The following is a 57671-nucleotide window of genomic DNA, read 5'->3' as shown; positions in this document are numbered from 1 at the left end:
ATGACGGTCACGTCAGGTCGGGCCATGATCGAATCCCAACGCGTAGCCGTGCCGGGCAACGACGGTGGCGAGCTCGACACCGCCCTCGCCTTCGTGTCCTTCGCCCGATCATGCGTGCTGAAGAAGGTCGCGGGCTTGAACGAGGAGCAGTTGCGGCGCCGCCTGGTCGTCTCCGACACCACACTGCTGGGCCTGGTCCAGCACTTGACCGACGCCGAACGGTACTGGTTCGGCTACACGTTCGCCGGCGACCCGCGCTACGCCGACGTGGACTTCGACATGGTGGTCGAGCCAGGCCGGTCCCCAGATCAGATCATTGCCCGCTATCGGGCTGCGATCTCCGAAGGCGACGCCCACCTCAGGCAGCCGCTGGCCCGGACGTCCTCACCGCACAGCCGGTCGGTGACGTGCCTCGTACGCTTCGCTGGGTGCTCGCTCACATGACGAGCGAGACCATCCGGCATGCCGGTCACGCCGACATCCTGCGGGAGCTTCTCGACAGTGCCACCGGCGGTAAGAGATCGCGGTTCGGGGCCGCACCCACGATCTCGGCCGATGGCGTCGTCGGCACGGGTATGTCGCCAGCCGGGCAGAGGCTCTATGCCTGTGGCGGACGATCATCGGGGGCTGCCAGATGAGGACACGTGGCGCTGTTGCAGACGCTCGGGTCGACGGCAGGAGCGGTGAAGCCGGGAAGTCTCAGCCGCCGAGCAGGTTGCGCTGCTGCGCCGCGTCGGTACGCCCGGGCTCCGCTCGCCGAACGGGTTGCTAGGCCGTCACGGTCGGTACTGTTGCTTAGACCCTTCTCCGACGGTGGCGTCCGGGCTGATGTTCAGGCCCGCGGCCATGTGAACCGGCAGCTGGTAGACACGTTCGATAGGCAGGTGGGCTGCTGCCGCCTGTACGTCCCCGCCGTGCAGAAGGTCCCTGACGCGGTGAACAGTGGGGGTGATGTCCGTGACCGCAACAGTCCAGTCATCGACGTACCGGTCGACAGCCTCGTCGGATATTCCAACCTGCAGGGACCGGTACGGTAGCGCCTTCAGGTGCAGTGACCGTTCCGGATCCCACTGCACACGTACGGGGCTGGTCTTCAGTTGCCGGGTCCAGGTGGCCTTGTCGTCGTGTAGGTCTCGGTCGTAGTGGCTCAGGCAGGCTCGTGCCAGCGCCCACTCAAATCCCTCCCGCGTGATGTCGATGGACAGCACGCGCTCTTGCCCTGGCTTGGTGGCCCAGCCGCAGCGGTACATCATCCACAGGAAGGACGGTTTGATCCACGTCATCCGATCCCGCTTGAAGGGGGCCACGAGACGGCCGGCTGCCACCGCTGGCAGCGCGATCTGCGGGGGATACGCCTGGTACACGGTGATGGTGTCGGCCGAGTAGCGTGCGCGGATCTGACGGGCGGGAACGGACACCGCCCGATCGTCGCCGATCGGGACTCGAATGCTCCACCGAGATACCGAGCCCAGGCCAGCGCCAGCCGAACGAGCCTGCGGCACGATCGCCAATCCACTCGTCGTCAACGGCATCCCACACGACCCACGTATCCGTCAGCTGGCGGCCGACGAGCCCATACAGCTGACGGCTGCCGGCCTGGCCAAGGGGGTTCACCCTCCCGATATGACGGACGCCGTGGCGCCGAGGGCGGGAATGGTGATCAGCATCCGGACACGACGCGACGTCGTCGTGGTGGACCCACACCGGTTCATGGCCGCAGCACGGCAGGCGCTGTGCGACCGCAACCCGGGTCTGACCGATGCGGAGGCGGCCGAGGCAGTCACTGACGTCAACGACGCCGTACACGCCCTGCTCGATCGGGACGGAACGCTCGCTGCCGACGCGTAGGAAGTCATGTGGGGGCCTCGGGGCTGAGCGGATGGTGTGGTTACCTCGCTCGTACTCGAGGCCCGTCCTTCTGTCAGCCCGCCACGTCGTCACGACATCGACCCCAACGACTTATTCAAGGGGCACTGGCGGAAATGCTCCGCAACCGGGGCACGGTCGAGAATGATCCGGTTCCACTACGGTGTCCCGCATGGATGCTCCAGAGCAGATTTCGGAGACGCCCGGCAGGTTCGAAAATCCCGCGGGCGGCGGAGGCGGGCACACCGACGCTGTTCGGGACGTCACCGCCGGGCGGTGGGAAGGCCGCACAGTGTTCGCCTCGGGCAGCGACGACCGAACCGTGCGGCTCTGGGAGGCGGCCACGGGACAGCCGCTCGGCCATGCGCTCACCGGACACGCGGGCAGGGTCAGATACGCGGCCTTCACCGGACCGCACCGCGATATTCTCGTCACGGTTGACGACAGCGGTGTGGTGTTGCGTTGGCGCTCCGACGCCGGTGCCCCGAGGAGCGAGCCCTTCGCGCGGCTGGAGAGCAGGATCGTCGGGCTCGGTGTGGCCAATGTGGACGGCCGAGCGCTGGTGAGTGTCGGGACCGAAGACGGGGCGGTGCGAATCTTCGACGCCGTCACGGGTGAGCACCACGCCGAGGTGCGTGTCGACGCGGGGTGGGAACTGAACCGCGCGGACATCGGCGTGCTGGACGGGCGCTTGGTGGCGCTGACCATCGCGCGCGACCCCGCCGTGTACCGGCCCAGTCTGGCGACGTTGACCATGTGGGACGTCGCCTCCGGTCGTCCGCTGTACGAGCCCAGCGGCGTGCCCGAGGAGACCGAAGGCCTCGGGACTTTCGCGACACTGGACGGGCAGCTCGTCGCCATTCGGGGGATCGACCCCTACCACGATTTCGGCGACGGAGTAGACGTCGATGATGAACAGAAGCTCGACCGCAGTGAGCACGAGTTCGCCGAAGAAGACGAAGACGACTACGACGAGGACGGGGACGACGGCAATCCTTACCAGTCTGAGTATTTCCTGGATGAGACGGACGACTTCTGGGTCATCGACGTCGCCACGCGCAAGGTGTTGAAGGAATACTCAAGCCCCCGGCCGGGGCGAGCGTGGCGACCGTTGCCCGTTCCGGGCGCAGATTCGTGGCGTTGGTGCCGTCACTCACGTTCGTCAACGTCATCGACGCTGGTGTCGGGGCCGAGTCTGAGGGCCTCGACGAGTTCCAGTATACCGGGCACAGTGAAAATGTCTGTTGCGTGGCGGCGGCCGAGGTGGACGGACGCACGATCGTGGCCTCCGGTGACAGTAAGGGCAATCTGCGTTTCTGGGGCCTGGACACCCCAGAACGGTCGCCACACCCGCGTAGGAGCCTGCCCTTCCAGAACTCCTGACTTTCCGGGTTGCGGAGCGCCCGCGGTCGGCGTCACCGCTTGCCGTGGACCGGCGGCACCGCATGCGGCAGCGGCAGTTCACAGAGCTAACCGCAATCGAGGGTGAACTGCGGCCAAGGCCGGACGGACGCGCTGGCGATGATGCCGACTTCAACTGGCGGCCCTACGGCTGCACCCCGACCAGTGGCTACGAGTACGGCGCTGTCTGGATTAAGCGGATCCAGGCCCGCTCGCCCGGGTCATCCGACGGGTCCGTCGGCGGGGCGCGCTCTCGCTGACGGACCTCGCCGGAAGACGGAGCCTACGGCTTGCGGGCGAGGAGCCCGACAAAGGTGTGATAGGTGTCGGTCTGCTTCGCAGCGGGCGTACCCGGCTCTGGACGCCACTCGGCCAGCGGCACCAGCCCCGGTTCCAGCAGCGTCAGCCCATCGGCGAACGAGAGGATCTCCTCGTCGGTACGCCAGCGGCCGGTGCCCAGCGACTCGTTGAAGACCCGCTCGACCTCGCGGGCCTTGCGGGAGCCCTCTGGGTCTCGCTCGGCCGGGTCGCGGAAGTGCGAGATCGCCACGTAGCTGCCGGAGGGCAGCGCGTCGATCAACGCCGCCGCCACCGCTCGCGGATCGTCGTCGTCACCAAGGTGATGCAGGATCGCGAAGAGCAACAACCCGATCGGCCGGCCGGAATCGAGGAAGCGACGTACCTCCGGATGGTTGAGGATCTCCTGCGGTGCCCGAACGTCCGCCTGGATCACCGTCGCGGTGCCCTCCGCGGCGAGCAGGGCCCGTCCGTGGGCCAGAACGATCGGATCATTGTCCACATACACCACCTGAGCCTTCGGGTTCTGCTCGGTGGCGACCTCGTGCACGTTGCCCTGGGTGGGCAGCCCCGATCCGATGTCGAGGAACTGGTCGATGCCCGCCTCGGTGACAAGGAAGCGAATCACTCGACGCAGAAAGGCCCGATTCGCCTGGCCGGCTTCCGGCCCGTCCGGTGTGATCCGCAGGGCCTGCTCGGCGACCTTTCGGTCGACCTCGAAGTTGTCCTTGCCCCCCAGGAAGAAGTCATAGACCCGTGCCACGCTGGGGATACGGGGGTCGATGCCGTGGGGTGCCGCCTTGTCGCGGGTCACAGGCGTCTCCATTCGATTGAGATGAGCGCAGGCTGAGGTCTGCGGGCGGTGCCGGCGTTGCGGGCGACTATAGCGATCGGGAGGGTTGAATTTGACCCCGACTGGTATCGCTCCCAGCGAATCGTCCCCTCACCAGCGCACCCATCGAGCACTTGACCACGAGTAGCCGGACCCCTCGAATCGAATGCGCTGTCAGACCGCTCGACCTTTGGCGAGTCGCTGACTGGGGTACTCGTCGTCCGAGCAGACGGCGGCTTCCCACGCGGTCGAGGCTTGCGCGGCGATATCGTGCGCGCCGCCGTCGAGACATGCGGCGTTGTCGGGCAGCACGAGGTCGGAAACGTCGACGTGCGAATCGTCCCAGTCGATCAGCGCGACCTGATTCGCGGCCAGGCGGACGTTGCCAGGGTTGGGGTCGCCGTGAACGACGCATGTCTGACGTCCGGTGAACCGCGCCCACGTTGCTCGGCATCGAGCAACGCCCCCTGGGGGCATCGCCCCGAGGTCGATCTTCGTTCCGGTCTCGGCGAACAGCAGGCCGTCCCTAGTGCATCGGCACCGGTACAGTCAGGCCTTCACGGTCGAGGTGTCAAGGAGTTCGGTCTCCCACGCCAGATCAGCGTCGCTCCGGGCACCGAGACGACCACCACGAGGTTCCCGTTGACGCGCACACTCCACACGTCGTCGGCGGCTTCGGCCCGCCGATGACCAGAACGGCCATGACACGTCTCCCTCCGAGCGAAGCGGAAGCGTGTTCCGCAAGCATCCGGGATGTGTAGGGAGCCGGCGTGTGCGGACAATGGGGGGATGAAACCAGAGGTACGCCAGATGCGGTTGACGGGGACGCGCGCCAACGGCGCGGTGGCGACGGGCGCGGCGGCTACCGGCGCGCGGGCTGCGGGGGCGGCGTCGCTCGGTGCCCTGGCCGTCGGGGCTTTGGCCGTTGGGGCCGTGGCCGTCGGGGTGCTGGTCATCGGGCGGCTGGCTATCCGTCGGGCGGTCGTGCGGGAGCTGCGTGTCGGCCGGTTGGAAATTGACGAGCTAGTGGTGCACAGCCGACCTACTGCCAAGGGATAGCCCGCTTCCGCAGCGAGCGAGACCGTCGTTGGCGCTGACGCACACGGCACCCAGAGGCTGGTCTTCGCCGCCGTGGAGACGAAGCCACGTCAGCGGACCCTCCTGGCTGTTTTCCGACCAGCCCGACGCCCGGCGCCTCAGTCCGCGCCCTCGGTCTCGGTCAACCGGTCGGCCGGCGCCTGCGCCACCGGGTGACCGGTGTCGTCGACCAGCCCTGGTGCCATGCTGCCGCCGTGGGCGTCCTGTACCGCCCGGGTGACACGGGCCGCCTCGTCCTGCGGCACCCCGGTCTGCTCCCCGTCACGCTGCTCTTCCCGCTCGGTCATGGGCGTCCCTTCCTCGGTCCTGACCAGCGGCGGTACCCGCACGAGCGGCCGGGAAACCGATCAACGACCGTCCTTCGTCCAGCTCGCCACCGACGGGCGAGTACGGAGATCCGTCGAATCAGCTTCGGTCGGTCGGTGGAGGCCACCGGCTCCTCCACCGTCCTGCCCGTTGCGGCTCACCCTGGTCCGTCCATCAGCAGCGACCACCTCAGGGCAGGAGAGACCGCCGCGCCGGGCCTGGTCCTGCGGCCCGATGAGCGGCAGACCCGAAGGCGACGGATACTCGCTTGATGACTGGACCGGATCTCGACCCCGAACAGTATCCGCCCATCGATCCGCGTGAACCGGTGCCCGACGACGCGGGCGTTCTTCTGCCCGACACACCGGACGAACTGCCACAAGCCCCGGCCGAACCGATGCCGGGCGACGGTGGCAACGCCGGCGGTGTGCGCGAGCCGGCGTAGACCCGCCCGCTGACGAGCGCGACACCAGCCCGACCACCGATGCCGGTGCCGGAGTCGCTCGGGCCGTCGGGGCCCCTCCGGTGCAGCGCTGAGGAGCCCCGTCGACCCGTGCCGACTCAGCTCGCCGTGCAGCTGACGGTGGGAGCGGTGGGGGTACCGGTGGCGCTGCCGAGGAAGCCGAAGGTGGCCTCCGCGCCCGGAGCGAGTGCCCCGTTCCAGGTCACGTTGCGCGCCGTTATCGCGTCGCCGGCCTGGGTCACCTCGGCGTTCCACGCCTGGCTGATCCGCTGGCCGCCGGCAAGGGTGTACCCGACCGTCCAGCCGGCGGTTCGGACATCGCCGGTGTTGCGGATGGTCACCTCGCCCTGGAACCCGCCCTGCCACTGCCCGACGATGCGGTAGTTGGCCGTGCAGCTCGCCCCGGGAGCCGGGGTCTGGGTGGGGGTGGCCGTCGGGGTGGGGCTCGCCGTCGGGGTCGCGGTGGGCGTCGGGGTCGGGGTGCCGCCGCCGTTGGCGAGGGCGGCGGCCAGCGCCGGGTACCAGCGGTCGGACATCTTCTGGTCGCCGGAGGCGTTGGGGTGCACCCCGTCGTATGTGTCACCGGCGGTGCTGAAGCCCGTCCACTGGTCGACGACCACGATCGGGGACTGCGCCGTGGTCTTCCCCGCCGCCCAGCCGCCGATCGCGGCGTTCAGGGCTACAACGCGTTGCCCGCATTCGGCGCAGGTGGGCGGTGCCATCGGGATGATTTTCGCAACGATCACCCGCATCGTCGGGTTGCTGGCCCGCATTTGGTCGACCAGCTTGGAGTACGCGGCGAGGATGGTCGCTGGCGCGATGTTGCTCCACACGTCGTTGGTGCCGAAATGCATGAGCACGATGTCGGGGCGGGTGGCGGAGAGCCAGCCGGGCAGCAGGTTCTGGTTGGCGACATTCGTCGCCAGGTAGCCACCGTGGCCCTCGTTGTCCCCGTCGTACGGCTGGCCGCAGCCCTGTGGACCGAGTGTGCCGACGAAGTCGACGTTGGGGTAGCCGGTGGTCTGGAGGCGGTTCCACAGGGTGGACCGCCAGCAGCCGGGCGAGCCGGTGATCGAGTCGCCCAACGGCATGACCCGTACCGGCGAGGCAGCCGCGGGTGGGGCGGCGACCGCGGATCCGGCGGGCGCCGTGGCGGCCAGACCGAGCAGCAGGGCGAGGGAGACGGCCGCAAGGGTGGCGAGCAGGGTGGGAACGGTTGACCTTCGAAGCATGATGACGGGGCTCCTGTCACGTGACGTCGTACGGTCGGTGACGGCCCGATTGCTCCCGGAGCCATTCGATCAGGTCCTCGGGTCAAGTTCAACGCCATCCCACACACTGCCGGCACTGATCGATCGGGTGACCTCCATGACCTTTGCTCGAGGAGCCCCGAACCTGTTGCGGGTGACCGACCCGACACCAACCCGCAGGCCGCCTCCGAGCTGCTCGACAAGGCCATTGGACTCGACCGCCATAACGAGGCCCTCTACGTCAAGGCGGTGCACGCCCGACACGTCCTCGGCGACGCCGACGGCATCCGCACCCTCCTGCGCGCCCTGAGCGGCTGGCGCAACCGCTTCTCGTGGTGATCTACAACGACGCGGCGTACGGCGCCGAGGTGCTTACGCGTTCCGGGGCCACTGCGCACCGCCGTCCGGACGGCAGGGCACCTCTTAGCCAATGATTGCGGTCGATCCCTTGACACTCCAGATGGGGTCGCTAACACTTGTCCGCAACACGAATGTAACGAGAAATCCGAGATCCCGAGCCGGGCGGGGGCGGAGTCCTGTTAGCGCTAACACCAGTGTTCGCCGTACCGCCTCGCCAGCTGATCCGTACCCCCTGCGCGAAGGAGAGACCTGTGTCGAGATCCCTCGCCCGGCTCTGCGCGGTGGCGGTCGCCGCGTGCCTGCTGTTCACCACCTGGTCGGCGGCGACGCCGAAGGAGGCGTCCGCACTCGACCCGACGGTCGGCTACCTGATGGCGCACTTCACCGGCGAGTCGTCCACCGACCAGCAGATCTACCTCGCGCACAGCGCCGACGGCCTGCGGTGGACGGACCTGAACAACGGCGGGCTCGTACTGCGGTCCACAGTCGGCACCCGTGGCGTCCGCGACCCCGCCCTGGTCCGCTCGCCCGGCGGCGACCGGTACTGGATCATCGCCACCGACCTGTGCATCGGCTGCGGCCAGGACTGGTCGGCCGCGATCAACAACGGCAGCCGCAACCTCGTCGTGTGGGAGTCCACCGACCTGGTCAACTGGTCGGCGCCGTGGCTGGTGAACGTCGCCGGCGCGATCCCGGACGGACGCAACGCCTGGGCCCCGGAGGCGATCTGGAACCCGGCCACCGGCGACTACGTCCTCTACTGGGCGACCAACGTCCCGCTCAACGGGGCGACCAAACACCGCATCTACTACGCGCGCACGGCGGATTTCCGCAGCACTACCACGCCGCAGGTCTACGTCAACCGGCCCGGCAGCCAGGAGATCATCGATACCCAGATCGTCGAGGTGCCGGCTGGCGTCGGCGCCTACCGCTACGTCCGGGCGTCCCGCGACGGTCAGATCACCCTCGAAGGCAGCAACTCCATCCTCGGCACCTGGACCCCCCTCGGAAACCTGTCGGGCATCGGGCTGACGGGTTCCCAGGTCGAAGGCCCGATGTGGATGCGGTTCAACGCCCGCAACGAGTGGGTCCTCTACCTCGACCAGTACTCCAGCGGGCGCGGCTACCTGCCCGTCCTGACGACCGACCCGTCGAGCCCGGGCAGCTTCCGGTTGCCGGCGTCCGGCTCGTACGCCATGGGTGGCACCAGGAAACGGCACGGTTCCATCCTCAACCTGACCGCCGTCGAGCAGAGCCGGGTGCTCGCCCGCTGGCCCGCCACCGCCGTGAACCGAATCCAGTCGTACAACTTCCAGGACCGGTACGTGCGCCACGCCGACCACGACGCCCGCATCGACGCGAACGTCAGCCCGGCCCAGGACGGCCAGTGGCGGTTGGTGCCCGGCCTGGCCGGCTCCGGCACGGTCTCCATCCAATCGGTCAACTTCCCGGGCTACTACCTGCGCCACTACGGGTTCGACTTCCGGCTGGAAGCCAACGACGGCACCGCCACCTTCGCCGCCGACGCCACCTTCCGGCAGGTCGGCGGCCTCGCCAACTCCTCGTGGACGTCGTTCCAGTCCTACAGCCACCCGGACCGCTACATCCGGCACTACAGCTATCTGCTCCGACTCGACCCGGTCACCGACGCGCAGAGCCGTGCCGACGCCACCTTCCGCATGACCAGCTGAAGCTGGTCCCTGTTCAAGGAGCTCCGACTGTGGCACTACATCGACGGGCGTTGTCCGCCCTGGTGGCCGTGCTGACCGTGCTGGTTGGCGTCGTCGTCACCGTGGCGTCGCCGGCCACTGCCGCGACCAGCGGGTTCCGGGGCATGAACTGGGCCGTGTTGGGCGACAACTTCAGCACCGGACCGCTCGTCGTGCAGGGCCTGAGCGCCTCCGACGGCAACGCGACAGCGCGGGCCAAGGCGAACGCCCTCTACGACGACATGGCCGCCACCATGGGGGTCAACACCGTCCGGCTGCCCATCAACACCCACACGGTGGGGACGGCCTGGTGGGACGCGTACCGAGGCGCCATCGACGCCGCCACCGCCCGCGGGTTCAAGGTCATCCTGGCGTACTGGGAGGACGGTGCCGCGTCCGGCGGCAGGATCACGAACCTCGCCGCGTGGAACACGATGTGGTCCACGGTGACCAACACGTACGGCTCGAACAGCAACGTCTACTTCGAGCCGATGAACGAGCCGCACGGCTACAGTTCGGCGGAGTGGCGCGACGTCGCGGCGAACTGGCTCAGCTACCACTTCTCGGCGGTGCCCGGCCGGGTGCTCATCGGCGGCACCGGCTTCAGCCAGGACCTGCGGGACGTCTGCAACGACACCCGCTTCGCCTCGACGCTGCTGTCCTTCCACCACTACGCCTTCTTCTACGGCGCGATGACCTACGACGCCTTCCGGAGCCACATCCAGACCCGCCTCGGCAACTGCGCGTCGCGGGCGGTCGCGACCGAGTTCGGCGCTCCCATGAACGACGGCCGCAACTACGCCGACGCGAGCAGCAGCGACAACTTCGTGCGCCACATCCGCGCCATGGCCCAGGTCATGCGCGACAACCAGATGGGCGGCACCTACTGGCCCGCCCTGGGCGGAAAGCCCGGCACCATCGGGTACGACTGGTACTCGATGTTCGCCCTCAGCGGTAGCGGCACCGACCTCAACCTGACCGTCCGCAACACCTCCGGCGCCGACCAGATCCGGTACGCGTGGGGCGACACCATCGGGGGTGGCCCCACGACGCCCCCGCCTTCGACGGGAACGTATTACCGGATCACCGTGCGGCACAGCGGCAAGGCAATGGACGTCCAGCAACCGAACACCGACAACGGCGCGCGCGTCGGCCAGTACACGTACGGCGGCAGCGCCTGGCAGCAGTGGCAGTTCCAGGACGCGGGCAGCGGCTACTGGCGCATCGTCAGCCGGCACAGCGGAAAGTGCCTCGACGTGGTGAGCGCCTCGACCGCCGACGGCGCCGAACTCATCCAGTACACCTGTGGCACCGGCAGCAATCAGCAGTTCCAGATGGTCGCCAACGGCAGCTACTTCCAGCTCCGGGCACGGCACAGCGGTAAATGCGTGGACGTGCCGGCCGCGTCGACCGCGGACGGCGTCGTCCTCAAGCAGTACACCTGCAACACCGGCGCGAACCAGCAGTGGTCGCGTACGGCGGTCTGACGGTCACCTGGCCGGTGCGCCTCAGAAGTCGGAGCGGTCGATCCGCACGGCGACGCCGTCGAGGATCAGGTCCAGCCCGAGTGTGAAAGTCCGCGTCGGCGATCGTCGCGTCCGGAGTCTCCGACGGCGGCGCCTCGAACAGCCCTGACGATGGTCGCCGCCATGTGTCCGGCGCTGCTCGAGCAACCCGGCATCGGTCCCGTCACGGCCGCCGTGGCTCTGATCTCCTGGTCGCACCACGGCCGCGTTCGCAGCGAAGCCGCCTTCGCCGCCCTCGCCGGGGTCAGCCCCGTTCACGGCAGCTCTGGCCGCACCGTCCGCCACTGCCTCAACCGCGGGGACGACGTCGTGGGCCTGGAGCGTCCGAACAATCGGCTGATGCGGCTATCGGGGAGTGAGTTGCAGTCGCGCGGACGATGATCATGGATTTGTAGTCGACCTCGCCCCACCGACACGAACCCGATGCCTGTTCTAAGTCATCAGCGCAGGATCGCCTCGACGAAGTCGGCGCCGAGGCGGGCGCAGACCGTCAGGTCGAGCTGGTGGTGAACGTATCGCCCGCGCCTGCTCACCGTGGTGAGCCCGGCCTGCTTGAGCGCGGTGAGGTGGCGGGAGACCTCGGGCGCGCTCAGCTGCCACGCCTCGGCGATCTCCCCGGTCGTGTGCGGGCCCCGGGCGAGCGTTCGGGCAATCCGCCGCCGCACCGGGTGGGCGAGCGTGTCGATCCGCCGTTGGATCAGGTCGAGCGGCACGGGGTGCGGCAGCCCGGCCTCGGCCGCCGGATACTGCACGACCGGCCGCCAGCCCGGCGCGTGCACGACGAGCAGGTGCGGTCGGCCGAACGCGGTCGGGGTGAAGGTGACCCCCTGCCCCTGCGCGGTAGTCGCGTTGTCCTGCAGCTTGTCGATGAGGACCCGCCGTCCGTCGGGGGAGCGGGTCGTCGCGGGGGAGACCGCTGCGAGCACCGGGTCGAGGCCGTGCCGGGCCAGCAGGTCCGCCTTGTGCCGGGAGTCTGCGGCGAGCTGATGCTGCACCCGGGCCCACGACTCGGCGAAGAAGGCCTGCTCACAGTCTTCTAGGAGGCGGCGCACCCAGGCGCGTACACGCGGAGGGTCGGCGAGGAGTTGGTCGGCGAAGTCGGCCTGGCGCGGCCCGCGCGCCAGCGCCAACTCCCGGGCCCGGTGCCGGGCGCCGGCGTCGACCAGCGGTGAGCGCAGGCGGCGCTGGGGCGTGGAGCCGCAGCTCGTGGTGATCAGAGCAGCCGCGACATAGGTCTCGTCGTCGAGCCGGTCCACGTCGTCGAGCTCGGCGGCGAGGGTGTCGCGAGGCTGACCCGGCACGAAGAAGTCGGCCCGAGCCGACCGCCACAGGAAATCGGCCTCCAACAGCCGGTCGCTCAGCTCCGGCTTGAGCGACGCGGCGGTCGTGGTGATCCAGCCGTGCAACGCCGGGTGGTGCGCGGGCTCCGCCAGCGCGTGCAGCATCGCGGCCAGCTCACCCAGGGGTGAGGGAGAAAAGATAAACCGCTCATCCGGTACGCCGGTAATGTCGATCGTCAGTCCCACGCCGCCCATCGTGACACCACCCGCCGGGGCGGGCCGCGACACTTGACGAGGATCGTCAACCGGCGTGGCCCGGGACCACCCGGCGGCGACCGTGGTCGGCGTGACGAAGCAGAAGGATGAACGGCTGGGCTGGGCGGCGCTGCTGCACGCCGGCGGCGGTCCGCGATACACGCTGGCTCTGATGATCGACTCGGTGGGCGGCGGCCTGCTCCGCCCGTTCCTGCTGCTCTACGGCATCGTCGTGCTTCACCTGAGTGCCCTTGCGGCAGGGCTCGCGCTCTCGGCCGGGCTGCTCGCGGGCCTGGTCGTACTGCCGCTCGCGGGACGGTGGATCGACCGGGGTGCGAGGTCGGCCGTCGTCGCGGCGACGCTGCTCGTCCGGGTGGCCGGGGTCGGCGTGCTGCTCGCCGGGAACGGCGAGGCGGGCTTTTTCGCCGCGTCGGTGCTGCTGGGGTTGGGCAGCCAGGCCTGGCCGGCGGCGCACGCGGCCCTTGTCGCCGCGCTCACCACCGGCCGCCGCCGGGATGCGGCGCTCGCCGCCGGGCGTTCGGTGCGCAACGCGGGCCTCGGCGCCGGAGCGCTGATCGCCACTGTCGCGGTGACGGGCGGGGACGGGGTCCTGCGGGCGCTCGCCGCCCTGACCGGGCTGGGGTTCCTCGTCTCCGGGCTGCTCGTCGCCTCGATGCGGCTGCGGGTGCCCGACCGCCCGGCGGTGGCGAGCGAGCGGGGCGGGGTGGGGCACCTAACCGGGCTGCTCTGGGCCAACCTGCCCTTCGCGCTCTGCTTCAGCGTGCTCGAGGTGGTGCTGCCCGCGGTGATGGTGACGCAGCTCGACGTGTCGCCGGTCTGGTCGGCGGGGATGTTCGTGGGCAACACCGTGCTCGTCATCGCGGTGCAGGTGCCGCTCGTCGTCTGGCTGGGCCGGTGGCACCGCAGATCGGTCCTAGCCGCCTCGGGGGTGGTGCTCGCGGGCTCCTATCTGGGGTTCTGGGCGGCGGCCGCGGTGGGTGGCGAGGCTGGTGCGGCGCTCGTCGCGGTGGTCTGCGTGCTCTATACCGCCGGGGAGATCCTCTACACGGGCAGCGGGACCGCGCTCGTCATCGCGAACACGCCGGAACGGCAAGTGGGGCGTGCGCTGGTGCGCTGGCAGCTCTCCACCGGGCTGGGAATGGCCGTCGCGCCCGCGATCCTGACGGGCCTGCTCGCGGTCGGCCCGTCGGCGCTGTGGCTGATGCTGGCACTCACCACACTGGCCGGTGCGGCCGTGGTGCTGCGCACGCCAACGGGAGAGGGGGAAGGTGGCGTGTCGTTCGGGCGGCTCGGCCGGGGCCAGTCGAGCGTCGCTCGGTGGCGTTGGTAGTGGCGGGCGGCTTTGGCGCGGCTGCCGCAGCCGTCCATGGAGCACCGGCGGCGAGTGCCGTTGCGGGAGGTGTCGAAGCTCCGCGTCCGCTTCGGGTTGTTCGAGGGCGCGGCGCGACAAACCACGTTCATGCGGGTAGATGAGCGTGGAACGGTCGACGCTCGCTGACTCGGGCGCAGCTGGCGGCGAGGCCGCCGTCAAGTGCAGCACTGTGGCTGCTCCTCGTCTTCGCCGGAATCAACCACGACTGGGGTCGACGTCGACGGCCGGTCGGTGGCGGCGGAAGTCTTCCCAGAGCGCCTCACGTGGGCGATGAAGGGGGATGAGGAATCGGTGCTGACCGCCTCGGCCGTCGCGTGCTGGTCCGCCACGGAGCAACAACCCTGATGCGCAGCCCCGGTCACGGGCCAACCGGCGACCCTTCAAGGTCGAGCCGGAGCATGCGGTGGTGCAGGCGCACCGCCTCTTCCTGGCCGGTGACCTGACGCAATGCGAGCCAGGCGGCCCCGACTGCCGGGTCCCTGGCGGTCGCAACCGGCCCGGCAAGCGCGGCCAGGACCACCGCCCACCTGTCCGGAGTCGGTTGCGGAGTGGCCGGCGAGGTGCCGATCATGCCGACGACCGGGGCGGTGAGCAGTGTCGACCCGGCGGTCTACCGATCGGCGTATGCGCACACCGACGAGCAGGCCACACCTGGCTACTACCGGGTCGGGCTGTCGAAGTACGGGGTGCGCGCCGAACTGACCGCCACGCCGCGTACCGGGTGGCAGCGGTACACGTTCCCGGCGACCACGGCCGCCAACGTGCTGTTCAACACCGGCAAGGCAAACCAGAGCGTCCTGGACTCGGAGATCCATGTGGTCGGCGACCGCATCGTGGAGGGTCGGGTGCCCGCCGGCAACTTCTGCGCCGGCCGGGACGACCACACCGTCTACTTCACGGCCAGCTTCGACCGGCCGTTCACCGGCTACGGCACCTGGCGCGGCACGACCCGGATCCCGGCCACCCGGGACGCCGCCGGCACCGGCGGCACCGGCGCGTGGGTCACCTTCGACACCATCGGTGCCCGGTGCGCCAGTTCCCTGTGCAGCTCGACATGGTCGTGAGCGGTCGGCGTCACCAGCAGTCCGTCGACACGCCGGCGCACCAGGTCGCGCAGGAGGTCGCGTTCCTGCTCGAAGCTCAGCCCGGTACTGCCGACGACCAGCATGTGCTGATGCCGCCGGGCGATTTCCTCCACTCCCCGCGTGATGTCTGACCAGAAGGGATTCGCGCGATCCTCGATTACCAGCGCGATGGTCCCGGTGGCCTGGTCGGGTCGCCTCGGCATCACGCCGCCTCCTCGGTGACTGGCACGACGTCTGATCCTCGGCCGCCTTGAGCTGTCCGACGCGAAGATCAGAACATCGACAAGGGATGATCGCAATGTTGACGGCGTCAACGTATCTGATCGTTCTTCCTGCTGCCCAACCAGCAGAAACGCGTCGACGCGCTGGGAGCGCGACCACTGGCTTCCGTTATCAGGGACGGACTTTTTCCGTCACCCCGAGACCGCACCGCGTCGCAGGCGGGCGCGGTCTGCTCGCCGGGATCCGATCCCCTCCAGGCCGGGTATCCGGCCGATGGAATCGCCGACAATGAATGGATTTTCGCATCTGGTCAGTTCGTCGTTCGCTGTGACGAGGTTGACCCCCTGAAAAACATCGACGGGGGTCATGAAGGCGACCCCGATGAGAAGTGTCAATGGGGCCAGGTTGGTGCCCCCTTGAAAACTTTCGATGGAAAATATCGAGTAATCTCCATGTTTAGCTACCCCGTGAACAATATCGGTGGTCGTGTCCGCCGCGCTCGTCGTCCTCCACTTCGAACACCACCACACCGCACCACCCGATCACGCAGCGCCACAAACCGTTACTCAGAAAGATTCATTGACAAGCTGGGAAAGGCCTGAAAGGGTCTCGCGTACAACGAATTCATCCCATGTTTTTTTGGATCTGACCATTAGGGAGTCTCGGTGATGCGGAAGAAACCCCTTGCGCTGACACTTGGCGTGTCATTGCTCCTATCCATGGGTGCAGCGGCTAACGCCTCCGCGACCAGCTCCGGCGAGGAGCGCTTCCAGCCGGGCGTCACCTACGACCTGTCGGTGACCGACGCCGAGCGCGACGCGATCCACGCGGAAGTCGAGGCGTTGGCTGGACGCGTCAACAGCGCGCGGGCGGGGGACGGCACCTACGACCCGCTCAGTCTGATCGGGGCGATGCTGGACGGGTCGAGCTACGACTCCATCTCGCGAGGCGGCACGGCCGCGACGGCGTACCCCTTCCCGGTCAGCAACACCGAAGCCAACCAGAACGAGTACGACCGCAAGGTCGCCAAGCTTGCCTGGGTGGTCAAGCTGGCCACCGACCTGGGCTTCCCGGTGGTCGTCCAACGCCAGCCCGACAAGTACGTCTACGCAGAGATCGGTGACCCGGACGCCCCGGAGATGGTCATGGCGTTGAGCCACCTCGACTCGCCGACGGCTTCCGTTTCGCCGGCCCAGCTGGCGCGCTGGCGGGACGCCGATGGCAACCTCGGCACTCCTGGTGCGTACCACTCGCCCTATGTCCAGGACGGCTGGGTCTACGGGGCGGGCCTGCAGGACGACAGCGGCCCGACGCTGGCGACGCTGCTCGCGGCCAAGGCGCTGCTTGAGGCGGGGTTGCCCCTCGATCGACGCATCCGCATCGTCATGGGAATCTACGAAGACGGCGGTCCCGGCACGCCCTCGACGACGAACACCGCCGCCTTCCAGTCCATTCCGTACAATTCGAACCCGAGCTTCTACGACAACTGGGCCTACAAGAACCTCAATCGGGAGGAGATCCCGATCGCGGGCTACACCTCCGACTCGCGGTTCCCGGTCATCGTCGGCAACTCCGGATCGGTGACCCCGTCGGTGTCGATGAGCTTGTCCGCAGACAGCACCAAGGCCTTCCGGCTGACGGATGCCACAGCCGGCGTCACCCGGCGCGAAGGCGACCCGACGCTCAAGGACATCGCCTACGGCAGCACCACGCAGATCGCCTCGAGGGCCATTTTCACCCTCGACCTGGCGGGGGCCGGCTCCGCCGAGCGCGACCGATTCGTGTCGACGATCACCGCTGCCGCGACCACGAAGGGTTGGCTCCCGGCTGCTCCCCGCACCACGCCCAAGGTGCAGACCACGATCACCGGCGACTCGCTAACGCTGGAGATCAACACCGATGTGGCGATGGAGATGCCGACCCCGCAGTACGGCAAGAATGCCGTCGTGTGGGGAATGTTCCTTCTCTCCAAGGGACTCGGCGCCTTGGGAATCACTGCCGCCGACATGCAATTGAAGAAAGCCGCCGACGGCATCGCCGACCTGTTCTTCCGCGATGGTGTCGAAGGCGAGGCCTATATCGGCAAGTACATGGGCATCCCGGCGAGCCTGTTGCGCAACCCGAGCAACGGCACGCCGAACCTGACCTTTGCCCTCATGGGGGGCATCAATTCAGAGACCCCGACGAGCTTCTACACGGACGCCTCCGGCAGCCTCAGCATGCCAACGTACGTGCGCAGCATGCACGTCACCGCGGCTGACTCCGGCCAGGCAACGGCGGCGGTCACGGCCGCCTTCCAGGCGAAGGGGTTCACCATCGGCAACCTCGGCTCGCCCGTCGGCGCCGGGTTGTATGTCACTCACGACAACCCGTTGACGGCTCTTCAGTTCGGGAGCTACCAAGCCTCGGTCAACCGCAACCCGGAGGAGTTTGCGGACCCATATTCCCTCAGGGACGTGGTCTATCCGCAGGGCACGACCGGTGGCACCCTGGCCAGCAGCTTCCGCAATAAGATGACCGCCTTCGGCGCCGTCATCCCGGGTAACGAGCGCTGGTGGCACACGGCCAACGAGCGGATGAAGGTCGACTCGGCAGTGCAGATGACCAAGATCATGGCCGATGGCATGCTGGAGATGGCTCGGTACTCCGGGCCCGCCGGCGCCAAGTTCATGGGGGCAAGCATCCCGGGGTTGAACGCCGACCGGGCGGACCTCGACCTGCTCGACGTCACGATCGGAACCTACAAGGACGCGTCGGCCGCTGTCGGCACGAGCCAGTTGGGCACCCAGGCCCTGCTCGGCGCCACCTCGTTCAACATCCCGATGTGGAACGGGCGCGGCAATTCGGCCCCGACGGCGTCGGCTCTCGCACTGGGGCACGCCCCGGGAGGGGTCTACTTGCCCCTGACCGACACCGAGTACCTGAACAGCACGTACGTGGCGCCGATGCGTCTGGAGTTCAAGGCGGAGCGCCCCGGCTACATGTCGGACGCGGCTTGGGCGAAGTTCATCGCCGGCGGCTACGGCGACTTCCAGTTCAACATTCTCGTCGGCGACGCGGTTGTGCCGCTGGCCGTTCCTGCGGGGCAGAGTGCGGACAAGTACTTCTCCTCGCGCATCTCGGCCAACAACCCCAACGCCATCTACCTGTCGGTCAACCTCGCGATCACCGATGCCCCGTACACCGGAGTGCAGACCATCCTCGCGGATTCCAAGACGGACCTGTACACGGTCAATCCGACGTACCTGGCCTCAAACCCCGATCCGTTCCCCGGGCGCGGGGCCATCGAACAACGGGGCTTCTTCGTGTTCGGTGATGGGCAGAAGAACGCGGAGTTCTCCTCACCCGACGCGGTCTACGTGACAGTCGCCAACGCGGCCATCGATGCGAAGCCGTCGGCGGTGGTGAAGAAGTTGAAGGGCAACAAGAACGAGTTGACCATCACGGTGAAGCAGACCCACATCGACGGCAGCGAGTCTCCGGTGACGGCCACGTTCACCATCGACAACAACGCTGCTGGCACTTACACCGTCGGCGATTACAAGGTGTACGTCGAAACCAAGGGCAACACCCAGGTCCGGTCGATCTCCATCGTGTGACGGCGGTGAACCGGAAGTTCAGCGCGCGCAGGAGAGGGCATGCGCGGTGCAGGGCCCCGGCAAAGTCGTGAGGGTGCTCGGCTTGATGTGGTTGGTGTAGACGCCCCCGTGCTGGTGGTAGCAGGGCGGGCATGACCGGTTCAGATGATCATCGATGTTCCTACGCCTTATTGATCGTCCGAAGTGAGTCATGCCCGCGCTGCCATCATCGCTGTCGCGGCGTGAGTATCAGCTGTCCGAGTTCCTGGGTGCATCGGGTGAGCGCGACATAGAGGCCGTTCCAACCGCGTGGCTCAGCGGCGATGCCTTGGGGGTCGATGAGTAGCGTCGCGTCCCATTCCAATCCCTTGGACTGGGACGCGGTGAGCACCGGCACATCGCTCAGTACGGCTAGGAGTTCGGTGATGCGCTCGGCGGGGGCGATGACGCCGACCGTGCCGCCATGCCACCGCTGCTGCAACTGCCGCACAGCTTCGGCGGCGGCGTCGGCAAGCTCGGCAGACGTGATCGTGAGCTCCCAGGGGGCGATGCCGGAGGAGCGTACGGCTCGTGGCGGCGCGTTGTGGCTGCCAGCTTTCTTCAGGACCGGTTCGGTGAGGTCCATGACCTCACGCGGGGTCCGGTAACAGATGGTCAGTTCCGCGGCGGTCCAGCGGTCTCCGAACGCAGCCTGCACCGCTTGTCCCCAACTGGTGTGCCGGTGCGCCGCCTCCGCCTGGTCGATATCGCCGACCGCGGTGATGGAGCGACTGGGACAGCGCCGTAGGACCATGTGCCACTGCATCTCGGACAGTTCCTGCGCCTCGTCGATGACGACGTGGCCGTACACCCAGCCGCGCTGCCGGCGAGCGCGGTCGGCGACGAACTCACCCTGTGGTTGTGGGGCCTCGACCTCGCCCAGCAGGTCAGCAAGGGCGTCGAGCAGGGGAATGTCGCTCGATGCCCACGGGGCGGGCTCGGCCGAGACGGCGGTGATCTCCTCCCGGGACAGATGCGGGGCGAACCGGGCCAGCAGGGTGCGGTCGGTCAGGAGATCACCCAGCAGGGCTCCGGCGTCGAGAGTGGGCCACCATGCCTCGATGAACCGGGCGATGGTGGCGCTCCCGGCGATACGAGAGCGGAGATTTTCGATCTCTTCTTCGGAGAGCAATCCGTCGACGTCGCTGCCGGTGGACGTCCTGCCGAAGTGGTGGTCCTGCTCCATGCCCCTGTCGACGCGGGCAAGGATGTCCTCGAAGCCCTCCTCCATCTCGTTCATCAGCGCCTCGCGCTGCTCGACGACGACTTCGGCAAGGAGGTGGTGCAACTGCTCGGCGAACGCCGCGCGGGCACGGTGGTACGGGCGTCCCTGTACCGCCGAGGCGAGCGCCTGCGCCACCGCTGCGGCAGTTATGACGTAGAACTCGCCCTCCCAGCGCAGCTTCAGCTCGCGGGGCCGGGGGAGCAGCGACGTGACGTAGTTTTCGAGCGCGAGCTGCCAGGGGGCGCGGCCCTTGATTTCGGCGAGAAGCCGGCTCTCCTCGCGGCCCACGCGGATCTCGGTCAGCAGCGTGTCGCAGGTCGCCGAGACGACGGCGGTCTCACCGAGCGCGGGTAGCACCTGGGCGATGTACTGGAGGAACCGCGGCGAGGGGCCGAGGACCAGGACCGCTTGGTCGGCCATCTTTCGGTGGGCGAACAGCAGGTAGGCGACGCGGTGCAGAGCAACCACGGTCTTGCCGGTGCCGGGACCGCCCTGAACGATCAGCGGACCGGTCGCCTCGGCCCGGATGATGTCATCCTGCTCGCGTTGCAGCGTGGAGATCGCCGTCGACATGCGGCCGGTGCGCCGCTGGTCGAGGGCGGCAAGTAGAGCGCCTTCACCGACGAGTTCGGTCGTTATGGTCCCGTCCAGTGGCTCGTCGTCCACGCCGACGACGGCCGATCCCCTCGTGCGTATGTGACGGCGCCGTGCCTGACCTTGTGGGTCGACAGCCGTCGCGGTGTAGAACGGCCGCGCTGCGGGAGCGCGCCAATCGACCAGCAGTGGCTCACTGTCCTCGCCGTCGTTGCGGAGACCGACACGGCCTACGTGTCGCACGGTGCCATCAAGACCGTCGAGGCGGCCGAAGACCAAGCCTTCCCGTGCTCGCCGTAGCTCTTCGTACTGCTGGCGGAGCATGCGCTGCCGGGCCCGTTCCAACGCGTCCAGGACCTCTGACGAAAGCTCGACCTGTAGGTGGTCGGCCAGCCTGTCGCGCCGGGCCGTGGCCAAGTCGAGAAACGCCTGTTCCTCGGCGATCGCGGATCGGCGCGCGACGCCCTCTGCGGTAGAGGTAGGCGGTTCGCCGTCCGGTGCTACTGCGCTGACGCCAGCGGTGCCGTTGTTCAGAGCAGACTTCCGGCGCATTCGCAAATCCTTGTATTGGCGTCCCCTCGGCCCGGATGAGCCGCAGTGCATTCGGCGGCAAGCATAGAGTCGATTTCCCTCGTCGGCGAGGAACTCCGCCGGCAGAGATGGGAATCTCAATGCCTTGCAGTTCCTGGTCTTTTGTGGCCTCAATCAATCTTCATTCGCTTATTGACAGTCCGGTCCCTATCTGATCTGCGGGTGCGTTCCGATCAGCCACACGCCCCCCACGATGCGGATCCATGACGACAGCACCATCGGGAGTCGGGTGCTTCACCTGCGCTATCAAGTGCGCCGTTGACCGATCGTTGCGGTGGCTGCGGATGCGCTCGGCGAGGTGGTTCAGCGTGCGGATGGACAACGAGATGCCCTCATCGATCCGTGGCCCCGCCTACCCGCGCTGACCCGCAAGATCAAGTTTGAAAGGGCTCAGTGAGAACCTCGCCCGCAAACGCACCATGCGCGATCATGAAACCGAGATCCGTTGCCTTGCCGACAAACTGGCCGCTGCCCGCGAGAGCAACCGCTTCGCCGACCGCCGCAACGCCGCCGGAAGCCGGCATCGCCAAACCACAGCTGGGACAGGGAAATGAGGTCGACGAGCACTGCGCCACGGCCACGCCACAAATATCGAGCGGAGGTTGTTAGTCTCCAGACGTGTCGATCATCGTTCTCCCCGCCACGTCTGACACGCCGTGACGCCGAAGCTGCGTCACTCCGTCCGCGCGATCGTGCTCGACGAAGACGACAGCATCCTGCTGTGCCGGTTCGTCTTCCCTCACCCGGCGGTGCCTGGCGAGGCGAAGGGCGTATGGGCGGCACCAGGCGGCGGCATCGAACCCGGCGAGGACCCGTTGACGGCCTTGCGTCGCGAACTTCGCGAGGAAACAGGTCTGACGATCACCGTCGACCCACCGCACGTCTGGCACCAGAAAGTCTTCGCCACCGACCTCGCGCCGGGGTTCGACGGCATCATCAATGACTACTTCCTCATCCGTGCGAGCCACTTCCAGCCCCGCGGCGAGCTGACCGACGACCAACTCGCCGCCGAGAACCTGGCCGAGTTCCGCTGGTGGCATCTCTCGGAGATCGTCAGCTATGCCGGCTCCGACCTGTTTTCGCCCCGCGACCTCGCCACACCGTTGACGGCGCTTCTCACCACAGACACGCCAACCCAGCCGATCCACCTCGGCCTCTAGCAAGCTGCGGCAGCGACCACCCCTGCCCATCATGAACCTTCTCAACCTGGCGAGTGGCCGCAGGCTCCAGCGCCGTTGACCGGCGCCGGTCCGTACGGCCCTGGCCACGTCACCCGTGCTCGTGGCGTCCTTCAGCACGGAGAACCGGTCTGCGGCGTCTGGGTACGCGTGGGTGGGGTAGCACCGCCAGTGTCCGTTCGATCGTCGCCCGCCGCCTGCCCATGCGACTCGGGTGTCGGCGCTCGGTGTCTCCTCGTCCCGGTCGCCATCAGTGGCCAGCCCGGCACCTTGCTCCAGAACAGGCTGGACGCCGGATCTCTTGCAGTGAGCCCGACCAGCCGTATCGTGGGACGCGGAGACGACTATCCGTCGTCTTCGATGAGATGCCTCCTGCAATCGAGGAGAGCTTGATGATTGGTCTGGCGACGGTCGGTGCGATCGCGGGTGTCCTGCTCGTCGGTGTCGTGGTCCTGGTTCGCCGGCCGGCCGACGCTCGGCGGGTCGTCCGATGGTCGGCCCTGGCGATCACCGTGCTGGTGGCCGCCATGCTGACTCCCTTCACCGTGGACGACTCCGGGACTGCGGCCAGCTACCTGCTCGGGGTGCCCGTCGTCGCCGCGATGCTGCCGGTTCTCGCACAGCGGATCGGTCGGCTGACCTGGGTCGCCGACGTGGTGGCCGCACTGGTCATCACCGTATGGGGGCTGCTGCTCGGGCTGGGCATCGGCGGCGCGTTCCTGCCGGCGGCGGTGCTCCTCATCGCCAGCGCTGCGGGCACGGGGCCACCGCGGGCGTCCGCAACCACGCGGCTCTGACGAGCGCCAACCAGCAAAGCCGACATCTTCCGGTTCGCCGAAGAGGCGTTCGACCCAAAGCGCGCAGGGCTGGCGACCCGCTTGGCGTGTCACCAAGCCCGAGAAAGCTCACCGATCAGTCAGCCGCCATTGAGCATGTTATCGATAACATGCTATGTTTCCGGGCGGAAGCGAAGGGCACGCTTCCAGTCATCTCCGTCAATCGGCAGAGGCGCGCCGAGGGTATCGCCCTCCTCGCAGCCTCGCCGGTCGGTGACCAGTCCGGGCCGCTCCGCCGATGCCAGGCGAACCGCAGGCGGCTGCCGGACGACTTCGGTCCGGCTGCATGCCCAGCTCTCTCCATGTCCCGTCGCGGACAACCCCGGCAGCAGGCAGCGCCAGAAACATCGGTCATCACCTCACCGCCCCGTCCGCCCGTCGAGCCGTCGTTCCGCCAGTGCTCGCCGCGCGGCCAGCGTCGCCGGGCCCACCTCGCGTAGTACCACCACCACCGCAAGAGACGACCAAGGGCAAGGAGTCAAGCAATGGTCAAACGTAGACATCTTCTCTCCTCCATCGCAGCCGCAGTGATCCTCCTCGCGGCGACCGCTGGCGGCGCGCTGAGCAGCGGCTTCCGCGGTACGGCGGTCGCCGCGACGAACGGCACCCTCGCGGCGACCGCGGGCTGCGGCAAGGCCCCCACGCTCACCAGCGGAACACGCACCATTCAGAGCAGCGGACAGAATCGCAGTTACATCCTCCGGATCCCCGACGGCTACGACAGGAACAACCCCTACCGGCTCATCTTCGGCTTCCACTGGTTGAACGGTTCAGCCAACAACGTCGCTTCAGCCGGCTACTACGGGCTTGCGCCGCTGTCGAACAACAGCACCATCTTCGTCGCGCCCCAAGGGCTCGACGCTGGCTGGGCCAACACCAATGGTCGGGACCTGACCCTCTTCGACGACATCTCCCGGCAGATCGAGAATGACCTCTGCGTCGACACGACCCAACGCTTCGCCCTGGGCTGGAGCTACGGCGGGGCCATGAGCTACGCGGTGGCCTGCGCGCGTCCCACCGTCATCCGCGCGGTCACCGTCCTGTCCGGCGCCAATCTCAGTGGTTGCAACGGCGGCGCCCAACCGGTCGCCTACTTCGGCATCCACGGCATCTACGACAGCGTGCTGAACATCTCCCAGGGCCGGTCGCTGCGCGACACCTTCGTACGGAACAACGGCTGCACCGCCCAAAGCCCGCGCGAGCCAAGCCGAGGCAGCCTCACCCACATCACCACCACCTACGCCGGCTGCCGAGCTGGTTATCCCGTGCAGTGGGCCGCGTTCGACGGAGACCACACCCCCAGCCCGGTCGACGGCTCGTCCAGCCCCAACGACTCCAGGACGTGGACCTCGGCGGAAATCTGGAGGTTCTTCAGTCAGTTCCAGTCCACCCCGCCGCCCACGACCCCGCCGCCGACCACCGCGCCCCCGACGACCCCGCCCCCCACGAGTCCGCCCCCCACGACCGCGCCGCCGACCACGCCCCCGCCGACCGGAGGGCCAGGCAACTGCTCCGCCACCTACAGCACGGTCAACAGCTGGCCCGGTGGCTTCCAGGGTGAGGTCACCGTGGCCAACACCACCGCCACCACGGTCAACGGATGGACCGTACGCCTGACCCTGGCCAGCGGCCAGGCCATCAGCAGCCTCTGGAACGGCACCAACACGGGCACCACCGGCAACGTCACCGTCAAGAACGCCCCCTACAACGGAACGTTGGGCCCGAACGCCTCGACGACCTTCGGGTTCACCGCCACCGGCAACGGCGCCACACCGCCCGGCAACATCAGCTGCACCAGCCCCTGAGCCTGGCAGAACCAGGGCCCGGAGCCACTGGCTCCGGGCCCTCAGGGCAACACCCACATGCGAGATGTACGGACCGGAGAAGTGCCCCGGTCCAGTCGCACGTCGTTGAGAACATCAGGCTCGTCGTGGCGCAGTCGCATCGACGCGGGTCTCAACGGGCAGATCTTGTGACGGGTACGAGTCCGCTACCCGCACGGTGTGCCGGTGTACGTGTTCCACAGCGCTGCTGCCTGGGCGTGATCCCCAGTTGAACGACGACCTGCGCGGCTTGGCGAGGGTGATCGAGCGCGACGGGGGGTGAGGTCTGTGTCCCTACGACTCTCGCACACGGTTACGGCGGTGGTGGACGATCAGCGCGACCGCGCAGAGCATCGCCACCAGGCCGAACGCCGAGCTGATCCACGGGTTGTCCGCCGCGGTCGACAGCACCACGTTGGCCGCCGCACTGACGAAGAGCACCAGCCACAGCAGCGGACGTAGCAGGCCGCCCGGCTTCTTCGATGCGGCGACTGGGGCCTCGGTGATGCGGTACGGATCGGTCATGACTGCCTCCTTCGGCGAACGTTCCTCGACGCCGTCAACGCTAGGCGGGCGGCGCGGCGGGGACGATCCCGCCAGCTCGACGACCGTGGTACAGCAGGCTGTACCTTCCGCGCCGGGCGTTGCCGGACGGGGCCCGCGGTGGCCTATGTTGGCGGGGGAGGTGGGTCGATGGCGTACGTGCGGGGCCGGGTTCGCGCCTCGGTCGACGCCCTGGAGCACCTCGTCGGAGGGCTGGGCACCGCCACGCTGGCGCTGGGCGCGCTGCTCTGGGCGGCGATCGTGGCGGTGACCTGCCTGGGCGGGGTGGGGCTGCTGGCGGCGCCCGGTGCGTTGCGGGCGGTGCGCTCGGTGGCCGACCGCGAACGCGCCCGGCTGTCCCGCTGGGGCGAGCCGATCCCCACCCCGGGGCCGGTGCCGGCCGGGTTGCGGACGGCGGCGCGCGATCCCTTCGTGCGCCGGGAACTCGGCTGGGTCGCGCTGTACTCGCTCATCGGCCTGGTGACCGGGCTGGTCGGCCTCGCGCTGCCACTCTATGCCGTGCAGGACGTCACATTCCCGCTGTGGTACCGGCTGATCCCTGCCGACGCCGGCGCGCCGGGGATCGTCTGGTGGCGCATCGACGGATTGTCCGAGGCACTCGCGGTCGGGTTGCTCGGGGTGGGCTGGCTGGCCGCCGCGATCTGGTTCAGCCCGGTCCTGGCCCGTCTCCAGGCATGGCCGGGCCGGTGGCTGCTGCCTCCGCCGCCGGGTGTCGACCTGTCGCTGCGGGTGGCCGAGCTGACCGCCACCCGCGCTGCGGCGCTGGATGCCCACGCGGTCGAACTCCGCCGCATCGAGCGGTCGCTGCACGACGGCACCCAGAACCGGTTGGTCGCGGTCAACGTGTTGCTGGGTGCCGCGCGGCGGGCCCTGCGCCGCAATCCGGACCGCGCCGACGAGATCCTCGGGCAGGCGCAGGACGCTGCGGAACAGGCACTCGGCGAGCTGCGTACGGTGGTGCGCGGGATCCTGCCGCCCGTGCTGGACGACCGGGGTCTCGTCGGCGCGCTGGCGGGCCTGGCCGGCAGCTGCGTGGTGCCCTGCCGACTTGAGGTGGACGTGGCGGTGCGGTGCGCGGTCTCGGTCGAGGCCACCGCGTACTTCGTGGTGGCCGAGGCGCTGACCAACGTCGTCCGACACAGCGGTGCGAGCCAGGTGGACGTGGCCGTGCGCCGCGAGCGCGGCCGGCTGCTGGTGAGCATCGAGGACGACGGGCACGGCGACGCGGACGAGACACGTGGCTCAGGGCTCACCGGTATCCGCCGGCGGGTCGAGGCATACGACGGCCGGATGACACTGACGAGCCCACCGGGAGGGCCGACGAGAATGGACGTGGAGCTGCCATGCGGATCGTGATCGCCGAGGACGACCCGCTGCTGCGTGAGGGGTTGGCGCTGCTGCTGCGGGCGGAGGATCTGGACGTGGTCGCCACGGCCGGTACTCCGGGCGAGTTCTTGGTCGCCGTCGACGAACATGCGCCGGACGTCGCGATCGTGGACGTACGGATGCCGCCGACCCACACCGACGAGGGCATCGTGGCCGCGGTGGAGGCCCGGCGGCGGCGCCCCGGCCTCGCGGTGCTGGTCCTGTCGGCGTACGTGGAGCAGGCCTTCGCCACCGACCTGTTCTCGGTCGGCGCCGTCGGGCTGGGTTATCTGTTGAAGGAGCGGGTGGGCCGGGTCGAGGAGTTCCTCGCCGCGCTGCACCGCGTCGCGGACGGCGGCAGCGTGATCGACCCGGAGGTGGTGGCGCAGCTGCTCGCCCGCAACCGCCGGACGGACACGGCGCTGAGCGAGCTGTCGCCGCGTGAGCGTGAGGTGCTGGGGCTGATGGCCGAAGGGCTTGGCAACAGCGCGATCGCCGAGCGGCTGTTCGTCACCGACGGCGCGGTGCACAAGCACATCCGCAGCATCTTCTCGAAGCTTCAGCTTCCACCGGACGACCAAGCCGACCGCCGGGTCACCGCGGTGCTGCGCTACCTCAACGGCGATCGGCGGTAGCGCCTGCTGTACCCGGACCTGGCAGCCCGCGGGATGGTCGCCGTTCTCCCACGTCAATAGCGTTTCTGGTGCGCGCAGTTCTTGCCGATGACACGGAGAGAGGCCACCAGAATGCCGGACTATCCGGGACAGACCATCGAACCGGCGGTACGCGTCGAACAACTCACCCGCGTGTACGACGCCGGCCGTAACCAGGTGACTGCGCTTGCGGGCATCGATGTCGGCTTCGACCGGGGCACCTTCACCGCGGTGATGGGGCCCTCGGGCTCCGGCAAGAGCACGCTGCTGCAGACCGCGGCCGGGCTCGACCGGCCCACCTCCGGTCGGGTGGTCATCGGAGGCACCGACCTGTCAGGGCTGTCCGAGACCCGCCTGACCGAGCTGCGTCGTACACGGATCGGGTTCGTCTTCCAGGCCTTCAACCTGATCGGCGCGCTCACCGTCGAGGAGAACATCGTGCTGCCCCTGCGCCTGGCCGGCGTCCGTCCGGACCGGGCCTGGCTGACCCAGGTGGTCGAGCGGGTCGGCCTCACCGACCGACTGCACCACCGGCCGGCCGCGCTCTCCGGCGGCCAGCAGCAGCGGGTGGCGATCGCCCGGGCGCTGGCCACCCGCCCCGAGGTGATCTTCTCGGACGAGCCCACCGGCGCCCTCGACTCGCGGACCGCGGCGGAGGTGCTGACACTGCTTCGCGCGGTCGTGGACGAACACGGGCTGACCGTGGTGATGGTGACCCACGATCCGATCGCCGCGTCGTACGCGGACCGCGTGCTCGTGTTGGCCGACGGTGCGATCGTCGCCGACCTTCCGCAGCTCGGAGCCGCCCGTATCGCCGAGCACCTGGCGTCGCTGGATCGGCGGGCCCTCCGATGACCGGGCTCGCCGCCCGCCTGCTGCGGCACCGCGCCGGCCCCGCCGCCGCGACCCTGCTAGCCCTGATCGCCGGCGTGCTGATCCTGGTAGCGATGGGCACCCTCGTCGAGTCCGGGCTGCGTTTCCGCACGGAGCCACGGCTCTGGGCGGCGGCCGACGTGGTCGTCGCCAACAGCACGGTCAGCCACACGTTCAAGGAGTTCGACGGCGAAACCACCACGAGCACCGTCACGCTGCCCGAAGGCGGCACGGTGGACGCGGCCCTGGTGGACCGGATCCGCCAGGTACCGGGCGTCGCGGCCGTCACCGGCGACCAAGGCGTGCTGATCGGCTCACCCGCTGCCGTGGGACACGGCTGGGACACGTACGCCTTCACCGGTCGTCCCATCGCCGCGGGTGCCGCGCCACACGCCGACGACGAGGTGCTGGTCGACACCCGGCTCGGCGTGGCACCCGGCGACCACATCGACCTGGTCGTCGGCGGGGTCAGGCGGTCGTACCAAGTGAGCGGAACCGCTGAGACCGGTTCGGCGGCGGTGTTCTTCACCGACGCGCAGGCCGCCCGGTTGTCCGCCCACCCGGGCCGGGTGGATGCGATCGGCGTGCGGATGGTGCCCGGTGCCGACCTCGGCGCGGTACGCGAGATCGCGTCGGCGGCCGGCGCCACGACCTACACCGGGAAAGACCGTGGGAACGTCGAGCAGTCGGAGAACCAGGCCGCCCAGACGTTGCTGATCGAGGCCGGATCGGCATTCGGGGGGTACGTCGTCCTGCTGATCGTCTTCGTGGTGGCCGGCACCATCGGGCTGTCCGTCCGGCACCGTCGACGTGACCTGGCGTTGCTACGCGCGGTCGCGGCCACACCGGGGCAGGTGCGCCGCATGCTGATCGCCGAGGCCGCGCTACTCGCCCTGGTCGGCTCTGCGATCGGTGGCCCGGCCGGCCTGCTGGCGGCCCGCTGGGTGCACGGCGAGTTGGTCGGGCGGGGGTTCGTGCCGGCCGACTTCCCGATGGTCGGCGGCCTGTTCGCGGTGCCGGCCGCGGTCGGCACCGCGGTCCTCGTGGCGGTGCTCGCCGCGTTGGTCGCCGCACGCCGGGTCACCGCGATCAAGCCGATCGAGGCGCTCGGCGAAATCGCCGTCGAGCCTCGGCGTAGCGGTCGGGTGCGGCTGATCGCCGGCGTGCTGACGCTGGCGGCGGCCGGCACCTCCGGGGCGTTCACGCTCGGTGCCGCCGGTTCGACCGGGGCACTGGCCGGCGCCGTCGGCATGCTGTACCTGTTCGTCATCGCGGTGGCGCTGCTCGCACCGAGGATCAACGCGCACGCGGCACGCCTGCTCACACCGTTGTTGCCGCGGGTGTGGCGGGTCAGCGGCTACCTGGCTGCGGCCAATCTGCGGGCCAACGCGCAGGGCATGGCGACCGTCCTGACCGCCCTCGTGCTGTCCGTGGGGTTCGGCGGCTCGGTCTGGTTCCTGCAGACCAACCTGGAACGGCAGACCACCACGCAGAGCAGCGCGGGAACCCTCGCCGAGCGGGTGCTTGTCGCTCCGGGTGGGCTGCCGGCGGACGCGGCGCGGGAGATCCGCGAGTTGGCCGGGGTGCAGGCGGCCACTGGTGTGCGCCGTACGCAGGTTCTGGTGCGAGGGCTCGGCGGAATCGAGCCGGTCAGCGCGCAGTCGGTCGACCCGGCGGGCATCACGTCGACGATGGACCTCGCCGTGCGCGAGGGCAACCTGGCCGACCTGCGCGCGGGCACGGTCGCCCTGTCTGCGATGCAGGCGTCCTCGTCCGGCTGGGACGTCGGCGATCAGGCGGAACTCTGGCTGGGCGACGGCACCCCGGTCACGTTGGAGGTCATCGCGATCTACGGCCGTGGCCTCGGCTTCGGCGACGTCACGCTGGCCGCCGAGACGGTCGCCGGGCACACGGCCGGGGATACCGACGACGAGGTCCTGGTCAGCGCCGGCCCGGAGGCCGACACCGCGTTGGCCACGTGGGTGGCTGGGCAAACGGGCACCGAGGTTCTCGACGCCGCTACCCGTACGCGCCTGATCAGCACCGATCTGGCGCTCGGCGCCTGGCTGAACCGGCTGCTGATCGGCGTGATGGTGGGGTACGCGGCGCTCGCGGCGGCCACCACGATGGTAATGGCCGCGCTGGCCCGCCGCCGCGAGTTGGCGTTGCTACAACTGGTCGGGGTCACTCGCCGTCAGATTCGGAGGATGGTCCAGGCCGAACAGGCCGGGTTGCTCGGCACCGCGGTGCTGATCGGCGCGACGATCGCGGCGCTGACCCTGAGCGCGATCGTCAACGGACTGACCGGCAGCCCGATCCCGTACGTCCCGCCGCTCGGTGGGGTGGCGGTGCTCGGCGGCACGACACTGCTGGCGTTGGCAACCACGGTGTGGCCCGTCCGACGGCTGCTCAGCGTCCCTCCGATCGACAACATCGGTGTGAAGGAGTAGGCGTCGCGGCTCGAATATCGGCGACCGTGCCGCCTCCGCGATGCCTGCGGAGGCGGCACGGTCGCCCTGGTGGCCTACTCGATGCACGGGGTGGTAATCGCACAACTATTCCTCCGGACGGTGCAACTTTCCGGGCGGGTGGCTCCGTTCTACCCCCGTCACAGGGAGGCAGTTGACGTGAAAGCCGAAGACGAGCAGGCATTCCGCGAGTTCGTGACGTCAGAGATGGCGTCGCTGCGCAAGCTGGCGTACGTGACCTGCGGCGACTGGCACACGGCAGAGGACGCCGTGGCCAACGCGCTGGTCAAGCTCTACCCCCGCTGGCGAAAGCTGGAACGGCCCGATCTCTACGTCAAGACCATGGTCTACCGGGCCGCGATCGACGAGACCCGTCGGCCCTGGCGGCGCGAGCGGTCGGCCGGCGAGGGCCTGCCGGAGGTCACGGTAAGGGATCCGGCCGGCGCGACCGACGAGCGGATGCGCCTGCGGGCAGCGCTCGACACCGTGCCGGCCCGGCAGCGGGCCGCGGTCGTGCTCCGGCACTACCTGGGTTTGAGCCTGGAGGACACGGCCGGCGTCCTCGACTGCACGGTGGGCACGGCCAAGAGTCAGGTCTCCCGCGGCCTGGCGAAGCTGCGCGAGTCACTGGCCGGCGAACGCATCAATCTCAACGGGAAGCCGATGGAGGAGTGGACCAATGCAGTTGCATGATTTGGTGGACGCCGTGACGGGCGACGAGCCGCCGATGGCCCGTACCGCCGACGACATCATCGCGGCGGGCCGGCGGGCCGAGCGGCGTCGTCGCACCGGGTTCGCGTCGGCAGGCGCGGCCGGTCTCGTCGTGGTCGCGGTCGCCGGCGCGTTCCTGCTGCCGACCCTGGGCGCCGAGCAGGGCACTCCGGTCACGCCGGCCCCGGTCGGCGCGGCGACGTCCAAGGCCGGCGTGGCCGAGTGGCCCGCCGCCGTGCCGTTCACCTTCACCTTCAAGGGGTACGACGCGGGCACGCTGCACGTGCAGGACCCGATCGCGGCGTCCACCACGTACCAGATCGCCTCCGTCTACTCGGACGGCCACACCTCGAACGACAAGCCCGTCACCACGGAGGAGGCCGAGACTCAGGGCGACATCCTCGAGCAGAAAAAGAAGGCCAGCGGGGGAAAGCCAATTCTGTGGGCGTACCTGACCGTCTACCGACCGGGCGCCTTCGATCCCGCCGGGATCAAGCACGGCACGAACGTCACCGTGGCCGGGCGCAAGGCCGTGCAGGCGAACCTGCCGGTCGGTTTCGACCCGCGGAAGGAGCTGGACCAGGGCAACAAGCTGTTCGCCTGGGAGTACGCCGACAATGCCTGGGCGGCGGTCACGTCGTTCTCCACCGACGACGCCACTCCCAGCTTCGAGGACCTGGGCGGCCTGGTCGAAGGCCTGAAGCCGAGCCAGCCGACGCCGGCCCTGGTGCCGTTCACGGTGGGCTACGTGCCGGACGGCTACGTGCCGCTGCAGACCGGCACGCACGCCAGGTCCGGGATCGGCGGCATCGCCGCGGCCCGCGCCGGTGACTACGGCGGCGCGATGTACACCAAGCCGGCGGCGCGGACCTCGGGCCTGACCGCGCCGTACGACGCGCTCGATGGCGCCATCAAGGACGGCTTCGACATCTCCGTCGCGCCGAGCTCCGGCTCGAACCAGTCTCCGCAGCCCGGCGCGACGAAGTGCTACAACGTGACCAACGAGCGCGCCCGCGACAGCGGTCCCGAGGCTGGCGGCTTCTGCAACATCTGGAGCGCCGACGGAAAGGTCGTCCTCCAGGTCAGCACCAGTGGCCTCGGCAACGGACTGCCGCGCTCCGAACTGGAGAAGATCGCCAAGGGGATCACGGTCGCCGACGTCAAGGACGAGTCGACCTGGACCCCCGCGGCGAAAGCCCTCCAGCCGTAACGATCAGCACCGGACGCCACGAGCGGCGTCGTTGAGCGGTTCCGGCGGCGCTCTACCTTCGGTCGGCTCCGGGACCGACAAAACATGGTCATGGGCAACTGCCGCCGGTCCCGGCAGTTGCCCATGACCGGATGCGTCGGTTGCTACTGCGCGCCTGTCAGGGATGCACGAGACGCGCGAGATCCGGCTCGTAGTCTCGGCGGCCGCGATCACACCGAGTCGAGGCATCACGAGGATCGCCGCCCAGGACCCTGCCGCCAGCGGTGCAGCAACAGCACTTCGTCTTTGCCGATTCGGCAGCGACCGTCAAGCCACGGCCTGAGCCTCCCCAGCAGCGGACGGTCGGTCAGGTCAGGTCAGCGTCGGATTAGGCCGAGCTGGGTTGCGGCTGCGACGGCGGCGGTGCGGGACTCGACGCCGAGCTTGGTGTAGATGCGGGCGAGATGAGACTTGACTGTGCCTTCGGTGAGGTGAAGCCGGGAGCCGATCGCCTGGTTGGACAGGCCATCGGCGACCAGGGTGAGGACTTCGGTCTCGCGGCGGGTCAGGGCGGTGCGGGGGTCGCGTAGCCGACTCATGAGCCGGTCGGCGACAGCGGGGGCCAGGGTGGTGCGGCCGGTTGCGGCGGTGCGTACGGCGGCGGCGAGGTCTTCAGGCGGAGCGTCTTTGAGGAGGTAGCCGGTGGCGCCGGCTTCGATGGCGGGCAGAGTGTCGGCGTCGGTGTCGTAGGTGGTGACGATCAGTACACGGGGTGCGCCGGGGCGGGCGGTAATGGCGGCAGTGGCCTGAGCGCCGCTCATTCCTTTGCCGAATTGCAGGTCCATGAGGACGACGTCGATGTCACCGCGGCCGGCGCGGGTGACGGCTTCCTCAGCGGTGGCGGCTTCGGCCACGACTGTGATGCCGGGTTCGGTTTCCAGTACTGCGCGCAGCCCGGCCCGGACTATGGGATGGTCGTCGGCCAGGAGCAGACGGATGGGCTTGTCGGTCACGAGTTTGCCTCGACGCTGTTGTCGGCGGGGGAGGCAAGGGGTAACTGGGCGGCCAGGGCGGTGCCGTGGCCCGGGGCGGATTCGACGGTGAGGGTGCCGCCGAGGGCCAGGACGCGGGCGCGCATCGCAGGCATCCCGAATCCGCCGTTCTGGGCGTCGGGTGGCGGAAGCCGGTGCGGGTCGAAGCCGTGCCCGTTGTCGATGATGTCCACGGCGACGTGCTCGCCGAGGTAGCTGAGGGTGACGTCGGCGGTGGTTGCCTCGGCGTGGCGCACAGTGTTCGCAAGGGCGGACTGGACGATGCGCAGCAGGGCTGCCTCGTGCTCGGTTGGCAGCGGTCGGGGATCCCCGGTGAGATGGAAACGCGCGGTGAGCCGGTGGCGAGCGCTGGTGGTGGCGCACAGCCGTTCCAAGGCCCCAGCCAGGATCGTGCCTTCGAGGTCAAGTGGGGCGAGGGCGGCGACGAAACGGCGAGCCTCGGCGAGGTTGTCAACGGCGGCCTGGCGGGCCTGCTCGACGTAGCGGGTGGCCTTCTGCGGTGTGGAGGGCAGTGCCCGTTCAGCGGCGCGCAACAGCAGTTGGATGCTGCTTAGGCCTTGAGCGAGGGTGTCGTGGATCTCCCGGGCGAGGCGCTCGCGTTCGGCGAGCACACCGGCGGTGTGCTGTGCCGCGGCCAAGTCGGTGCGGGCCGCAATGAGCTCGTCGATCAGCTTCCGGCGGTGCTCGCTCTCGCGGTACAGGGCCTGGTACCCCCACACCACCGCGATCGACACGGCGGCGCCGAGTGCCGGGCCGATCGCCATCGCCGGGCTGACGGAACTTTGGTGAGCGCCGAAGCCCGCGATGGCCGCCACCGCGGTGATCACTACGGCGGCCAGGCCGCCACGGCGTGACAGCAGGTGCAGTTGCAGGAAGTAGAGCGGGAAGGCCACCCACACCGCGTCGGCCGACAGGACCAGCAGCATCAGCCAGATGGCGACCACGGCGGCCAGCCATACCGCAGCGGCGCGCCGGGAGCGGCTGACGCGGGGCAGGAAAGGTCCGGCCGCGTAGACCAGCCCACACGCTGCGGCGGCAGCGATGACCGTCCCGGCGTGCGGACGGCTGTTAACCACCGCCCGTCCGGCGGTCAGAGCGAGCAGGCCGACGATCAGCAAGTGCACACACCAGGTCAGGGTGCGGGTGGCGGGCGTCAAGGCCGGAGCAGTCATCCTCACAGTTCTTCCAGCCTATGCAGTCATCTCCCGGGACGGCCTCGATCAAAAGTTAGAACCGGCGCGCAGCCTTTCGACGCACCAGGAGCTGCCGTGCGCCAGACGCGGACCTAGAGGGTGCGCGGCGACGCTAGAGATCCCACTTCCACCCCATGAAGGGCAGGCCAAAGCCGTGTTCGTCGCCTGGAGAGATCTGAAGTTCGCCAAAGGGCGTTTCGCCCTGATGGGAACCGTCATCGTGCTGATCACTCTGATGGTCGGGCTGCTGTCCGGGCTGACCGCCGGCCTCGGTCAGCAGAACATCTCCGCGATCACCGGCCTGGCGGCCAACAAGATCGCTTTCAACGCGACGGGCACCGGTGAGAAGCTGTCGTTTTCGAACTCCACCGTCACCGAGAACCAATGGCAGCAGTGGTCCCGGACCCCGGGCGTGCAGAACGCCCAACCACTGGGCATCACCACCACCAAGGCCGCCGCCGGCGACAGGACCATCGGGGTCTCCGCATTCGGCGTTCAGCCCGGCTCGACGCTTGCCCCGGCAAGCAACAAGATCAACGAGCGCGCGGCGGTCCTGTCCACCACCGCCGCTGACAACCTCGATGTGGCCACGGGCGACACCTTCACCCTCGGCGGGCAGCAGGTGAACGTCGCCGCCGTGCACGGAGACGCCTCCTTCAGCCACACCCCCGTCGTCTGGACCAGTCTCGCCCTGTGGCAGAAGCTGGCACCTCCCACCGACAAGCCCAACGGTCTGACCGCCACCGTCATCGCCCTGAACACCACCGCCGACGCCGACATCCGGGCCGCCGACAAGGCCACCGGCACCACAACGGTCGCCAAGACCAACTCACTGTCCGCGATCGGCTCCTACACCTCCGAAAACGGCTCCCTCCAGCTCATGCGCGGCTTCCTGTTCGCGATCTCCGCACTCGTCATCGGCGCGTTCTTCACCGTCTGGACCATCCAGCGCAGCGGCGACCTCGCCGTACTCAAAGCCCTGGGAGCCTCCACCACCGGCCTGCTCAAGGACGCCCTCGGCCAAGCCGTCGTCCTGCTGACCGGCGGCACACTGCTCGGCACCGGCATCGCCGCCGGCCTCGGCGCCCTCGTCGCCGGCGCGGCCGTGCCCTTCATCCTCACTCCCGCCACCATCCTCGTCCCGGCCGCCGTGATGATCGCGCTCGGAGCACTCGGGGCCGCCCTGTCCATCCGTCGCATCACCTCCGTCGACCCGCTGACCGCCCTGGGGAGCGCCCGATGAGCCTCAACCTGCACGACATCACCCTCACCTACCCCGACGGCGATACCCGCCTGACCGCCCTCGACCACGTCACCCTGAACGTGCCCAAGGGCAGTCTGACCGCCGTCGTCGGCCCCTCCGGCTCCGGAAAGTCCACCCTGCTCGCCGTCGCCGCCACCCTCATCAGCCCCGACGCCGGAACCGTCGCCATCGACGGCACCACGACCACCGGCCTGAGCCGCCGAGAACTGACGACCCTGCGCCGGAACAAGATCGGCATCGTGTTCCAGCAGCCCAACCTGCTGCCGTCGCTCACCGCAGCCGAACAACTCCAAGTCATGGCGCAGCTCGACGGACGCTCACCGGCCAAGGCCCGCCGCCAAGCCATGGAACTGCTCGACAACGTCGGCCTTGCCGCACAGGCAGAGCGGCGCCCCCACCAGCTGTCCGGCGGCCAGCGCCAGCGCGTCAACATCGCCCGGGCGTTGATGAACGACCCCACCGTGCTTCTGGTCGACGAACCCACCAGCGCCCTCGACCACCAAAGAGGTGCCGACATCATCGACCTGATCACCCGTCTCACCCATCAACAGGCCACCGCCACCGTGCTCGTCACCCACGACCACAGCCGCCTCACCGCAGTGGACCAGATCGCTGAGGTCCACGACGGCCGACTCAAAGTGCCCACACCGATGCAGTAACCACTGTTCTCGAGACGCCCAACAGTCGACCGAGCATGCTGGCGTTCTCGGCTTCCTGAGAGACCCGGCGGCAGTGGCAGCGGGGTGCTGTAGATCACCATGACGAACTGCACCGACCAGTCGGTAAAGTTTTGGAAATGACCTCCTTCGCGACTTCGGCTGCGGGACCGATGCTGTCGGCCCGTCGGCGGTGGGCGGCACTCGCTGTGCTGGCCGCAGCTGTGCTGCTGCTCGCCATCGACGGGACGGTGCTCTCGTTGGCGGTGCCGGCGTTGACCGCGAGCCTGGCGCCGACCGCGGAGCAGGTTCTCTGGATCGGTGACATCTACTCGCTGACGTTGGCGGGTCTGCTGGTGCTCATGGGCAATCTGGCCGACCGGTTTGGGCGTAAGCGGATCCTGCTGATCGGTTCGGTGGCGTTCGGTGCGGCGTCGCTGCTGGCCGCGTTCGCCCCCAGTGCGCAGGCGCTGATCGGGGCGCGTCTACTGCTCGGTGTGGCTGGCGCGACGCTGATGCCGTCGACGCTGTCACTGATCCGCAACATCTTCACCGACAGCGGCGAACGGACCCGAGCGATCGCGATCTGGTCCACCGCCTTCGGTGCGGGGTCGGCGATCGGGCCGCTCGTGGGCGGGTTCCTGCTTGAGCACTTCTGGTGGGGCTCGGTGTTCCTCATCAACGTGCCCGTGATGATCCTGGTGGTGGTCTCCGGCCTTCTTCTGCTGCCTGAGTCGCGCGATCCGCAACCGGGCCGCTTCGACGTGCTCTCCGCGGTGCTGTCCATGGCGGCGATCGTGCCCTTGGTGTACGCCGTCAAGCACGTGGTCGGGGCCGGCGTCGACGGCGTGACCGTGTCGTGTCTGCTCGCCGGACTGACAGCCGGCGTGCTGTTCGTGCGGCGCCAGAGGCGGCTGGAGCAGCCCATGCTCGACATCGAACTGTTCCGCAACGCGGCGTTCTCCGGGGCGGTCGTCGCCAACGTCATCTCCATCTTCGCGTTGGTCGGGCTGCTGTTCTTCTTCTCGCAGTACCTGCAGTTCGCCCGCGGGCTCGGCCCCCTGCAGGCCGGCCTCGCCGAGATGCCCGCGACTCTCGCCTCGATCGTCGTCATCGCGATCATCGCGCTGGTCGTGGCCCGGCTCGGCCGGGGCCGGGCCATCGCACTCGGGCTGGCCCTGGCCGCCGCGGGACTGGTAGCGGTGGCGGCGGCCGCGCAGGGGCCGTACCTGTGGCTCGGTCTGGCGCTCGTGCCCATCGGCCTCGGGATCGGGCTGGCGATGACGCTGACCGGCGACGCCATCATCTCGGCCGCACCACCACGCAAGGCCGGCTCGGTCTCCGCGATCACCGAGACCGCCAACGAGCTCGGCGTGGTGCTGGGCATCGCGGTGCTGGGCTCTCTGCTGTCGCTGGTGTACCGCCACAACGTGAGCGTGCCGTCCGGGCTGCCGTCCGAGGACGCGGCGCGGGTCCGTGACTCGCTGGGTTCGGCACTGCAGGTGCTGCAACCGGAAGCCGCTGCCGGTGCGCGAGACGCATTCATCACCGGCATGCAGGTCACCTCGTTGGTCGCGGCGGCGCTGACCCTCGCAGCGGCGGTGCTGGCATGGGCGCTGATCCCGTCGCCGCGCACGCCGCGGCCGTAGGTACGGTGACGCCGTGGGACGCACAGCTGGCCGGTCACCGCAAGACACCCGACGCGCGCTGCTGGACGCGGCCGCAGACGCCGTCCGCGCCCGTGGGATCCACGCCTCCCTGGACGACATCGCCCGCTTCGCCGGCATGTCGAAGGGCGGGCTCATCTACCACTTCGCCAGCAAGGACGAGCTGATCCTGGAACTGGCCCGCGATCAGCTCGCCGCCTTCCAAGCCAGCATCGACGCCGCGCTGGACCCGTCGGACACCGCACCAGGACGGCTGACCCGGGCCTACATCCGGTCGTCGGTGGCGCCGGCCGACGACGACGCCCCGGTGCACGAATCGCTGGCTCTGATCACCCAGCTCATGTCGCTGCCCGCGGTCGCCGAACTCGCCCGAGCCGACGCGGAACGGCTGGACGCGGCACTTGCCGCTGATGGGCTGCCTGCCGACGTACTGGCGCTGGTGGTGGCCGCAGCGGACGGAATGAGCACCGCGCCCCTATGGGGTGCCTCGACGCAGACACTCGCCCATCGACGGCTGGCAGAGCGGCTACTACACCTGACACGAAACCCACACCTGTGGGAGACGCTCACCCCATGAAGCTGCAGAACCGGCGAGCAGCGGCCCAGCCGCGCGTAAAGCTACCGGTTGACAACTTCAGGCTGTACGACGCGGACGCAGAGGTGGACGAGGGCGCACGACGGCAGACCGTCATAGCAGCTAGGTCCTCGTGTTGAGGACGTGTTCACGGTCCGCTACCGGGCGGGCCGCCCGGCGAGCGCCTGAACTTGGCGCAGTTCGGCGGTGCACCCGGCGGCGTCGAACCCGGTGATGGCCCGATTCAGGTGCTCGGCCCTGTCGAGCCTGAGAGTGGACCGTTGCCCCGCGGCGAGGTGACGGCCGAGTTCGTAATGAGCGCGCGCCAGTTCGTAGGGCATCTGACGGCGCTCGGCCTCGCGGGCTGCCCGGACCCACGCCCGACTGGCGGCTCCGGCGTGGCCGTCGAGCCAGCGGTACCGGCCCAGGCAGATGAGCGCCCGTGGACGAGCCATGGGAAAGGTGCGGGCGTAGCGATGCAGCCGGCGCAGGGCGGCTGCTGTGGTCGAGCGCAGGTCGGCGGGGTCCGGCTCGTCCGCTCCGCGAACCGAGCTTCCACGAGGACCGGCCAGTTCGAGCAGCGTCAGACAGACTTCGGGGACGCCTGCGTGTGCCTCAATGGCGTACTGCTCGAACGACGCATGTGGGCCGATCAGGTGGTCGGCGGCCCGGATCGCGTGCCACGCCTCTGCTGGCCGCCCGGCGGTGAGGTGCTGGCGGGCGGTGGCGGCGTGGAGGCGGGCGGCGTCGATCCTGGCTGCTGCCGCCAGGAGCGGCGCGGCCTCTTCGAACCAGCCTGCCAGCGCCATGTCGTCGGGGTTGGTGCGCAGGGCCGTTTCGATCAGGACGAGCAGACCCCAGAGGTGTACGACGGGGTCGCGGCGGACCCGGCCGGAGGCGATCGCCTCGGCGGCCGCTGCGGCCGCCTGCGAATAGCGGGCGGTGAGGTACCGCCTGATTGCGGTGATCAGCAGCACCTCGTCGGCCCACCGGTGCATCGGTGTTCGGCGTCGGAGTCTCAGGACCCTGTCGGCGCTGAGGTCGACCGCCGCCCAGTCGCCCACTCCGGTCCAGTGCAGCCCGCCCACGATGCCGACCCAGCAGGCGGTGAGCGGGTCGGTGGTCCGCTCGACCGCGGCGCTCGCGGCGCGAAGGTGCCGACCCGCGAGCCGGCGCAACCCCAGGGTGCCGACGATCATCCCGAGACCGGCTCGTGCCCGGACGGTGGAATCGAGGTCCCCGGCGCGTTCGGCGTCGTTGAGCGACGAGATCGACGCCAGGAGGATCGGGAAGTGCTCCTCGAGCACCCAGTAGACCTCGGCGATCGCGAAGCAGGTGGCGGCGCGCTCCCGGGCTGCCTCGCGCCGGTCGGCACGACGCTCGACGGCACCATCCGGACGCAGGCCGTGCAGCGCCTGGCGCGTCACCTGCGAGGTGAGCATCCGCAGCTGGCCCGTCGTCGACGTCGGCACGCGGCCGCCCAGAAGCTCCAGTGTCCGCTCCAGGTGGTACCGCGCCGTGCTCGCCTCGCCAAGCTGCTGGTGCGTCTCGCCCAGCATGCGGTGCCAGCGGGCCCGCTGCACGGTGGTGATCTGTTGGCGTTTCAGGGCCGCGCCGAAGAAGGCCTGAGCCTCCCGGAACCAGCCCAGGCGCCGGTACAGCCCCCACAGCCGCAGCAGGTGGGCGTCCAGTGTGGTCGGGTCGGCGTCGAGGATGAGCCATTCGGTGGCGGCGTGCAGGTTCTCCTGCTCGGCCTCCAGGCTCGGCCCGCCCTCAGTGCGGGCCTCGCCCATTGGGGGGAGCAGTGCGACATAGTGCTCGGCGTGACGCCACCGCGTCTGCGCCTCCTCTGCGGGGTCCGTCGCCAGGCACTCGGCGGCGTACTGCCGGAGCAGCTCATGCATCTCGTAGCGGCCGTGCCCGCGGACCGCGACCAGCGACTGGTCGACCAGGCTGGCCAGGACCGGCAGTCCGGCACCTGCCACGGCGCTGGTCGCCGCGAGGTCGAAGCTGCCGCGCAGCACCGACAACCGACGTAAGGCTCGGCGTTCCTCGTCGGTCAGCAGCTGCCACGACCAGTCGATCACCGAACGGAGACTGCGGTGCCGCCGCTCCACATCAGGCGCCGTGGTCTCCAGCAGTTCGAGCCCGTCGGCGAGCCGATCGGCGATGGCGACCGGGCTGGCGGACCGCACCCAACGGGCGGCCAACTCGATGGCCAGCGGCACACCGCCGACCAGCCGGCACACCCGACCGACTCCCTCGGCGCCGACGATGGCGGGGAAGCCGGGACGCAGCATCCGGGCCCGCTCCTGGAAGAGCTGCACCGCCTCGTAGGCGTCGGCGTCCGCGTCGGCGTCCGACGGCGGGTACGGCAGACCTGGCACCTCGACCAGCCACTCCACGCCCAGCCCCAGCTGCCGCCTGGACGTCACCAGCAGCTGCGTACCGGGTGCTCGTCGCAGTAGCTCGGCGAGGACTCCCGCGCCGTCGCGGAGGTGCTCCAGGTTGTCGAGCACCAGCAGCAGCTCGCGTCCGGCGAGCTGGTCGGTGAGCAGACCCAGTGGTTCACGGGGCACGGACAGCTCAATCTCGAGCGCGCGGGCGATGCCGGCGATGACCATGTCGGCGGCCTCGTCCGGGTGGGTCGGGCTGGTCCCCACGAACGACACGAATACCGTCCCGTCACGATGACGCGTCTGCCGACACGCGGTGACCTCCACTGCCAGCCGGGTCTTCCCAATTCCGCCCGGGCCCACAAGGGTCACGAGGCGGCACGCGGGATCGTCGAGGAGCTCATGCAGGCGCGCCAGCTCTGTCTCCCGCCCGATCAGCGCGGTGAGCGGGCGAGGCAGATCAGATGTCGGCGCCCCGGCCGCCCGGGCCGGGTTCTCCCGCCGGGCCGAAGCGGGCGGGAGGACATCCAGCGCACTGAACCCACCGGTGCCGGCGATCTCGTCCCGCAGGGCGAGCGTGGCGGGCGCCGGCTCGATGCCCAACTCTTCCCGGAGGAGGTAGCGGCAGGTCTCGTACTGCGCGAGCGCGGCGCTGCGCTGACCGCCGACGGCCAGGAACCACATCAGCGCGCGGTGCGCCTCCTCGTGGAGCCGCTCCAGCTGCAGCAGGCGGCGCGTCACCTCGATCCCACCGTCGGTATCCCGCCGGTCTTTGGCCCGCTGCACGGCACGGTCCATGAGCGTGAGCATGTCCGCTCGAACAGCGGCGCGCCGGTCGGCCAGCCACCCGTCGAACAGCGGGGCTCCGGGAACGCCGAAACCCTCGAGAAATTCGCCTCGGCAGAGCCGGACGGCCTCCAGCAGCTCTTCGTCGTCCTGATGGGAGGCGGCCACCCTGCCCACCTCCGCAGCGTCGACCCACACCTGCCGGATGTCCGCCAGCCCAATCGTCTGGCGGCTCACTGCCACGAGCTCCGGGACTACCCGGCGCAGCTTGGTCAGCACCAGCCGCAGGTTGGCCCGGGCCGTCGGCTCCGGAAGGTCGCTCCAGAGCAACCCTGCCAGCGTTGAGCGCGAGTGGGCGGTGCCGGTGACCGCCAGGTAGAACAGGAGTGCCGTTGCTTTGGCAGAGGCCAGCTCCACCAGTGGACGCCCGTCAACAGTCAGCTCGGCCCCGCCGAGCACCCGGACACGCAACTCCTGGTCCCGCATCGCCACCGCCGTCGTCGTCCGGAAAGAACTCTATCGCGATCCACGCTGCGAAAACGGTCGGGAAACGGTCTGCACACGGCGGCTCCCTACGGTCAGGTCATGAGTGTCGGAACCTGGCCCACCAGCGGCGTCCTGCCGGCTGATGTGGTCACCCACGGCAGGGGAGTCACCATGGCAGTCGTCCACCCGTACCGCAGCGACCTGCCCGACGTGCAGGTCGGCGGTACCAGCGTGCAATCGCTCGTGCTGCGGCATGCCGCCCGCCTCGGCGAGAAGCCGGCCCTTGTCGACGGCGCAACCGGCCGCACGATCAGCTACCGCCAACTTGCCAGCGGTGTGGAGCGGGTCGCGGCCGGCCTGGTCGCCCGAGGCTTTGCGGCGGGGGACGTTCTGGCCCTCTACAGCCCCAATCTGCCCGAGTACGCCCTGGCGGCCTACGGAACGATGGCGGCCGGCGGGATAGTCACCGGAGCGAACCCGATGCTCACCGTCGGCGAGCTGGCCGACCAGCTCGCCGACGCCAAGGCGCGGATCCTGGTAACCGTGCCGCCGTTTCTGGACCGCGCGTTGGTGGCCGCCGAGCAGGCCGGTGTCGAGGAGGTGCTGGTCTTCGGGGAGGCGGCGGGCGCGACATCGTTCCGCCAGCTGATCGCCCACCACCATCCGCAGGCGGAGGTGGCGACCTACCTCGACAGCGAACTCGCGGCCCTGCCCTACTCGAGCGGCACCACCGGTTTACCCAAGGGAGTGGAACTGACCCACTCGAGCCTGGTGACGAACGTCCGCCAGAGCCAGGCGGTGATGGATTTCCGCGAGCACGACGTGGTCCTCGCCGCAGCGCCGTTCTTCCACGTCATGGGGTTCAACGTCCTGCTGCCCTGCAGCCTGGCCGCGGGCGCCACCGTCGTCACCCTGGCTCGCTTCGACCTCGAGGCCTTCCTTCAGGCGATCGAGCAGTACCGGGCGACGGTCACCATCGTCTCACCGCCGATGGCGACGGCGCTGGCCGGCCATCCGCTGGTGGACAGTCACGACGTGTCCTCGCTGAGGAGCCTCGGCGTGGGCGCGGCACCCCTCGCCGCCGATGTGGAACAGCGGTGCGCCGAGCGGCTCGGCTGTGTGGTCAGTCAGGGCCTCGGCATGACCGAAGCGGCCGCGATGGTCACCGTCGGCCCGCTCGACGAGCCTCGGCGCGGGTCGGTCGGCCGACTGGTGCCCAACACCGAGGCGCGCGTCGTCGACCCGCACGGTGGCGCCGATCTCGGTGCCGGGCGGGCCGGCGAGCTGTGGATCCGCGGCCCGCAGCTGATGCGGGGCTACCGCGACCGTGCCGAGGCCACGGCCGCCACCATCGACGCCGACGGCTGGCTGCACACCGGCGACCTCTGCTACTTCGACGAGGATGGCTACCTCTACGTGGTCGACCGGCTGAAGGAACTGATCAAGTACCAGGGGTACCAGGTCGCGCCGGCCGAGTTGGAGCACCTGCTCCTCACCCACCCGGCGGTTGCCGACGTGGCCGTGGTGCCCCGGCCTGACCCGGACTCCGGCGAGGTGCCGGTCGCGCACGTGGTGCTGCGGGGACCGGCGACAGCTGAGGAGCTGCTGGCCTACGTGGCTGAGCGGGTCGCCCCCTACAAGCGGCTCCGCGCCGTCCGGTTCACCCCATCGGTGCCGAGGGCGCCGTCGGGAAAGCTTGCACGCCGGGTACTGGTCGAGGCCGAGCGCGTCCGATCGGAGCAGGCGCGGGCCGCGCAAGCCTTGCCACCCGAACTCCCTTCAGGCGGCGGGAACCGATGAACATCCTGGTGGTCGCGGTGTTTCAGTCGGTGGCCTGGGATCCGGGCCTTCGACCGGCCCGAGCGGCGGCACCGGTATGAACGGAATCCCCACGACGCAGATGGTTCGGCCGGCGGAGCGCCCTCCGAGGGGACACCGAGGGCCCAGAAACTGGACTGTCAGCCTCGCCGCCACCGCGGCATCGGCCTATGCGCTGGAGACGAGCGTGGTGGCGGCGGGCGCATCCCTGGTCGCCTCCGGTCTGCTCAGCGGCCTCGACCACCAGTGGGTGGTGGCATTTCTCGCCGCGAGCTACGCGGTCTGGGGGATCGGCCTGACCGCCAGCGTGCGAGCGAACGGGACGCTTCTGGCGACGACGGGAACCAGCACCAACGTCCTGTCCAAAGCGGCGTACGACGTGATCCGGCGCACGACCAGCAGCACCCGCGCCCCGCGCCTTGGGGCGGCCTTGGGGTACGCCGCCACGGAGGTCGCCAAGGAGGTGCCCTACTACGCGGGTGCCTTCGGGGTCGCCGCCTTCAGTGAATCGGTCACCTCGAACGAGGCACTCGTGTTCCTCGGCGGCGCCAACCTCGGTGCCGCGCTGTACGAGTACGGGCTCGCCCGTCTCACCAGAGCATTTCTCCTGCACCGTCGCCGCAGGTACGCCTCGTTCGACACCGACTGGGTTCCGGCCGAATACCTCTCCGGCTACTACCGCACGGTCGAACCGGACGAGACCGCCACCATCGCGTTCCTCGTCGAGGCGATGCGCCGTGCGGAACGCGGTCAGCCTGTGTTGTTCTTCGGGGTCGGGCCCACCCTGCATCACGTGTTCGCGGCCGCCGAGGTGGCATCAGAGATCCACCTGGGCGACTATCTGCCGGCGAACCTCAGCGAGATCCAGCGGTGGATCGACCGCGAACCCGATGCCCACGACTGGCGACCGTTCGTCCGCTACACCCTGGAGTGCGAGGGGGTCAACTGCCCGACCGAGCAGGACGTGGCGACCCGCGAGGATCTCGCCAGGGAGAAGATCACCGCCCTGATCCGGGTGGACGGTCGACAATCCCGTCCGGTGGCCCGCCGGTACCCGACGGTGATCAGCGCCTACTGCGCGGACTCCGCCACCGACGACCGGGCGACCTGGCAGCTCTTCATGCGCCACATCACGGGCCTGGTCAGGCCTGGGGGTCTCTTCGTCACCGCGGCCCTGCGCCGATGTCGCGGTTACACGGTCGCGGGAAAGACCTTTCCCAGTGCCGATGTCGACGAACATGACCTCCGGGCCGTGCTGCGGCCGGAGTTCGGGCCGCTGAACGGGTCGATCGAGGTCCGCCAGGTCGCACAGGAGAGCTCACACGGCTACTCGGCGATCGTCCTCTGCTGGGCCCGCAAGCGCATCCGGCCGAGTGCGGGCAGCCCGGAGGGGCCTGGCGCTGGTCGGCGCCGAGACCACCGTGCCCGCTGGTCGACGGCAGCGAGCGCCGGTACGTGAATGTCGACTACGCCGCCTGCGCCCCCGTGCCTGACCTCGCTCCAACGCGCCGTGGACGAGCAGCGGAGCGGGCCGGCCGGGACTGGCGGGTGCCCGTCCCGGCCGGCTATCGACTCAGGTCACCTCGTCAGGAGTGGTTGCCAGCCGTCGCGGTAGCGCAGGCCGTGAGGTTGGAGCCGGATCTGGTCGTGCACCGTTCCGGAGACCGGCTCGGTTCGTATCGCCTGAGGCCGGTCCACCACGACGCAGACGTCCTCGCCGGGCCACCACCAGCCGCAGGAGCGGGCCAGGCCGGCCCAGGCACTCAGCTGTTCGGCCTCGTCCGGCCCGTACCTGGCAAGGCCGAGCCGATGCAGCACGTCGTAGTAGGCGATCCAGGACGCGTCCTGCTGCCCGTACCAGCACACGGGTACCGGAGCGTCGCCCGCGAGGACCGCCCGCACGGGTAGGTAGTACCCGTGCGCGAGGCTCCGGTGCAATGCCGTGCGTACGCCTTGGTGCAACACGACAGCGAGCGGGACGCCGCTGTCGAGCGCAAGTAGCGGCGCCAGTTCGGGCCATGGTTCCTTGGTCTTGCTCGTACGCACGGGTGACAGTTCGGGATCGGTGTGCGTGACGCCCGCACTCAGCGCGCCGCGCAACTGGGAGGCGATCATGGCAATGCCGCTTGCCAGCGGCGGTGTCCCGCGCGGCCGGGGGTCCCGGATGTGCTCGTAGAGTTCATCGAGGGTGGGCCAGCCGGTGATCAGGGGGCGTGCCTTGTCTGGCGAGTCGACCCATTCGAACCGAGGTCGTGGCCGCGATGCCCTGGCGTAGATGGCGGTCAGGCAGCGCTCGGCGGTCGACTTGTCAGCCGGCTGCGTGGACAGGGCGTGGTCGAGCCATTCCTGGCGGATCGGGATGGCCTGCTGCCACAGGTCGTGAGGATTGCCGCTGCGAACGGCCTGTGGAGGTTTCGCGGCGTCGTTGCGCCGCGCGGGGGCGCTCACAGCGCCAGGGCGTCGCCGCCCTTCCGGTAAGAGATCATGGGCCGACTATGGCCTACAACGCGGCACCGGCGCAAGGCGATTGCCCCACCTGCTGATCCCCTGCCGACCACCCACGATCCCGAGCGCGACTTCGACCATGCCGCGCTCGGGATCGTGCGGGTGTTGCCGAACTAGGCTCGTGCGGCGTCTCGGCAGCGGGCTGGTGTCCGGCGCCGAGCGCCGGTCAGGACAGTTGCAGCCGAGGCTCGAGGATCACCTCGAAGAGCCGGTCCCACGGCAGCTCGACACGCGCCGACTCGAAGCGGGTCAGCGTCGCCGTGAACGTCTTCGCGCCACGCCGGCCCAGCACGATGCGGTGCCCGGCGAAGTGGTCGGCGAAGTACCGCTCGGTCAGCGGCACAAGCCGTTCGCGAATCCAGCCGTCGAAGTAGCTCTTCTGCGCAGGGGTGAGCGCGAGCGGGTCCCAGCCCTGCGCCCGTGCGTGCGCGTACGCCTCGACCTGCACGATGTTCTTCCACGGGTCGTCCTTGACGAACCGGTAGAGCAGGTACTCGGCGTGCGCCTGGCCGGGCGCGCGCAGCTCGGGCACGCCGAACCCACTGCCGGAGGAGCGGAGGTACGCCCACCGGGCGGTGCCGTGGCTGAGCGCCAGGCCGAGTGCGTTGCCGCCGGTGTTCCACCCCGAGTACGACAGCAGCGCCGCGAGATCCAGGCGGCTCTCCATCCGCGCGACCAGTTCGTGGTCCGCCTTGTTCACGATGAGTGGGTCCACCACGATGACCGGGGTGCCGGCAGCCAGCAGCTTGCCGATCCGCCCGACGAAGGCGTCCAGGTCAGCGGCCCGTTGCCCGGGTGCCGACGAGGGGGTGTTCACGGCGAGCACGATGTCCGCGTCGCCGTTGACGACCCGTCCTCCCACGGTGGCCACGTGCCGGCGGATGTTCTCCGCGAACGGGATGCCCTCCAGTTGAGCGGTCCAGTCCTCGCCGGAGACGCCGGCGTACTCCGTGCGGTAAGTGGGCGCCGTTTGGGCCGCGATCACCCGCGCGACCAGCAGCGCGTCGACCTCGTCGGCGCCGGGGAAGATCTCCACCCGGTCGCTGACGCCGAGTTGGGCGACGAGCGCCTCCAGTTCCACCCGCTCGGCGCGGGCCAGGCCGACCGGCGCGGTGTCGTCCTCGGAGAGCACGAGGTGGCTGATGGTGCCGTCGGCGACCCACTCAATCATGAGCTGGTTGACCTGGTGGTTGCGGGCCCGCGCGGCGAGATAGTCCTCGACGACCTGGTCGGGGATCCGCGCCCGGACGGCGTCGAGCTGGGCTCGAAGCTCCTCCTGGCCGAGGTTCACCACCTGGTCGTAGAGCTTCGCCCAGGTGACCAGCAGGTCGCGGTAGTTGTCCAGCTCGGTGCCCGTGCTGGTGATGGCGAGGCGCTGGATGGTGTCGTGCACCTCGATCACCGCCTCGGGCCGGGTCGAGCGCAGGTTGCGGATCGCGGCCAGGTTCGCCAGGGCGGCGGCCAGGGTCGGGGCGGCGGTGCGTGAGGCGATCAGGCCGCCGTAGGCGAGCATGCTGACCGAGATCACGTACCCGTCGACGCCGTCGGTGGTGCCGAGCCAGCGGGCGATGGCGGCTCCATCGCCCGGGGTGAAGAAGCGGCCCAGCATCTCCCGTGGCGGCAGCTGCACCTGGGCGCCGGCGCTGGCCGCGGTCATCTGCGCCGCGTAGGTGTTGACGGGCCGGTCGTCGAGCGGGACCAGTGCCACGGTCAGCTGCCGCTTGGCGGGCCCTGCGAACGCGGGCCCGGCGGACGCGGATTGGCCGACGGCCACGGTGGTCAGCCCGGCCACGCCGGTGGCCAGAAGGGTTCGTCTTTTCATGTTCACTCCCTCTATTTCGGGGCGCTCGCCGCGCGGGGGGTGGCCGGCACGAGCCGGCGGGTGATCCAGAGTGGTGAGGTGACGGCGTTGCCCATCACCACCGCGTGGGCACCCGCCTCGAAGGCCTGGCCGATCTGTTCCGCGCCGCGGTACCGCCCTTCGGCGATCACCGGCACGGGCAGCAGTGCGACGAGTCGCTCCACGAGCCCGAGGTCGGGCCCGTCAGTCGGTGGGCTGGCCGGTGTGTAGCCGGACAGTGTGGTGGCGACGGCGTCCGCGCCGGCCTCGACGGCGGCGATGCCCTCGGCCGCGGTGGAGACGTCGGCCAGGACCAGTGCGTCGGTCCGTTCGCGGATCGCGCGGACCGTGTCGGCGAAGGCGCGTCCGTCCGGTCGGGGGCGGTCGGTGGCGTCGATCGCGACGATGTCCGCCCCGGCCAGTGCCACCTCGAGCGCGTGGGCCGCGGTCGGGGTGATGACGACGTCCTCGGTGCCGTGCTTGTACAGCCCGATCACCGGAACGTCGACGGCGGCGCGTACCGCTCGGACGTCGTCCGGTCCGTTGACCCGGACCGCCACCGCGCCGCCGCGTACCACCGCGGCCGCCACCCGGGCCTGGACGTACGGATCCCGCATCGGATCGTCCGGCTCGTCGGGCAGCGGTTGGCAGGACACCACCAGCCCGCCGGCCAGGTCGTCGAGCACGCTCACCCGTCAGTCCTTTCGATGTCGGGTCTGTCGATGGTCAGTCGGGCGGCGCCGACGACGACGGCGTCAGCGCCCAGCGTGGCGGGCAGCAGCGGAACGTCGGCCCAGCCCGCGGGCAACTCGGCCGAGTAGGCGGCCGACGCGGAGGGCAGCAGGGGACCGGCCGCTCCGCCGGCCACCAGGACGGCGTCCGGATCGAGCAGCGCCACCAACCCCGCCAGGGCCGCGCCGAGGACGGCTCCGGCCCGCTCCACGACCCGCTGGGCGACCCCGTCTCCGGCCGCGGCGCGGTCCGCCACGGTCCGCCCGGTGACGTGGGTGCCGGTCTCGATGAAGTACGCGGCGGCCAGCCCGCTGCCGGAGGCGATCGCCTCCAGATGCCCGTACCGGCCGCACCCGCACCGCAGCCGTTCGGCGCCCGGGGCCGGCAGATGCCCGACCTCGCCGGCCGCCCCGCGGGCACCGCCCTCGACGCGGCCGTTGCGGACGACCGCCCCGCCCAGCCCGGTGCCGACGGCCACCAGCAGCACATGGGCGCGGTCGCGTCCGGCGCCGGCCCAACACTCGCCCAGCGCTGCGGCGTTCACGTCGTTGGTGACCCGAACTTCTCGACCCAGCCGGGTGGCCAGCGCGTCGGCGACCGGGGTGCCCGTCCAGCCGGGCAGGCTGTCGGTGGCGTACCGGATGCCGCCGGTCGCGGGATCGACCGTGCCGGCGGTGCCCACACCCACCGGCCCGGCGGCCGCGCCGAGCAGGTCGGTGGCCAGCCGGGCGGCGGCGTCCAGCACAGCCCCGGGCCCGGACCGGGCGGGCGTGGGCACCTCGCGGCGCTCCAGCACCCGTCCGGTAGCGCGGCCGCCGTCTTGGTGCCACCGATGTCGATACCGACAACCGGTGTCGTCATCCCTTGAGGCCGGTGTGCGCGAGGCCCTCGACGAACTGCTTCTGCGCGATGACGAAGACCACCAGGACGGGCAGCGCGGTCATGGACGCCGCGGCCATCTGGACGTCCCACATGGGGCCGCCGTAGGCGTCGACGAACTGGGTGAGCGCCTGGGGCAGGGTGAACTTCTCCGGAGAGGAGAGGAACACGATCGGTTCCAGATAGAGGTTCCAGCTGTGCAGGAAGGTGAAGATGGCCACCGCACCCAGTGCCGGCCGCGACAGCGGGAGGGCGATCCGCCAGAAGGTGGCGACGCGGCCCAGCCCGTCCACCCGGGCCGCCTCCTCCAGTTCACCGGGGAGGCTGATGAAGAACTGCCGCATGATGAACGTCGCCAGGACGCTCGGCGCGCCGAAGATCGGCACCAGGATCAGCGGCCAGTGGGTGTTGACCAGGCCGAGTTTGAAGAACATCTGGAACAGCGGCACGATCGTCACCTCGCTCGGAATGAGCAGGCCCGCGAGGACGACCAGGAACAACACGTTCTGGCCCCGGAACCGGATGCGCGCGAAGGCGTACCCGGCCAGCGCCGCCACGGCCATGGTGCCGACCGTGACGACCAGCGCGATGTAGAGGCTGTTGAGGTACTGCTGCCCGAACGGCTGCAACTCGAACACGCGCTGGTAGGCGTCGAACTTCGGATTGGTCGGCAGGAGCTGCGGCGGGAAGGCGAAGATGTCCGCCACCGGCTTCAGCGACGAGGTGACCATCCACCAGGTGGGGAAGACGAACGGGATGGCCAGGACCAGCAGCACCCCGTAGAGCACCAACTTGGTCCGCCGGGACAGGTCACGATTCATGGAAGACCCACCTCTTGCGCATCTGCCACTGCAGCACGGTGAGGGCGAGCACGATGGCGAACAGGACGATCGACAGCGTGGCGCCGTAGCCGAAGTGATGGAACTGGAAGGCCTGCTGGTACAGGTAGTAGACGAGCACCGTCGTCGAGGTGCCGGGTCCGCCCTGGGTGAGCACCGAGATCTGCGCGAAGACCTGTAGCGACCCGACCACGGTGATGATCGACGTCAGCATGATCGTCGGGCTGATCAGCGGCACGGTGATCCGCCAGAACTGGCGCATCCGGCTCGCGCCGTCCACCTCGGCGGCCTCGTACAGCTCGGCCGGCACGCCTTGGAGGGCGGCCAGGAACAGCACCATGTTGAGGCCGACGTTCTTGAACACCTGCACGACGATCACGGACACCATCGCGGTGCCCTCGCCGCGCAGCCAGTTCGGCCCGTCCACGCCAACGGTGTCGAGCAGACCGTTGATCCCGCCGTTGTCCTGGAGCAGGAAGCCCCAGACGATGGTCCAGGCCACCAGCGAGACGACCACGGGAGAGAAGAACAGCGTGCGGAACACGATCGTGCCCCGCAGCTTCTGGTTCAGCAGGACGGCGAGCAGCAGGGCCAGACCGAGGTTGAGCACCACCAGGCCGACTGAGAACAGCCCGGTGGCACGCAGCACCGAGCCGAGGTTGGGATCGTCGGCAAGGGCCTTGTAGTTGTCGCCGCCGACGAACTCGAAGGTGCCGGCGAGCACGTTCCACTCGTGCAGGCTGTACCAGAGCACGAGGATCAGCGGCAGGATCACGAAGACGATGCTGCCGAGCAGTTGCGGGGCGATGAACAGGTAACCGGCGAGCTGGTCCCGGCGGCGGCTGGTCCAGAACGGCCGTGCCGGGCCCGGAGCGGGCCCGGCGGCAGCCGAGCCCACTCTGGTGTCCGTCTGGGTCATGGTTGCTGGCCCTACTTCGCCAGCAGCGGCTGGATCTTGGTGCAGACGCCGTCGAGTACGGCCTTGACGTCCGCGTTCGGCTGCCACAGCGGGTCGAGGCCGGCGCGGACCTGCTGGCTCAGCTCGGCCTGGCCGGAGTGGCTGGGCTTGACCACGCCGTTGGTGATGCCGTCGATGACGACCTTCTGCAGCTGCTCCGGCTTGAGCTTCGGGTTCGTCTTGGCGAGGGTCTCGGCGGTCAGCTGCGACTGTCGGGGCGCCGGGAAGAACTGGGCGAGCTTCGCCGAGTTCGTGGGGTTGGTGAAGAACGCCAGGAAGTCGGCCGCCTGCTTGGCGTGCGGGCTCTTCTTCATCACCCCGACGCCGGCCTGACCGACCACCGCGTAGTCCCCCTTCGGCCCGGCCGGCAACGGCACCAGGTCCCACCCGAAGCCGCCGTCCTTCAACAGCGAGGCGCGGGAGATCTGGGTGACAGTCATGGCCGAGTCACCGGCGAAGAAGTCGGCGGTCGTGCCCGGTCCGGGCAGCGCCTTCTGGGTGAAGGTGGCCTTGTGCAGGGTGGTCATCGCGTCGACCATCTCCGGGCTGTTGAAGCCGCAGGACTTGCCGTCCTCGCTCCACGCCTGGGCTCCCCACCCGGTCCAGAAGGTGGACAGGTTGTCCCAACCCTTGTAGTCGAAGTCCCGGATGACCAGGCCAGCCTTGCCGGAGTTCGCCGCCGTCGCCGCGGCGGTGGCCAGGGCGTTGTCCCAGTTCCACTGGCCAGCCGCGATCAGCTCGGCCGGCGTCTTCTGCCCGGCCTTCTTGAGCATGTCGGTGTTGACGAAGACCCCGAACGGCGAGGTGGAGAAGGGGTACGCGTACAGCTTGCCGTCGTCCTGCCAGAGCTTGAGCGTGGCGGGGGAGATGTCCTCGTACTGGTAACCCTCGGCCTTCTTGAGGGTGTCGTCGAGGGGCAGCAGCGCGCCCGAGGCGACGAAATCGGGGGCGGAGTTCTCGAATACCCAGGCGAGATCGGGCGCGTTCCCGCCGGCGATCTGAGTGGTCAGGGTCGTGGTGTACGTGTCGAACGGCAGCGGGTCGAACTTGATCTCGGCCACGTCCGGGTGGCTCTTGCGGTACTCGTCGGCGATCTCGTTGAACAGCTTGACGTGCGCCTCGTTGGCCGACCAGACGGTCATCCGCAGCTTCGCCGGGCCGCTGTCGTCGGCGTCGCCACCGCCGCCGCAAGCGGTCAGGGCGAGCGCGCTGGCCAGTGCCACGGCGACGCCGCGCAGGGCCTTTCCTGCTTTCACAATCTTCTCCTTACGGGGGTGTGTGTTCAGTAGCCCGTGATCTGCGGCCAGCGCTGTTCCACGCCGGCCGCGGTGAGGCGGTCCTGGAAGTCAGCCAGCAGACGGGGGGTGTTGCGGACCGCACGCGGGGACGCGCCCTGCGCCAGACAGAAGTCGGCGAGCAGACCGGCGACCTCGCCGACGTTCCACTCGACGGGGTGCAGCCGGTAGCTGCCGTTGGTGATGTGGGTGGTGCCGATGTTCTTGCCGGCCGGCAGCAGGTTCTCCATCCGCTGCGGGATCAGCGCGCCGAGCGGGATCTCGAACGGGCAGGAGCCGACGTCGATGTAGTTGTCGCCGCCGGTCGACGGGTGCAGGTCGATCCGGTACATGCCCACGCCCACCGCGTCCGGGTAGCTGACCGCGCCGTGGTCGCCCCGGACCGCCAGGGACAGGTCCTGCTCGGCCACGGTGTACTCGGCACGGATCCGGCGGGACTCGCGGATGTACGGGGCCTGGGCCAGGCCGTCCGCGCTGCCGGTCACGTCGCCGCGCAGCCGCAGGCCCGGGAAGCCGGTGCCGCCGTCCGGCCGGGGCGCCTCCGTCTGCATCCAGTAGAGCACCGAGTACGACAGCTCGCGGGCCTTGGACAGGTGCCACGACGCGTTCGGCACGTCGATGACCGGACCCTCGAAGTAGTCGATCATCGGCCAGTTGACCAGCGTGATGTCGCTGTCGTACGCGCCGTCGGCGAAGTTGCGCCGCGCGGCGATCCGGCGAAACGTCCACAGGTTGCCGTCACCCGGGTTGAGACGTTGGTCGGCGTTGACGCTCAACGGGTCGTCGTCCGGGTTGGGGGTGAAGCTGCGCTCGACGATCTCCAGCGTGCGCGGGTGCGGTGACTTCCAGGACAGCAGCCGGTCACCCCAGAAGTCGGGCTTGTAGTCGCGCCAGAAGTCGTACCCCGCAGGACGGTCGATGGTGTGATCGCCGTCGACGTGGTCGAGGGCGAAGCAGACCGACACCGCCTGCATGTTCATCGGCTGGGCCTCGGCCGGGGCGCTCGGCTCACCGGTATCCGCCCGCGACTCGAACCCGGTGACGTACTCGGTGCCCGTCAGCGGCAGCAATTCGCCGGTCTCGGTGGCGTCCAGGACGTACGGCGCGACCACGTCGATCCGCTCGTCCCGGTCGCGGTGCGCCAGCGTCACACCGGTCACCCGGTCCCCGTCGGTCTCCGCGGCCACCGGCCGGTACGGCTGTAGTACCCGCAGCCGGCCCGAACCGAGGTACGGCGCGAGCATCTGTTCGAGGACGGCGACGGCCACCCGCGGCTCGTGGCAGAGCCGGCTCACCCAACCCGCACCGGGGTTGAGGTCGGCCCAGGCCCGGGACCGTTCGGTCAACGGGTAGTGGCGACGGTAGTAGTCGCGGATGCCGTTGCGCAGCTCCCGGTAGCTGGCGGTGGCGCCGAACTGCTCGATCCAGGAGTGTTCGTCCGGCGGGACGGCCTGGCTGGTGAGTTGCCCGCCGAGCCAGTCGAACTCCTCGGTCAGGATGACGGACCGGCCGGCCCGGGCTGCGGCGAGCGCAGCGGCGACGCCGCCCAGTCCGCCCCCGACGACGAGGACGTCCGTACGCATGAGTACCACGTGTTTCCTTCCAATTGCGCGGTCGACCGCTCAGCGTCGGTCAATCGCCGGATCAGGGGTGCCGAGGGTGATGCCCTCGACGAGTTCGCAGGGGAGAAGTCGCTGCTGGACGCCGGACGCACTGCCATCGATGACGCCCGTCAGCACCTCGACCGACTGTCGGCCCATCTCCTCGCGGGGAATGCGGAACCCGGTGAACGTGATGTCGGTCGGGACCGGGACCGTCGGGTCGCCAAGGGTCACGATCGACAGGTCGCCGGGCACGGTCAGGCCACGCCGACGGGTGGCCGACTCCAGCGCGACGGCCGTGGCGAAGTCCTCCACGAAGACGACGGTGGTCCCGTCGGCCATCAGGGTGTCGACGGTTGTTTCGGCCTCCCCGGCCAGCGCCGACATCTGCCCGGCGCTCTCCGCGGTCACCGCGGCGGCGTAGAACCCACGGCGCCGGTCTTCGGAGGATTCCGCGGTGGTGCCCATGCTCACGTACGTCAGGCGGCGGTGACCGTGCCGCAGCGCCACCTCGACGAGCTGGGCCACCGCCGAGGCGTAGTCGGCGCCGACGTAGGGGACCGGCCCGCCGGCGTCGTCGCGGCGCCCGACGGCGACGTACGGATATCCGTCACGGTTGAGCCGGTGCAGCTCCGCGCCGTCGATCTCGCGCCCGAGCAGGATGCACCCGTCGGCCAGACGTAGCCGGTTGTCCTGGTGGAAGATGCGCCGCCGGCCGTCCACCACCGGTGCGCTGGTGAACAGCAGCAGGTCGCAGCCGACCCGCTCGGCGTACTCCTCGATGCCGAGCAGGAACGGGTGGAAGAAGTCCCGGCTGCCGCTGGGGAAGGCGGGCTCGTACGTGAAGACGCCGATGATCCGGTTGAACCGTGAGGCGAGGCGGCGGGCCACGGGGTCGGCGGCGTAGCCGGTCTCGGCGATGACCCGCAACACGCGGTCCCGGGTCTCCTGGGCGATGCGGACGTCGGCGTCGGTCCGATTGTTGAGCACCAGCGACACGGTCGCCTGACTGACGCCGGCCATCCGCGCAATGTCACGCTGGGTGACACGTCTGGGGGGAGCGGGCACGTCGGGTCCTTCCGGTGCTGCTAATGCGTATTAGCGATCGGCGTTGGGAAGGAGCTTGGCCGCTGGCCCGGCGTGTGTCAAGAGGTGTACGAAAGATTTCCGCGCGATGAACTCGCTGGAGTAATGCGCATTAGCCGTCGAGGTTGTCGGCGGGTTGCGGTCTGGTCCGGGTGACTCGGCGGGCCTCGAGCCGGCTCTTGACAGAAGCGCCGTCTGGCGCGCAACATTCGAGAAACATAGATGCTAATACGTATTAGCTCGGCGGCGCCAGGGGCACTCGCCGATCGATGTCCCCTGTGTTCTTACTGAGCGTCACACTGCGCCGAACCTGCCACCGATCCGACCGACCAAAGAGGAAGTCGCATGACGAGACCATTCGCCCCGTCGTCCCGACGCGCTGTCCTGGCGGCCGCCAGTGCCGGCCTACTCATCGCCGCCGTGGCCGGCGCCCGGCCGGCAGCCGCCGAACCCCCGCTCGACTTCCCCCAGTTCACCTACCAGGGCACTGCGTTCGACAAGGGCACCCTCGCCTACAACCCGACGAACGAGTTCATCTTCCCGAGCGTCATCCGGGCCGCCGACTACTTCTCCGACCCGCTCGGCACCTACTACCTGTACTACGCGCCGCACGAGCGTCCCGGCGGGATCGCCCTCGCGTACTCCGACTCGATCAACGGTCCGTGGACGGAATACGCCGCCAACCCCCTGATCGGCAACACCTGGCTGCCGTACTACGCGACGGTCAGCCACATCTCCTCGCCGCACGCGGTGTGGATCGAGGGCGAGGGCAAGCTCTTCCTCTACTTCCACGGCGAGAACTCCATCACCCGGTACGCGACCTCCGACGACGGCATCCACTTCAGCTACGGCGGGACAGCGGTCAGCCGCAACGACTCGACCGGTGGCGAGACCTCCTACGCCCGGGTGTTCGAGCAGTCCGTGCCCCGTCTGGGCACCCGGTACCTGATGGTCTTCATGGACAATCCGACCGCCGCGCTGCCAGGACCGACCGGGCCGGTGTCACGGCGGATC

47 protein-coding genes and 4 pseudogenes (1 of these 51 running past the window's edge) are annotated in these 57671 nt (G+C 69.4%); 27 read left to right on the top strand and 24 right to left on the bottom strand.

Features of this window, described 5'->3' with window-relative positions; genetic code table 11:
- Positions 1–24: 24 nt before the first annotated feature.
- Positions 25–512 (top strand): annotated as a pseudogene (locus ABZT18_RS25015) (DinB family protein); the annotation flags it as partial.
- Between the two features lie 264 nt (positions 513–776).
- Here the strand turns inward: ABZT18_RS25015 and ABZT18_RS25010 are convergent.
- On the bottom strand, positions 777–1418 hold the full coding sequence (locus ABZT18_RS25010; protein WP_355252589.1) for a DUF4291 domain-containing protein: 642 nt from the start codon (positions 1416–1418) through the stop codon (positions 777–779).
- A 205-nt stretch (positions 1419–1623) separates the two neighbouring features.
- On the opposite strand from ABZT18_RS25010, the gene ABZT18_RS25005 reads away from it, so the two are divergent.
- Both ABZT18_RS25005 and ABZT18_RS25000 read left to right on the top strand, forming a co-directional pair.
- On the top strand, positions 1624–1848 hold the full coding sequence (locus ABZT18_RS25005; RefSeq protein ID WP_354996610.1) for a hypothetical protein: 225 nt from the start codon (positions 1624–1626) through the stop codon (positions 1846–1848).
- A gap of 190 nt (positions 1849–2038) precedes the next feature.
- Complete coding sequence (locus ABZT18_RS25000) at positions 2039–3355, top strand: hypothetical protein (RefSeq protein ID WP_355252586.1); 1317 nt, start codon at positions 2039–2041, stop codon at positions 3353–3355.
- A 195-nt stretch (positions 3356–3550) separates the two neighbouring features.
- Here ABZT18_RS25000 and ABZT18_RS24995 read toward each other — a convergent pair whose 3' ends face one another.
- Both ABZT18_RS24995 and ABZT18_RS24990 read right to left on the bottom strand, forming a co-directional pair.
- Positions 3551–4378: an SAM-dependent methyltransferase gene (locus ABZT18_RS24995; protein WP_354996608.1), complete on the bottom strand. Its 828-nt coding sequence runs from the start codon at positions 4376–4378 to the stop codon at positions 3551–3553.
- 192 nt (positions 4379–4570) lie between these two features.
- Positions 4571–4873, bottom strand: coding sequence for a phosphotransferase (locus ABZT18_RS24990; protein WP_355252583.1), 303 nt, complete (start codon positions 4871–4873; stop codon positions 4571–4573).
- A gap of 312 nt (positions 4874–5185) precedes the next feature.
- On the opposite strand from ABZT18_RS24990, the gene ABZT18_RS24985 reads away from it, so the two are divergent.
- The gene (locus ABZT18_RS24985; RefSeq protein WP_355252580.1) at positions 5186–5455 is read left to right on the top strand and encodes a hypothetical protein; all 270 of its coding nucleotides are present in this window, start codon (positions 5186–5188) and stop codon (positions 5453–5455) included.
- A gap of 137 nt (positions 5456–5592) precedes the next feature.
- Here ABZT18_RS24985 and ABZT18_RS24980 read toward each other — a convergent pair whose 3' ends face one another.
- The gene (locus ABZT18_RS24980; protein WP_354996606.1) at positions 5593–5781 is read right to left on the bottom strand and encodes a hypothetical protein; all 189 of its coding nucleotides are present in this window, start codon (positions 5779–5781) and stop codon (positions 5593–5595) included.
- Positions 5782–6071: 290 nt separating this feature from the next.
- On the opposite strand from ABZT18_RS24980, the gene ABZT18_RS24975 reads away from it, so the two are divergent.
- Positions 6072–6245: a hypothetical protein gene (locus tag ABZT18_RS24975; protein WP_355252577.1), complete on the top strand. Its 174-nt coding sequence runs from the start codon at positions 6072–6074 to the stop codon at positions 6243–6245.
- A gap of 116 nt (positions 6246–6361) precedes the next feature.
- Here the strand turns inward: ABZT18_RS24975 and ABZT18_RS24970 are convergent, their stop codons facing one another.
- The gene (locus tag ABZT18_RS24970; protein ID WP_355252574.1) at positions 6362–7495 is read right to left on the bottom strand and encodes a cellulose binding domain-containing protein; all 1134 of its coding nucleotides are present in this window, start codon (positions 7493–7495) and stop codon (positions 6362–6364) included.
- 629 nt (positions 7496–8124) lie between these two features.
- Between ABZT18_RS24970 and ABZT18_RS24965 the strand changes: the two genes are divergently transcribed.
- The 3 genes and pseudogenes from ABZT18_RS24965 to ABZT18_RS24955 form a co-directional block, all read left to right on the top strand.
- A complete protein-coding gene (locus ABZT18_RS24965; RefSeq protein WP_355252571.1) occupies positions 8125–9564 on the top strand; it encodes a glycoside hydrolase family 43 protein in 1440 nt (479 codons plus the stop codon).
- A 29-nt stretch (positions 9565–9593) separates the two neighbouring features.
- Positions 9594–11069 carry an RICIN domain-containing protein gene (locus ABZT18_RS24960; RefSeq protein ID WP_354996602.1) on the top strand — a complete coding sequence of 492 codons (1476 nt, stop codon included), beginning with the start codon at positions 9594–9596 and terminating at the stop codon, positions 11067–11069.
- 174 nt (positions 11070–11243) lie between these two features.
- Positions 11244–11414 (top strand): annotated as a pseudogene (locus tag ABZT18_RS24955) (transposase); the annotation flags it as partial.
- Between the two features lie 134 nt (positions 11415–11548).
- Here ABZT18_RS24955 and ABZT18_RS24950 read toward each other — a convergent pair.
- Complete coding sequence (locus tag ABZT18_RS24950) at positions 11549–12643, bottom strand: DUF5937 family protein (protein ID WP_354996601.1); 1095 nt, start codon at positions 12641–12643, stop codon at positions 11549–11551.
- A 91-nt stretch (positions 12644–12734) separates the two neighbouring features.
- Here ABZT18_RS24950 and ABZT18_RS24945 point away from each other — a divergent pair, with 91 nt between their 5' ends.
- Positions 12735–13994 carry an MFS transporter gene (locus ABZT18_RS24945; protein WP_354996600.1) on the top strand — a complete coding sequence of 420 codons (1260 nt, stop codon included), beginning with the start codon at positions 12735–12737 and terminating at the stop codon, positions 13992–13994.
- Here ABZT18_RS24945 and ABZT18_RS24940 read toward each other — a convergent pair.
- Positions 13967–14071 (bottom strand): annotated as a pseudogene (locus tag ABZT18_RS24940) (CGNR zinc finger domain-containing protein); the annotation flags it as partial. The gene ABZT18_RS24945 and the pseudogene ABZT18_RS24940 sit on opposite strands and share 28 nt — an antisense overlap.
- A 323-nt stretch (positions 14072–14394) precedes the next feature.
- Entirely contained in the window at positions 14395–14607 is a 213-nt protein-coding gene (locus ABZT18_RS24935) for a hypothetical protein (RefSeq protein WP_354996599.1), read from the bottom strand.
- Between ABZT18_RS24935 and ABZT18_RS24930 the strand changes: the two are divergent.
- A pseudogene (locus ABZT18_RS24930) lies at positions 14606–14995 on the top strand (glycoside hydrolase family 92 protein); the annotation flags it as partial. The gene ABZT18_RS24935 and the pseudogene ABZT18_RS24930 sit on opposite strands and share 2 nt — an antisense overlap.
- On the opposite strand, the gene ABZT18_RS24925 reads toward ABZT18_RS24930, so the two are convergent.
- Complete coding sequence (locus ABZT18_RS24925; RefSeq protein ID WP_354996598.1) at positions 14962–15324, bottom strand: hypothetical protein; 363 nt, start codon at positions 15322–15324, stop codon at positions 14962–14964. The pseudogene ABZT18_RS24930 and the gene ABZT18_RS24925 sit on opposite strands and share 34 nt — an antisense overlap.
- A gap of 738 nt (positions 15325–16062) precedes the next feature.
- Between ABZT18_RS24925 and ABZT18_RS24920 the strand changes: the two genes are divergently transcribed.
- On the top strand, positions 16063–18942 hold the full coding sequence (locus tag ABZT18_RS24920) for a M20/M25/M40 family metallo-hydrolase (protein WP_354996597.1): 2880 nt from the start codon (positions 16063–16065) through the stop codon (positions 18940–18942).
- 205 nt (positions 18943–19147) lie between these two features.
- On the opposite strand, the gene ABZT18_RS24915 is transcribed toward ABZT18_RS24920, so the two are convergent.
- Together ABZT18_RS24915 and ABZT18_RS24910 are read right to left on the bottom strand one after the other, a co-directional pair.
- Positions 19148–21382 (bottom strand): UvrD-helicase domain-containing protein, encoded by a 2235-nt coding sequence (locus ABZT18_RS24915; RefSeq protein WP_355252568.1) that lies wholly within the window; start codon positions 21380–21382, stop codon positions 19148–19150.
- Between the two features lie 362 nt (positions 21383–21744).
- On the bottom strand, positions 21745–21951 hold the full coding sequence (locus ABZT18_RS24910; protein ID WP_354996595.1) for a hypothetical protein: 207 nt from the start codon (positions 21949–21951) through the stop codon (positions 21745–21747).
- A gap of 75 nt (positions 21952–22026) precedes the next feature.
- Between ABZT18_RS24910 and ABZT18_RS24905 the strand changes: the two genes are divergently transcribed.
- The 3 genes from ABZT18_RS24905 to ABZT18_RS24895 all read left to right on the top strand — a co-directional run bounded on the left by ABZT18_RS24905 (position 22027) and on the right by ABZT18_RS24895 (position 25189).
- On the top strand, positions 22027–22530 hold the full coding sequence (locus ABZT18_RS24905) for an NUDIX domain-containing protein (RefSeq protein WP_354996594.1): 504 nt from the start codon (positions 22027–22029) through the stop codon (positions 22528–22530).
- A 410-nt stretch (positions 22531–22940) separates the two neighbouring features.
- The gene (locus ABZT18_RS24900) at positions 22941–23345 is read left to right on the top strand and encodes a hypothetical protein (RefSeq protein ID WP_354996593.1); all 405 of its coding nucleotides are present in this window, start codon (positions 22941–22943) and stop codon (positions 23343–23345) included.
- Positions 23346–23869: 524 nt separating this feature from the next.
- On the top strand, positions 23870–25189 hold the full coding sequence (locus ABZT18_RS24895) for a cellulose binding domain-containing protein (protein ID WP_354996592.1): 1320 nt from the start codon (positions 23870–23872) through the stop codon (positions 25187–25189).
- Between the two features lie 312 nt (positions 25190–25501).
- Here ABZT18_RS24895 and ABZT18_RS24890 read toward each other — a convergent pair whose 3' ends face one another.
- The gene (locus ABZT18_RS24890; RefSeq protein ID WP_354996591.1) at positions 25502–25732 is read right to left on the bottom strand and encodes a hypothetical protein; all 231 of its coding nucleotides are present in this window, start codon (positions 25730–25732) and stop codon (positions 25502–25504) included.
- Positions 25733–25900: 168 nt separating this feature from the next.
- Between ABZT18_RS24890 and ABZT18_RS24885 the strand changes: the two genes are divergently transcribed.
- From ABZT18_RS24885 to ABZT18_RS24860, 6 genes are all read left to right on the top strand, one after another.
- Positions 25901–27127: a sensor domain-containing protein gene (locus ABZT18_RS24885; RefSeq protein WP_354996590.1), complete on the top strand. Its 1227-nt coding sequence runs from the start codon at positions 25901–25903 to the stop codon at positions 27125–27127.
- On the top strand, positions 27115–27771 hold the full coding sequence (locus ABZT18_RS24880) for a response regulator transcription factor (RefSeq protein ID WP_354996589.1): 657 nt from the start codon (positions 27115–27117) through the stop codon (positions 27769–27771). The genes ABZT18_RS24885 and ABZT18_RS24880 overlap by 13 nt, the downstream gene beginning before the upstream one ends.
- 111 nt (positions 27772–27882) lie before the next feature.
- Positions 27883–28644, top strand: coding sequence for an ABC transporter ATP-binding protein (locus ABZT18_RS24875; protein WP_354996629.1), 762 nt, complete (start codon positions 27883–27885; stop codon positions 28642–28644).
- Positions 28641–31112: an FtsX-like permease family protein gene (locus ABZT18_RS24870; protein WP_354996588.1), complete on the top strand. Its 2472-nt coding sequence runs from the start codon at positions 28641–28643 to the stop codon at positions 31110–31112. The genes ABZT18_RS24875 and ABZT18_RS24870 overlap by 4 nt, the downstream gene beginning before the upstream one ends.
- 177 nt (positions 31113–31289) lie before the next feature.
- On the top strand, positions 31290–31823 hold the full coding sequence (locus ABZT18_RS24865) for a SigE family RNA polymerase sigma factor (protein WP_355252565.1): 534 nt from the start codon (positions 31290–31292) through the stop codon (positions 31821–31823).
- Positions 31810–33051 carry a hypothetical protein gene (locus tag ABZT18_RS24860; protein WP_354996586.1) on the top strand — a complete coding sequence of 414 codons (1242 nt, stop codon included), beginning with the start codon at positions 31810–31812 and terminating at the stop codon, positions 33049–33051. Before ABZT18_RS24865 ends, ABZT18_RS24860 begins: the two co-directional genes overlap by 14 nt.
- A 356-nt stretch (positions 33052–33407) precedes the next feature.
- Here the strand turns inward: ABZT18_RS24860 and ABZT18_RS24855 are convergent, their stop codons facing one another.
- Both ABZT18_RS24855 and ABZT18_RS24850 read right to left on the bottom strand, forming a co-directional pair.
- Positions 33408–34043, bottom strand: a complete 636-nt coding sequence (locus ABZT18_RS24855) for a response regulator transcription factor (protein WP_354996585.1) — start codon at positions 34041–34043, stop codon at positions 33408–33410.
- The gene (locus tag ABZT18_RS24850) at positions 34040–35254 is read right to left on the bottom strand and encodes a sensor histidine kinase (RefSeq protein ID WP_354996584.1); all 1215 of its coding nucleotides are present in this window, start codon (positions 35252–35254) and stop codon (positions 34040–34042) included. Before ABZT18_RS24850 ends, ABZT18_RS24855 begins: the two co-directional genes overlap by 4 nt.
- Here ABZT18_RS24850 and ABZT18_RS24845 point away from each other — a divergent pair.
- The 4 genes from ABZT18_RS24845 to ABZT18_RS24830 all read left to right on the top strand — a co-directional run bounded on the left by ABZT18_RS24845 (position 35226) and on the right by ABZT18_RS24830 (position 39439).
- A complete protein-coding gene (locus ABZT18_RS24845) occupies positions 35226–36518 on the top strand; it encodes an ABC transporter permease (RefSeq protein ID WP_354996583.1) in 1293 nt (430 codons plus the stop codon). The two genes, ABZT18_RS24850 and ABZT18_RS24845, sit on opposite strands and share 29 nt — an antisense overlap.
- Complete coding sequence (locus tag ABZT18_RS24840; RefSeq protein ID WP_354996582.1) at positions 36515–37198, top strand: ABC transporter ATP-binding protein; 684 nt, start codon at positions 36515–36517, stop codon at positions 37196–37198. Before ABZT18_RS24845 ends, ABZT18_RS24840 begins: the two co-directional genes overlap by 4 nt.
- 137 nt (positions 37199–37335) lie before the next feature.
- Positions 37336–38844 carry an MFS transporter gene (locus ABZT18_RS24835; RefSeq protein WP_354996581.1) on the top strand — a complete coding sequence of 503 codons (1509 nt, stop codon included), beginning with the start codon at positions 37336–37338 and terminating at the stop codon, positions 38842–38844.
- A 13-nt stretch (positions 38845–38857) separates the two neighbouring features.
- On the top strand, positions 38858–39439 hold the full coding sequence (locus tag ABZT18_RS24830) for a TetR/AcrR family transcriptional regulator (RefSeq protein ID WP_354996580.1): 582 nt from the start codon (positions 38858–38860) through the stop codon (positions 39437–39439).
- A 155-nt stretch (positions 39440–39594) separates the two neighbouring features.
- Here the strand turns inward: ABZT18_RS24830 and ABZT18_RS24825 are convergent, their stop codons facing one another.
- Positions 39595–43104 (bottom strand): BTAD domain-containing putative transcriptional regulator, encoded by a 3510-nt coding sequence (locus ABZT18_RS24825; RefSeq protein ID WP_354996628.1) that lies wholly within the window; start codon positions 43102–43104, stop codon positions 39595–39597.
- 99 nt (positions 43105–43203) lie between these two features.
- Between ABZT18_RS24825 and ABZT18_RS24820 the strand changes: the two genes are divergently transcribed.
- Both ABZT18_RS24820 and gntF read left to right on the top strand, forming a co-directional pair.
- Positions 43204–44904, top strand: a complete 1701-nt coding sequence (locus ABZT18_RS24820) for an AMP-binding protein (RefSeq protein WP_354996579.1) — start codon at positions 43204–43206, stop codon at positions 44902–44904.
- A gap of 205 nt (positions 44905–45109) precedes the next feature.
- Positions 45110–46381 (top strand): guanitoxin biosynthesis pre-guanitoxin forming N-methyltransferase GntF, encoded by a 1272-nt coding sequence (gene gntF / locus ABZT18_RS24815; RefSeq protein ID WP_354996578.1) that lies wholly within the window; start codon positions 45110–45112, stop codon positions 46379–46381.
- Positions 46382–46500: 119 nt separating this feature from the next.
- Here gntF and ABZT18_RS24810 read toward each other — a convergent pair whose 3' ends face one another.
- From ABZT18_RS24810 to ABZT18_RS24770, 9 genes are all read right to left on the bottom strand, one after another.
- The gene (locus ABZT18_RS24810) at positions 46501–47370 is read right to left on the bottom strand and encodes a DUF6745 domain-containing protein (protein WP_354996577.1); all 870 of its coding nucleotides are present in this window, start codon (positions 47368–47370) and stop codon (positions 46501–46503) included.
- A 223-nt stretch (positions 47371–47593) separates the two neighbouring features.
- Complete coding sequence (locus ABZT18_RS24805) at positions 47594–49249, bottom strand: DUF4127 family protein (RefSeq protein WP_354996576.1); 1656 nt, start codon at positions 49247–49249, stop codon at positions 47594–47596.
- 11 nt (positions 49250–49260) lie between these two features.
- Positions 49261–49959, bottom strand: coding sequence for a putative N-acetylmannosamine-6-phosphate 2-epimerase (locus ABZT18_RS24800; RefSeq protein WP_354996575.1), 699 nt, complete (start codon positions 49957–49959; stop codon positions 49261–49263).
- Positions 49956–50777, bottom strand: coding sequence for an ROK family protein (locus ABZT18_RS24795; RefSeq protein ID WP_355252562.1), 822 nt, complete (start codon positions 50775–50777; stop codon positions 49956–49958). The genes ABZT18_RS24800 and ABZT18_RS24795 overlap by 4 nt, the downstream gene beginning before the upstream one ends.
- A 79-nt stretch (positions 50778–50856) precedes the next feature.
- Complete coding sequence (locus tag ABZT18_RS24790; protein ID WP_354975580.1) at positions 50857–51699, bottom strand: carbohydrate ABC transporter permease; 843 nt, start codon at positions 51697–51699, stop codon at positions 50857–50859.
- Positions 51689–52636: a sugar ABC transporter permease gene (locus ABZT18_RS24785; RefSeq protein WP_354996573.1), complete on the bottom strand. Its 948-nt coding sequence runs from the start codon at positions 52634–52636 to the stop codon at positions 51689–51691. The genes ABZT18_RS24790 and ABZT18_RS24785 overlap by 11 nt, the downstream gene beginning before the upstream one ends.
- An 11-nt stretch (positions 52637–52647) precedes the next feature.
- A complete protein-coding gene (locus ABZT18_RS24780; RefSeq protein WP_354996572.1) occupies positions 52648–53931 on the bottom strand; it encodes a sugar ABC transporter substrate-binding protein in 1284 nt (427 codons plus the stop codon).
- Between the two features lie 26 nt (positions 53932–53957).
- Complete coding sequence (locus ABZT18_RS24775) at positions 53958–55553, bottom strand: FAD-dependent oxidoreductase (protein WP_354996571.1); 1596 nt, start codon at positions 55551–55553, stop codon at positions 53958–53960.
- 39 nt (positions 55554–55592) lie between these two features.
- Entirely contained in the window at positions 55593–56639 is a 1047-nt protein-coding gene (locus ABZT18_RS24770) for a LacI family DNA-binding transcriptional regulator (RefSeq protein WP_354996570.1), read from the bottom strand.
- A gap of 363 nt (positions 56640–57002) precedes the next feature.
- Between ABZT18_RS24770 and ABZT18_RS24765 the strand changes: the two genes are divergently transcribed.
- Positions 57003–57671 carry the 5' end (the start) of a hypothetical protein gene (locus ABZT18_RS24765; RefSeq protein WP_354996569.1) on the top strand. 690 nt of this gene lie beyond the right edge of the window, so 669 of the gene's 1359 nt are visible here — the first part of the coding sequence; it begins with the start codon at positions 57003–57005; the stop codon falls past the right edge of the window.

Source organism: Micromonospora sp. NPDC005291 (genome assembly GCF_040607415.1).
Lineage (GTDB): Bacteria > Actinomycetota > Actinomycetes > Mycobacteriales > Micromonosporaceae > Micromonospora.
Note: the sequence above shows the minus strand (reverse complement) of the source record. Positions and strands in the feature narration are given on the sequence as shown.

Coding starts and splice junctions, on each gene's coding strand:
- ABZT18_RS25005 (WP_354996610.1), top strand. CDS start 1,624: ATGACGGACGCCGTGGCGCCGAGGGCGGGAATGGTGATCAGCATCCGG.
- ABZT18_RS25000 (WP_355252586.1), top strand. CDS start 2,039: ATGGATGCTCCAGAGCAGATTTCGGAGACGCCCGGCAGGTTCGAAAAT.
- ABZT18_RS24990 (WP_355252583.1), bottom strand. CDS start 4,873: ATGCCCCCAGGGGGCGTTGCTCGATGCCGAGCAACGTGGGCGCGGTTC.
- ABZT18_RS24985 (WP_355252580.1), top strand. CDS start 5,186: ATGAAACCAGAGGTACGCCAGATGCGGTTGACGGGGACGCGCGCCAAC.
- ABZT18_RS24980 (WP_354996606.1), bottom strand. CDS start 5,781: ATGACCGAGCGGGAAGAGCAGCGTGACGGGGAGCAGACCGGGGTGCCG.
- ABZT18_RS24975 (WP_355252577.1), top strand. CDS start 6,072: ATGACTGGACCGGATCTCGACCCCGAACAGTATCCGCCCATCGATCCG.
- ABZT18_RS24970 (WP_355252574.1), bottom strand. CDS start 7,495: ATGCTTCGAAGGTCAACCGTTCCCACCCTGCTCGCCACCCTTGCGGCC.
- ABZT18_RS24950 (WP_354996601.1), bottom strand. CDS start 12,643: ATGGGCGGCGTGGGACTGACGATCGACATTACCGGCGTACCGGATGAG.
- ABZT18_RS24935 (WP_354996599.1), bottom strand. CDS start 14,607: ATGATCGGCACCTCGCCGGCCACTCCGCAACCGACTCCGGACAGGTGG.
- ABZT18_RS24925 (WP_354996598.1), bottom strand. CDS start 15,324: ATGCCGAGGCGACCCGACCAGGCCACCGGGACCATCGCGCTGGTAATC.
- ABZT18_RS24920 (WP_354996597.1), top strand. CDS start 16,063: ATGGGTGCAGCGGCTAACGCCTCCGCGACCAGCTCCGGCGAGGAGCGC.
- ABZT18_RS24915 (WP_355252568.1), bottom strand. CDS start 21,382: ATGCACTGCGGCTCATCCGGGCCGAGGGGACGCCAATACAAGGATTTG.
- ABZT18_RS24900 (WP_354996593.1), top strand. CDS start 22,941: ATGATTGGTCTGGCGACGGTCGGTGCGATCGCGGGTGTCCTGCTCGTC.
- ABZT18_RS24895 (WP_354996592.1), top strand. CDS start 23,870: ATGGTCAAACGTAGACATCTTCTCTCCTCCATCGCAGCCGCAGTGATC.
- ABZT18_RS24890 (WP_354996591.1), bottom strand. CDS start 25,732: ATGACCGATCCGTACCGCATCACCGAGGCCCCAGTCGCCGCATCGAAG.
- ABZT18_RS24885 (WP_354996590.1), top strand. CDS start 25,901: ATGGCGTACGTGCGGGGCCGGGTTCGCGCCTCGGTCGACGCCCTGGAG.
- ABZT18_RS24880 (WP_354996589.1), top strand. CDS start 27,115: ATGCGGATCGTGATCGCCGAGGACGACCCGCTGCTGCGTGAGGGGTTG.
- ABZT18_RS24875 (WP_354996629.1), top strand. CDS start 27,883: ATGCCGGACTATCCGGGACAGACCATCGAACCGGCGGTACGCGTCGAA.
- ABZT18_RS24870 (WP_354996588.1), top strand. CDS start 28,641: ATGACCGGGCTCGCCGCCCGCCTGCTGCGGCACCGCGCCGGCCCCGCC.
- ABZT18_RS24860 (WP_354996586.1), top strand. CDS start 31,810: ATGCAGTTGCATGATTTGGTGGACGCCGTGACGGGCGACGAGCCGCCG.
- ABZT18_RS24850 (WP_354996584.1), bottom strand. CDS start 35,254: ATGACTGCTCCGGCCTTGACGCCCGCCACCCGCACCCTGACCTGGTGT.
- ABZT18_RS24840 (WP_354996582.1), top strand. CDS start 36,515: ATGAGCCTCAACCTGCACGACATCACCCTCACCTACCCCGACGGCGAT.
- ABZT18_RS24835 (WP_354996581.1), top strand. CDS start 37,336: ATGACCTCCTTCGCGACTTCGGCTGCGGGACCGATGCTGTCGGCCCGT.
- ABZT18_RS24825 (WP_354996628.1), bottom strand. CDS start 43,104: ATGCGGGACCAGGAGTTGCGTGTCCGGGTGCTCGGCGGGGCCGAGCTG.
- ABZT18_RS24820 (WP_354996579.1), top strand. CDS start 43,204: ATGAGTGTCGGAACCTGGCCCACCAGCGGCGTCCTGCCGGCTGATGTG.
- ABZT18_RS24805 (WP_354996576.1), bottom strand. CDS start 49,249: ATGAAAAGACGAACCCTTCTGGCCACCGGCGTGGCCGGGCTGACCACC.
- ABZT18_RS24790 (WP_354975580.1), bottom strand. CDS start 51,699: ATGAATCGTGACCTGTCCCGGCGGACCAAGTTGGTGCTCTACGGGGTG.
- ABZT18_RS24785 (WP_354996573.1), bottom strand. CDS start 52,636: ATGACCCAGACGGACACCAGAGTGGGCTCGGCTGCCGCCGGGCCCGCT.
- ABZT18_RS24775 (WP_354996571.1), bottom strand. CDS start 55,553: ATGCGTACGGACGTCCTCGTCGTCGGGGGCGGACTGGGCGGCGTCGCC.